The organism is Pectobacterium sp. CHL-2024, assembly GCF_044751765.1.
Classification (GTDB): domain Bacteria; phylum Pseudomonadota; class Gammaproteobacteria; order Enterobacterales; family Enterobacteriaceae; genus Pectobacterium; species Pectobacterium brasiliense.
Map to the genome: position 1 here is coordinate 1 of NZ_JBIXKO010000012.1, position 57,093 is coordinate 57,093.

Sequence of the window (57,093 nt, forward strand, 5' to 3'; positions counted from 1 at the left end):
TAGATCACAAAACTCTATGCCTGTCTTTTTTTACCCGCCCATTACTGGGGATTCCTCAGCGCCGAAGCGGGGTTTTTTGCATCTTAGCGTTGGGAAATGTGTTTACTAAGGGGACTCGGTGGCGGCAACAGGTGGCGGACTCTGTATTTCCTGAACCTGATGTAAACGAACAAAGCCGAGTTCTTCCGGCGACAGGCCGCTCAGGCGCAATTCAATAATCGCTTCGGCTTTTGGTAACAGAGTAGGGGAGACGACAAACGACTGTGTTTGCGTGTCGCCAGCTAAAGGCTTCCCGCTCACAGGATCGAGCCGTCCCCAGTCAAGCTGTGCGCCAAAGGCCGGTAGCCCCTTCGCATCAACCGTGCGAATGTGCAGCAACGCGCTTGTTCCGTTCGCTTCCGTCTCGATATTGCGTAACGACACGTTGAGTCTGCCAATACTGCTTTCCAGCACAGTGCTGGTTTGCGCTGCTGGCAGTAAATAAACGCCGGAGGTGGACTGGGAATTCAACGCATTTTGTCGCTCTAATGCCGTGGCCTGATCGGTCAGCGTTTGTAATTGCTGATTGAGCTGGCCTATCTGATTTTGCAATTTGGGCATCTGGCGCTGTTCAGCGCACCCTGCGAGCAAAATTAGCGCTGGCAGGAAGCTCAGTACGCGATATCGGGTTCTCATGTCTGTGGTTCCCCTTTCGATGTTTTTATTCATTGATCCGTTGATCCCTGTTGCTGAGTTTAGCTGTGATTAAGCCTAAGTCATAGGTGAGACAGCTTTTTTCATCCTGTTACCGGAAGAGATGCGAAACCCTTCGCAACGTGGATCAGGAGTTTTGGTTAGTCCGTTAATTCAGGGTAAACTGTCGCTACGTTTAAGGATTACTGGTCAGGACACATCATGCATTGCCCATTTTGTTCCGCTGTTGATACCAAAGTCATTGATTCCCGTCTGGTCGGCGAAGGTTCGCAAGTACGTCGTCGGCGGCAGTGTCTGGTTTGTCATGAACGCTTCACCACGTTTGAAGTGGCTGAACTGGTGATGCCGCGAGTCATCAAAAGCAATGAAGTACGCGAGCCTTTTAATGAGGATAAATTGCGTAGCGGCATGCTGAAGGCGCTGGAAAAAAGGCCGGTCAGTTCTGATGACGTCGAAATGGCACTTAATCACATTAAATCTCATCTTCGTGCGACCGGAGAACGCGAGGTGACTACCAAGATGGTGGGCAACCTGGTGATGGAAGCGTTGAGAAAACTGGATAAAGTGGCTTATATCCGCTTTGCATCGGTGTATCGCAGCTTTGAAGATATCCGCGAATTTGGCGAAGAAATTGCGCGTTTGCAGGATTAAGTCGCGTCGACGCAATAGAAATAAGAGGTTCGGGAATGAGCGCTTTTCAGGAAAACGGCCACTTGCCGCAGGATGAATTATACATGGCGCGCGCGCTAGAGCTGGCGCGCCGTGGCTGCTTCACGACAGCACCCAACCCTAATGTTGGCTGCGTGATTGTTCGTGATGGCGAAATTGTCGGTGAAGGCTATCATTTTCGTGCTGGTGAGCCACACGCTGAGGTGCATGCGCTGAGAATGGCGGGGGAGCGTGCACGTGGTGCGACGGCCTACGTCACGTTGGAACCGTGTAGCCACCATGGGCGAACACCGCCTTGCGCCGATGCGTTGATTACGGCTGGCGTTTCCCGCGTGGTTGCTGCGATGCAGGATCCGAATCCACAGGTGGCGGGGCGTGGTTTGCATCGCTTACAGCAAGCGGGGGTTGCTGTCAGTCATGGTTTGATGATGGCTGAAGCAGAGAAGGTAAATGTCGGCTTCCTGAAACGCATGCGGACGGGCTTTCCTTACGTGCAGCTTAAAATGGCGGCGTCTTTGGATGGGCGTACTGCGATGGCGTCGGGAGAAAGCCAGTGGATCACCTCACCGCAGGCGCGGCAGGATGTGCAGCGCTTTCGTGCGGAGAGTGCAGCGATTCTGAGCAGTAGTGCGACGGTGTTAGCTGACGACCCTTCTCTCACTGTACGCTGGTCAGAGCTGGGGGCCGATGTGCAGAAACGCTATTCAGAAGCGGATCTCAGGCAGCCCGTGCGGGTGATTGTGGACAGCCAGCAGCGCGTCACGCCACAGCATCGGATTGTTAGCCAACCGGGTGAGACCTGGCTGGTGCGCGTGCAGGCGGATGAACAAGCGTGGCCGCAGGGCGTTGAACAAGTGATGCTACCGCAGCACAATGGCGGTGTTGATCTGGTGGCGTTGATGATGGTGCTGGGGAGACGGCAGATTAACTCCGTCTGGGTCGAAGCCGGGGCCAGTCTGGCCGGTGCGCTGCTTAATGCTGGCGTTGTTGATGAACTTATCGTTTATCTTGCCCCCAAGCTGTTAGGTGAAAATGCCCGTTCGCTGTGCCTCTTGCCCGGACTGGATCAGCTGTCTCAGGCACCGGAATTTGATATCGCAGACGTTCGCCAGGTTGGCCCAGATTTGCGATTGCGCCTGAAACCTAAATTCTGACGTGTATGTAAATACGTGGCGCAGGTCCGACAAAACCGGATACGTGCCAACAAAAATTATGATAGAATCCGCCCCCCTGCGGGCCATAAAGACCAGATACAAGGAAAGCTATGAACGTTATTGAAGGTGTTGTTGCTACTCCTGATGCCCGTGTGGCGATTGCAATTGCGCGTTTTAACCATTTTATTAACGATAGCCTGCTGGAAGGTGCGATTGATGCACTGAAGCGCATCGGTCAGGTTAAAGATGAAAACATCACTGTTGTTTGGGTGCCAGGTGCTTACGAACTACCATTGACGGTTCGTGCGCTGACTAAAAGCGCAAAAAATGGCGGATATGATGCCGTGATTGCTCTGGGAACGGTCATCCGTGGTGGAACAGCGCATTTTGAATTTGTTGCTGGCGAATGTAGCTCAGGCCTGTCCTCTGTTGCGATGGACAGTGAAATCCCTGTTGCTTTCGGCGTTCTGACGACGGAAAGCATTGAGCAGGCGATTGAGCGTGCCGGTACGAAAGCGGGGAACAAAGGTGCTGAAGCTGCTTTGACCGCGCTAGAAATGATTAATGTATTGAAAGCGATTAAGTAAGCCTGATTAAGTAAGGGGAATTCCGTGAAACCTGCTGCTCGTCGCCGCGCTCGTGAATGTGCGGTTCAAGCGCTTTACTCCTGGCAGTTATCTAAAAATGATATTGCCGATGTTGAACACCAATTCCTGAGCGAGCAGGATGTCAAAGATGTCGACATTGCCTATTTCCGTGAATTGCTGGCGGGTGTTGCCACTCAGGCTGAGAAGCTTGATCAACTGATGGCACCTTTCCTGTCTCGTCAAATTGAGGAATTGGGACAGGTTGAAAAAGCGATTCTGCGTTTGGCGATGTTTGAGCTGAGCAAGCGCGAAGACGTTCCTTACAAGGTGGCGATTAACGAGGCCATCGAACTGGCTAAAATCTTCGGTGCTGAAGATAGCCATAAGTTTGTGAATGGCGTGCTGGACAAAGCTGCTCCGAGTGTACGGAAAGGCAAGAAGTAAAATGAATCGAATCAGGGCCGGATATCCGGCCCTGATCGCTTTTGAATGATAGGCTGGCTGGAAAGGTTATGGTTGAAGGTGAGTTTGACCTTATTGCCCGCTATTTTAATCGGGTCCGAAGTTCACGTCGCGATGTTGAGTTAGGCATCGGTGATGACTGTGCGTTACTGACGGTGGCAGATAAGCAGATGCTGGCGGTGAGTACCGACACGCTGGTATCTGGCGTTCATTTCCTACCTGATATCGATCCCGCCGATTTGGGTTACAAATCTCTGGCGGTCAATTTAAGCGATCTGGCTGCAATGGGCGCCGATCCTGCCTGGCTTTCTCTGGCCATTACCCTACCTAAAAGCAATAGCCAGTGGCTATCCGCGTACAGCGACAGCTTGTTTGAACTGCTTGATTACTATGGTATGCAGTTGGTCGGGGGGGATACGACGCGCGGCCCGCTGAGTCTGACGCTGACTATCCACGGTCTGGTGCCAGCAGGTCGGGCGTTGACGCGCCGCGGAGCCAGAATTGGTGACTGGATTTATGTTACTGGTTCATTAGGCGACAGCGCGGCTGGTCTGGCTATCCTCCAGAATACCCTGCACGTTGAGGATGAACAGGCACGTCAGGGATTGATCCAACGTCATCTTCGTCCTCAGCCGAGAATCCTGCAAGGTCAGGCGTTGCGCGATCTGGCCAGCTCGGCCATCGATCTTTCCGACGGCCTCATCTCCGATCTACAGCATATACTTAAAGCCAGCGAATGCGGCGCGCGTATTAATCTGGAATCGATCCCACAATCTGATTGGCTACGGGGCTGCGTCGATGAAGAACAGGCGTTGCGTTGGGCGCTATCTGGCGGCGAAGACTATGAGCTGTGCTTCACCGTGCCGGAAATTAACCGTGGTGCGCTGGAACTGGCCTTGGGGCATCTCGGCGCTGACTACACCTGCATCGGGCAAATCGGGCCTTCCTCTGAAGGGCTACGCTTTTTCAGGGATAATAAAGCGACCGAGCTGAACTGGAAGGGGTATGACCATTTTAGCGAGCAAAACTGACTCTGCGAACAAGGCGAAAGGTGCTGAAGTGGCAAAACGCCGCTTACGGCTGAGTAACCCGTGGCACCTGCTGGCAACCGGGTTTGGCAGCGGTCTGTCTCCCTGGATGCCGGGTACGGTAGGATCGCTGGCGGCGATTCCACTGTGGTACCTCATGTCGTTCCTGCCGCTTGAATTGTATTCGCTGTTGGTCATGCTGAGCATTTGTATCGGTGTTTACCTGTGCCATCAGACCGCGAAAGATATGGGCGTTCACGATCACGGCAGCATCGTCTGGGACGAATTTGTCGGCATGTGGATTACCCTGATGGCAATCCCGGTGGATAAATGGCAATGGGTGGCGGCAGGGTTTGTCGTCTTCCGCTGTCTGGATATCTGGAAACCCTGGCCGATTCGCTGGTTCGATCGCAACGTGCATGGCGGCATGGGGATCATGATCGATGATATTGTCGCGGGGGTGATCTCTGCGGGGATTATCTACTTCATCGGCTATCACTGGCCGATATTCTGACGCTATTGTGTTATTGAACGACTGACATTATTGAACCGGGGCCATGTACCCCGGTTATCGTTAGCGGCTTATTCCATCCACTGCGCGATTCTGCGCTCGATGCCTGCGGCATCAAGACCCAGATCGGCACGGATTTCTTCCTGAGAACCTTGTGGGATAAAGACGTCCGGCAGCCCAATGTTCAGCACCGAGACAGCAAGGCGTTTCGCCATCAGGAACTCATTCACGCCGCTTCCTGCGCCGCCCATGACCGCATTCTCTTCCAGCGTCACAAACGTGCTGTGGGACTGCGCCAGCTCTTCAAGTAACGCTTCATCCAGTGGCTTAACAAAACGCATGTCGACGAGCGTGGCGTTTAACTTCTCTGCCGCAATCTGAGCTTCTGGCAATAGCGTCCCGAAATTCAGGATTGCGATCGTTTCGCCCTGACGACGCACTACGCCTTTACCGATTGGCAGTTCTGATAGTGGCGTCAGCGCCGTACCCGTACCGTTTCCGCGCGGATAGCGCACCGCCGTGGGGCCTTTCTGGTAGTGATAGCCCGTGTGCAGCATCTGGCGACACTCATTTTCATCGCTAGGCGTCATGATGATCATGTTCGGGATACAGCGTAAGAAAGAGAGATCGAACGCGCCCTGATGCGTTTGTCCATCCGCACCAACAATACCGCCGCGATCGATAGCAAACAGAACGGGTAGATTCTGGATCGCCACATCGTGGATGACCTGATCGTAGGCACGTTGTAGGAAAGTAGAGTAAATGGCGACAACCGGATGATAACCACCGACAGCCAGACCGGCAGCAAACGTGACGGCATGCTGTTCGGCAATCGCGACGTCAAAATATTGCTGTGGATAATCGCGGGAGAATTGCACCATGCCCGAGCCTTCGCGCATTGCAGGTGTGATTGCCATCAGCTTGCTGTCTTTGGCGGCCGTTTCTTGTAGCCATTGACCGAAGATTTTGGAATAGGTGGGTTGGGCACCTTCTTTGCTTTTCGGCAATGTACCGCTGGCCGGATCGAATTTCGGCACGGCGTGCCAGCTAATCGGATCCTGCTCGGCTGGGGCGTAACCTTTGCCTTTCTTCGTCATGATATGCAGGAGCTGCGGGCCTTTCAGGCTGCGCATATTTTTCAGCGTATGCGCCAGTGCTTGGACGTCATGACCATCAACTGGGCCGATATAGTTAAAACCCAGCTCTTCAAATAACGTGCCCGGCACGACCATGCCTTTAAGGTGTTCTTCGGTGCGTTTCACTAGCTCTTTGATCGGCGGCAGGCCGGATAAGACCTTTTTACCGCCTTCGCGCAGGCTGGCGTAGAGCTTGCCGGATAGCAGTTGCGCCAGATGGTTGTTCAGTGCGCCGACGTTTTCTGAAATCGACATTTCATTGTCGTTCAGCACAACCAGCAGATCGGATTTGATGTCGCCCGCATGGTTCATCGCCTCAAAGGCCATGCCCGCGGTAATCGCGCCGTCGCCAATCACACAAACGGTACGGCGGCCTTTGCCTTCACGCTCGGCCGCAACGGCCATGCCCAGCCCGGCACTGATTGAGGTGGATGAATGCCCGACGCTTAATACGTCATATTCGCTTTCATCACGCCATGGAAAAGGGTGCAAGCCGCCTTTTTGACGGATCGTTGAAATATGATCGCGACGACCGGTAATGATCTTGTGCGGATAAGCCTGATGGCCGACATCCCACACCAGATGATCGAAAGGGGTGTTATAGACGTAATGCAGTGCAACCGTTAATTCAACCGTCCCTAACCCTGAAGCAAAATGGCCGCTTGAACGGCTGACGCTGTCCAGCAAATATTGGCGCAGCTCATCGCACAGCTTTGGCAAGCTCTCTTTCGGCAACAACCGAAGTTCATCCGGTGTTTCCACTAACGCCAATGTAGGGTACTTCGCGGTATCAAAACTCATTAGAGACTCATTAGGTAATTACTTATCGCGTTCAACGATGAAATTCGCCAGCGCTTGTAATGGGGCAATATTCAGGGGAATTGAGCTGGATGCGACGAGGTCGTCAAGCGATGCCAGTGATTCCTGATAGAGCTCCTGTGCTTTTTTTCGTGCGTTATCTAACCCCAGTAAACTGGGATAGGTGCTTTTACCTAGCTGCTGGTCTGCACCCTGACGTTTGCCTGTCGTCGCGCTGTCGCCAACAACATCGAGAATATCGTCCTGAACCTGAAAAGCGAGCCCAATCGCATTAGCGTAGCGATCCAGATGGGGCAACGCGTCGCGGCCTGCTTCACCGGCTGCTAACGCGCCTAGTCGGACTGCAGCGCGAATCAAGGCACCGGTTTTGTGGCGGTGAATCCGCTCTAACGCGGCCAGATCGACCTGATGACCTTCCGCTTCCAGATCGAAAGCCTGACCACCGCACATGCCTGCTACGCCACTGGCGTGAGCCAATTCTGAGAGCATCGCCAGCCGATCGCGGTCAGAGACCTGTGGCATTGGTGCATCGGCCAAAATGGAGAACGCCAGCGTTTGTAATGCATCGCCTGCCAAAATGGCATTGGCTTCGCCAAATTTGATGTGGCAGGTCGGCTGCCCACGGCGTAAATCGTCGTCGTCCATCGCCGGCAGATCGTCATGAATCAATGAATAGGCATGGATACATTCGACTGCCGCGGCAGGGGCATCCAGACTCTCTAACGGCATGCCAAAAAGTTCGCCAGTAGTATAAACCAGAAACGGGCGAAGGCGTTTGCCTCCTAAGAGTGAGCCATACTCCATCGCATTGACCAGTGGACTACTCTGAAAGGGGAGGTCGGCGATGAAATGCCCCAACATACGGTTAGTGCGTTGGTAATGCGCATTCAGTTTCGTGCTGAAATCGGTCATAGCGAGTTGTTATCCGGCGTAAACGGTGACAGCGGCGCTTCGGGATCGTCGCTCAGCAGGATTTGTACGCGCTGTTCTGCCTGTTGCAGTTTTTGCTGACCCTGGCGAGCGAGCTGGATGCCATGCTCAAACTCATTTAGCGCATCGTCCAGCGGCAGTTCGCCTGATTCTAGGCGGGTAACGATTTTTTCCAGTTCGTTCAGCGAGCTTTCAAAGCTGACTGGCTGCTCGGTCTTCTTAGGCATAGTGGTTTCAGAATCCTGGTGTTATACGCCGTTGGCTTGTGGCGGCAGAGCGTGGTGTTGCGTGTGGTCATCCGTGGATGCGCAACAATTATACGGTTAAAGCGCACAGTATATCTTCATATAATGATATACTCCGCGCCCTGGATGCTATTGGTAAAATCATCCCTGTTCTGGCTGATTTTACCGATAACGTGATTTTAGTGCTCAGGGTAAATTTATTTACGCCTTTCTGACCAAGTAACGACAGCCACCATGAAGTTTATCATTAAATTGTTCCCGGAAATCACCATCAAGAGCCAATCTGTGCGGTTGCGCTTTATCAAGATTCTAACCGGAAACATTCGCAACGTATTAAAACACTATGATGAAACGCTGGCGGTTGTCCGTCACTGGGATCATATCGAAGTTCGGGCCAAAGACGAAAGCCAGCGTGAGGCAATTCGTGATGCGCTGACAAGAATTCCCGGCATTCACCATATTCTGGAAGTTGAAGATCACGCCTATACCGACGTGCACAATATCTTTGAACAAGCGCTGGTGCTGTACCGTGAACGGTTGGAAGGCAAGACGTTTTGTGTGCGAGTGAAACGCCGCGGTAAGCATGAATTCAGCTCACAGGATGTAGAACGCTACGTCGGCGGTGGTTTGAACCAGCACATTGAAACGGCGCGAGTTAACCTCACTGCACCGCAGGTCACCGTGCATCTGGAAATCGAGCAGGACCGTCTGCTGCTGATTAAGGGGCGCTATGAAGGTATCGGCGGTTTCCCGATCGGTACGCAAGAAGATGTGCTGTCACTGATTTCCGGTGGTTTCGACTCCGGCGTATCCAGCTATATGTTGATGCGTCGCGGATGTCGCGTGCATTACTGCTTCTTCAACCTTGGCGGTGCAGCACATGAGATTGGGGTGAAACAGGTCGCCCATTATCTGTGGAACCGTTTTGGTAGCTCACATCGGGTGCGTTTTATTGCTATCGACTTCGATCCTGTCGTGGGTGAAATTCTCGAGAAGGTCGACGACGGCCAAATGGGCGTCGTGCTGAAGCGCATGATGGTGCGTGCGGCCTCCAAAGTTGCTGAGCGTTACGGTGTTCAGGCGCTGGTGACGGGTGAAGCGTTAGGGCAGGTCTCTAGCCAGACGCTGACCAACCTGCGTTTGATCGATAATGCCTCCGACACGCTGATTCTGCGTCCGCTGATTTCTCATGATAAAGAACACATTATCAAACAGGCTCGCGAACTGGGGACGGAAGATTTCGCCAAAACGATGCCGGAATACTGTGGTGTGATCTCGAAAAGCCCGACGGTGAAGGCAGTGAAAGCGAAGATTGAGGCAGAAGAAAGCCACTTCGATTTTGCTATTCTGGATCGCGTGGTGAGTGAAGCCCGGAATATTGATATCCGTGAGATCGCCGAGCAGACCAAGCAAGACGTGGTTGAAGTGGAAACGGTTGCGTCATTTGCGCCAACCGACGTGCTGCTGGATATCCGTGCGCCGGATGAGCAGGACGATAAGCCGCTTGAACTTGATCAGGTCGAAATCAAATCCTTACCGTTCTACAAGCTGGGTACGCAGTTTGGCGATTTGGATCAGAGCAAAACCTATCTGCTCTATTGTGAGCGTGGTGTGATGAGCCGCTTGCAGGCGCTATACCTGCGTGAGCAAGGTTTTACCAATGTGAAGGTATACCGTCCGTAATATAGAAAGGCGCGCAAGCGCCTTTTTCATCTACGTTAATCGCGATAGTTATGAATACCCGGTGGCAGGATGAGCTGTGCGGCGACTTCGGCGGCTTTTTCTTTTCCCAGCAGCAAGTCAATGATCTTCAAAGCGAAATCCATGCTGGTGCCTGGCCCTTGCGTGGTTAACAGATTCACGCGCGGATCGTAGACGACACGCTTTTCCATCCATTTTTCTGGCGCAATCTTATCCTTAAACGCAGGATAGCCCGTCATGTTTCCGACGGGGAACAGTTGATGATATTCCAGCACCAGCGCAGGCGTTGCACACATCGCAGCGACAATTTTCCCTTCCAGATGCGCTTGTCGAATGCATTCCACCAATATTGGGCTATCGCGAAAGCACTCTGCACCTTGCAGCCCACCTGGTAACACCAGCACATCGAAAGGCCGATCGGCGACGGCAGCCAGTGGGGCATCCGCCAGCAGCCTTACCCCACGTGAGCAGACGATTTCAAGATTGCCATCGCTGGCTACGCTGGCAAGCGTGACCTGAATACCTGCCCGGACAAGCAAATCGATGGTCGTGACGGCTTCAGTTTCTTCACTACCAGGTGCCAGACACACCAGTGCCGATGCGGTCATAATCATTTTCCTTTTGCTTAATGTAGTCAAACAGACGGGCATTTTCGGGGAGCGTCAGGCCGTGGAGGCGCGCTCTGTGCAGTAAATACCCGGTAATGTAATCAATTTCGGTATGCCGCTGAGCGATGATGTCCTGCAACATCGATGAGGTGTTTGCCGCCGTGTTCTGAATAATTTGATTCACGTAGAGCAGCAGACTATCTCCCGATGTATGGAAGCCTTCCCGTTCCATGACGCTGGCCACTTCCTGACAAAGTGACACAATCAGTTCTGGATAGGCAGAAAGTTCGCCATTAGTGCAGTGATATTTCACCGTCAGCGGATTGATGACGCAGTTAGCCGCCAGTTTCAGCCAGCAGGTGGCGCTAATGTTGGTGTGCCAGGCCACATCAGGCAAGGCCTGATGCAGCACCTCAGCTAAATGGCTTTGGCTGCTGTCACCGTTAAATGTGCCAATGTGCGTTGTGCCTGCCGCAACGTGTACGACGTTATTGATGTCGCGTCGGGCTGCGTGGGTGGTGATACCGAGCACTAGCGGCTGTTGTAGCGGCGGTAATTCTTCCCGTGTGCCCATCCCATTGTGTAAAAGTAGAATCGTGCACTGTGGGTTGAGCTGCGGCAACAGCATGGTAACGGCATCGGAAACCTGCCAGGCTTTTAGCGTCACCAGCAGAAGTTCGCTTTGGGCAAGGTGATCGGGGTCGTTCGCTGTCAGGTTGAGATTACAGTGCTGGCCGTCCAACATGGTGACATTGACTGGACAATACGGTTGCGGAATGCGCAGCCATCCCTGGACATCATGCCCTTGCTGATGTAACGCAGCGAGCCAAAGTTGACCCAGCGCGCCACAGCCAAGAACGGTGATTTTCATGTACGTCTCCCCTATTTGATGCGGGCGCTGTCGTTCTGCCATGATAGGCTATCATTCATGTCACGATCTTGTGTTATTCGGCCTGTTTGCCGGATGCCGAGTAAAAATCGGGATTGTGTCTGGCATCTTGCTTATCGCAGAAGAGCGGTTATTATGCTCGCCAGCCAAATTTGTCAGGAGAGCGAATTATGCCATCTTTCGATATTGTTTCGGAAATTGATATGCAGGAAGTCCGTAACGCGGTGGAAAATGCGACGCGCGATCTGAGCACCCGTTGGGATTTTCGTAATGTTCCGGCCAGCTTTGAACTGAATGAGAAATCACAGAGTATCAAAGTGGCCAGCGAGTCTGATTTTCAGGTACAACAGCTGGTTGATATTCTGCGTGAAAAGCTGGTTAAGCGCGGTATTGAAGGCGGTTCGCTGGATATCCCAGAAGAAATGGAACACAGCGGAAAAACGTACAGCGTGGAAGCGAAGCTGAAGCAAGGTATTGAAACGACGCTGGCGAAGCAAATCATCAAGCTGATTAAAGACAGCAAGCTGAAAGTGCAGGCGCAGATTCAGGGTGAACAGGTTCGCGTCACCGGTAAATCACGTGATGACTTACAGGGTGTGATGGCGTTGATTCGCGGCGGGAATCTGGGGCAGCCGTTCCAGTTTACCAACTTCCGCGATTGATACTTTTAGTCAGCCGCCGATGAACAGAAAGGCCAGCAAAAGCTGGCCTTTCTATTTAGTTCTGTCCTACCAGCTGTTCTAGCTGCTGCCGATTGGTCTTTTTGTTGTCGATCTTCACATAGGCGCTCTGTTCATCCGGTACGACGACAACTTCTGCAACGCCGGGTTGGGTACGTATTTTCTGTTCCAATTCACTATCGCGCAGCGCTAAATCAGGCAGTGTAATTCTGAGGCTGCTGAGATAAGGCGGTTCTTGCATGGTGAAGCTGACGAGTAGCCAGATGGCCGCAATGGCCGCGCCAGCCATAAAGACGGCAGATGCGCCATAAAGCTCAAACAGTCCGCCGCCGAGGCTCCCGCCAATTGCCACACCGATAAACTGCGTGGTGGAATAAACGCCCATCGCGGTGCCTTTATACCCTGCTGGTGATTCCTTGCTAATCAGCGATGGCAGCAGCGCTTCCATGACGTTGAAGGCCAGGAAGAACAGCTGTACGCCGATGATAATTTGCCAAAGATGGTTACCCGCCGCCCATAAGACAACCTCTGCAGCGATCAGCACCACGATGCAGCCGATGAAGACCTGCTTCATTCGTCTTTTCACTTCCGCATAAATGATGAAAGGCACGACGCCGGCAAAAGAGATCAGCATGGTGGTCAGATAGACTTTCCAGTGATCCTGTGGTGCTAACCCTCCGGATTCCATGACTCGGGGGAGGGCGACGAAGCTCGACATCAATAAAATATGCAGACACATGATGCCGATGTTCAGCTTCAGCAGGCGGCTATTGCTGAGCACTTTGCGGAAACTGCCGCGCACCATCGCCGATTCTCGATTCAGAATGTGCTCAGGTGCGGAAGGAATCAGCGTCAGGGTAATGACAATACCTGCGAGTGACAGAAGGGCGATGCCCCAGAAGAGCGCCTGTAAACCGAAGGCATGGGTAACGATAGGCCCAACGACCATCGCGATAGCAAAGGTGACGCCGAAGCTCACGCCGATAAACGCCATGGCTTTGGTTCGGTTCTGCTCACGCGTCAGGTCGGAAAGCAGCGCCATAACGGCAGCGGAGATTGCCCCCGCGCCTTGCAGTGCCCGGCCAAGGATAATGCCCCAGATAGAGTCGCTCAGTGCAGCGATGACGCTGCCGAGAGCAAAAATCAACAATCCTCCAACGATCAGAGGTTTTCTGCCGATGCGGTCAGAGGCCAGGCCGAAGGGAATCTGGAAAATAGCCTGCATCAGGCCATAAATGCCAATGGCAATACCGATCAGCGCTTCACTGGCCCCCTGTAAGGCCATGCCGTAAGTTGTCAGGACAGGCAGCACCATAAACATGCCAAGCATGCGCAGTGAAAAAACGGCTCCCAAGCCCCATGTGGCGCGTAATTCGCCAGGGGTCATTTTATTATCGTTCATGTGTACCTCTGAAAAGCAATTGCCACTATTTTAGTGCGTTCTTGGTCAGACAGTAAACGATAGGTTTGTTACGTGATTTGGCGGAGGAGAAAGTAGGGGAGGGGAAAAGAAAAAAACGCAGGGGGCGTTTTTCAACGTCGCTGGCGATGGCCCGAAGGGGGGGGAGAGCAGGAAGGTCGACATAAAAAAATGCAGGGAACATTTTCCAACATTGCATGACGGTCTGAAGGGGACGTGCAGAAAACATGACATAAAAAAACAGGCGGACAAGCCACCTGTTTTTCTTAATATATGTAACGCTACTTGTGATTAACGCAGGTAGGTCAGCATGATTTCATGCGCGGGTGCCATTGAATCCACGGACATCATGACGCTCAGTGACGTAATCGCGACAATGGAGAAAACAAACAGTTTTCTTGCCCATACACGGTCATCAATCGCATTTTTATAGCCTGACAGCGCCATACCCAACCACCAGACGCTCACTGCTGCGGCAACGATCAGATATTTATAGCCAGCGTAACCGCCGAGAGACAGCATCAAGGTTGCTACCGCAAACGCTACGATATAGAGCGTGATGTGGTGTTTCGCAACGGAGATGCCTTTCACAACAGGCAGAACCGGGATATTGGCGGCCTGATAATCCTTGAAGCGGAAAATCGCAATCGCGTAGGAATGCGGCATCTGCCACAGGCTAAAGATCAGCAGCAGAATCAACGCGCCAGCGTCGAACTGGTTGCTGACGGCACAGTAACCGATAACCGGTGGTGCCGCGCCAGACAGGCTGCCAATCAGCGTGCCATAAACAGAATGCCGCTTCATGTACAGACTATATACACCGACATACACAACGAAGCCCATCACCGCCAGCCACATGGCCAGCGGGTTAGCCGCGATGTAAAGCAGAGCAAAGCCCGCAATACCTAACAGCGATGCGTAAACCAGCGTTACCTTCAGCGAAATCAGTCCCTTTACCAGAACCCGATTTTTGGTTCTCTCCATTTTCTTGTCGATGTCGCGGTCAATGACGTTGTTAAACACGCAGCCAGATGCAACGACTAACGACACACCCACGAGGGTGGCGAAAAACAGGGGATAATCAATGCGGCCTTGGGCCGCAAGGAGAAATCCACCGATAACGGAAATCAGATTTCCGAAAATAATTCCTGGTTTAGTAACTTGCAGGTATTGCTTAATCATCTTTTACGGCTCTGTTACTGGATCATCATATTGTGGTGTGCGCTCATCATAATCCAGATGGAGCCCACGACGACAATAGCGATAATCAGGACGGCAAACACAAGAGCCACCACGTTCCAGCGCTCTTCTGAGGACGTATTCAGGTGCAGGAAGTACACCAGATGCACCAGAATCTGAACCACTGCACATCCCACCACCGTGAAAAGGATGGCGCTATGCGAGGCAGTGCCGCTCATGACCATACTGAAAGGAATCACTGTCAAAATCACAGACAGAACAAAACCTATCACGTATGACTTAACGCTGCCGTGGCTGGCACCTGAATGATCGGTTGTTGAATGACTCATTACATCGCCCCCAGCAGATAAACAACGGTGAAGACACAGATCCATACCACGTCGAGGAAGTGCCAGAACAGACTCAGGCACATCAGACGTGTTTTGTTGGTTGCAGTCAGGCCACGTTTAGAGACCTGAATCATCATGATGACCAACCAGATCAGACCGCCCGTTACGTGGAGCCCGTGAGTGCCGACCAGTGCGAAGAAGGCTGACAGGAACGCGCTGCGATCCGGGCCATAGCCTTCCACGATCAGATGATGGAACTCATAGATTTCCATCCCGATAAACACCAGACCGAACAGGAAGGTCACGCCTAACCAGGTATTAACCTGAGATTTGTTGCCCTTGTTCATGGCGATCATCGCCATGCCGTAGGTAATACTACTGAACAACAGCGCGAACGTTTCCACCAGCACGAAAGGTAGTTGGAAAAGCTCTTTCCCGCTTGGGCCACCCGCAGTACCGTTAACCAGTACCGCATAGGTCGCGAACAGTGACCCGAAAATAATCAGGTCGCTCATCAGGTAGACCCAGAAGCCGAATACTTTATTGGCGCCTGTGTCGTGGTGCCCATGCTCTGCATGGGCGGTATTGTGGTTAGTCAGAGTTTCAGTTGACATGTTTCACGCCTGCCTTACTGAGTTGATCAAAATTCTGATTCTCAATTTGCTCAATTTCTTTAACCGGCACGTAGTAATCCACGTCTTGATTAAAGCTATGCACAATCCAGGTCACAATCATGCCTGCGAAGCCAGCGATGGCCAGCCACCAGATATGCCAGATCATGGCAAAACCGAATACCAGGCTGAATGCGGAGATAATCACACCGGCGCCGGTGTTCTTCGGCATGTGAATCTCTTCATAGCTGGCAGGGCGCTTGTAAGCTTCACCTTTCTCTTTCGCTTCCCAGAACGCATCACGCTCGTCAACATGCGGCACGACAGCGAAGTTGTAGAACGGCGCAGGAGAAGAGGTTGCCCACTCCAGCGTACGTCCACCCCACGGATCGCCCGTCAGGTCACGGTTCTGGTGACGGTCACGGATACTGACGTAGAACTGGATCACCTGACACAGCACACCGATACCGATCAGCACTGCACCGATGGATGCCACAACCAGCAAGGCGTGGAATTCAGGGTTGATTTGCTGACTCAGACGACGCGTCATCCCCATGAAGCCGAGGACGTACAGCGGCATGAAGGCAACGAAGAAGCCAATAATCCAGAACCAGAACGCACGTTTACCCCAGGTTTCGTTCAGGGTGAAACCAAAGGCTTTCGGGAACCAGTAAGTGATACCCGCGAAGCAACCAAACACGACGCCGCCGATGATCACGTTATGGAAGTGAGCAATCAGGAACAGGCTGTTGTGCAGGACAAAGTTCGCGCCCGGTACGGCCAGCAGTACGCCGGTCATCCCACCGATGGTGAAGGTGATGATGAAACCCGTGGTCCACAGCATCGTGGAGTGAGACTGAATACGGCCTTGATACATGGTGAACAGCCAGTTGAAGATTTTAACCCCGGTTGGGATTGAAATAATCATGGTGGCTATACCGAAGAAGGCGTTGACGTTCGCGCCGGACCCCATGGTAAAGAAGTGGTGCAGCCAAACGATGAACGACAGAACCGTAATCGCAATGGTTGCCCACACCAGTGAGGTGTAGCCAAACAGACGTTTTTTACAGAAGGTAGCAACCACTTCGGAGTAAACACCAAAGATCGGCAGCACCAGAATGTAAACCTCAGGATGACCCCATGCCCAAATCAGGTTGATGTACATCATCATGTTGCCACCCATATCATTGGTAAAGAAATGGGTGCCGAGGTAACGGTCAAGCGTCAGCAGCGCAATGGTAACGGTCAATATCGGGAATGCGGCGATGATCAGCACGTTGGTACACAGTGCTGTCCAGGTAAATACTGGCATTTTCATCAGCGTCATGCCAGGTGCGCGCATCTTCAGAATGGTGGCGAAGAAGTTAACACCCGTCAGCGTAGTACCGATACCGGATATCTGTAGACTCCATATCCAGTAATCGACCCCGACGCCGGGACTGTACTCCTTTCCTGAAAGCGGCGGATAAGCCACCCAACCCGTCTGCGCGAACTCACCGACCCCAAGAGAGAGGTTGATCAAGATAACGCCGACAACAAACAGCCAGAAGCTGAGGGAGTTCAGGAAGGGGAAAGCAACGTCACGCGCACCGATCTGCAAGGGAACCGCAAGGTTCATCAGACCAACGACGAACGGTGTCGCCACGAAGAAGATCATGATCACACCGTGCGCGGTGAAAATCTGATCGTAGTGGTGAGCGTTTAGGAAGCCTTCTTGCCCGGCAGAGGCCAAAACCTGCTGGCCGCGCATCATGATGGCATCGGCAAAACCACGAATCATCATCACCAGACCGACGATGATGTACATGATACCGATTTTCTTGTGGTCGACGGAGGTGAACCATTCGGCCCACAGCCATTTCCACTTACCGAAATAGGTTATTGCCGCCAGCAGCGCAAGGCCGCCAACGATGATCGCCGCCACGGTGACCATGATAATGGGTTCGTGATACGGAACCGCATCGAGTGTAAGTTTTCCGAACATCGTATTATCCCTCGGCTCCTTTGTGCGAGCTATGCTCGCCCATGTTCATACCCTCACCGTGTTGCATGTTTTCTTCGGGCTTCATGCCTTCACCATGATGTTGCATGTTCATGCCGCTGCCTGTGAATTTGCGAATAAGATTATTAAACAAATCCGGCTGGACACTGGAGAAGTATTCGACAGGATGGAATTCACTTGGTTTAGCCAAGGTGTTGAATTCATCCATGGTATTCAGTGTCTTAGGGGACGACCGAACGTTCGCAACCCACTGGTCGAACTCTTGTTGAGTTGGCGTAGCAATCGCGGTGAACTTCATACCAGAGAAGCCTTTACCACTATAGCCGCCAGAGATACCGTCATATTTGCCCGGTTCGTTAGCGATCAGGTGGAGCTTCGTCTGCATTCCGGCCATGGCATAGATTTGTCCACCAAGACGAGGGATGAAGAAGGAGTTCATCACGGAGTCGGATGTAATCTTGAACGCAACAGGTACGTTGGCAGGGAAAGCCAGTTCGTTAACCGTCGCGATACCCAGGTCCGGGTAAACAAACAGCCATTTCCAGTCAAGCGAAACAACTTCGACATTGATAGGTTTGACGTCTGACACCAGTGGCTTATAGGGATCAAGCGAGTGGGTCGTCTTCCAGGTAATCGTGCCAAGAATGACGATAATGATAATTGGTACAGTCCAAACTACTGCTTCTATCTTATTGGAGTGTGACCAGTTCGGGGTATATTTTGCCTTTTCATTGGAAGCACGGAACTTCCAGGCAAAAGCTATCGTCATAACGATAACGGGAATCACAACGATCAACATCAGCCCGATGGCAGTCAGTATTAACGATCTTTGCTCTAACCCGATCTCTCCTTTGGGGTTCATCAGCGCCATATCGCAACCGCTCAGCAGAGCAGTGGCTGCAAATAAAGACAGCATCCCAAAAATTGTATTGTATTTCTTGAGTCTCATCTAGCGACCTCAATAACAAGGGCTCTATTGTCATTTTACGCGAGCGGGCATTTTACGGGAAGGTTACTGCACTGTAAACATGATTAAGGTTATGTCAGCCGTTTGTTGCTGTTTTTTGCCCTTAATGTCACAAAGATAGCCAAAATAAAAATGGTATTGAAAAACAGCAAATTAAGAGGCTACCCCGATAAGAGTATGGATGGATAATAAGAAATTACAACTCACCGTAACGCTTATTTTCTATTTCCGATTTAGTGAAAATTTTTGTTCAATCTGCGTTTTTGATGACAAATGAAATTAGTTCTGGCGGATTTTTACGAGGAAATAAAATTCCAGCTAGCAAGATAATTATGGGAAAAATAATTAAATAAAGGAAAACTGTAATAGGTTCAGGCAGCAGATGTGCGCTGCCTGAACAAATATCGTCAGTGTGTTGACGGTTTTGACTCGCGCCGAAGTGACAGGTAATCCAGCAAGCTACCGAAGAAAATGCCCAGCAGAGCGAGTGCGCCGCCTGCGGTGAGCAGGTATTCTGCTACCTCTGGCAGTGAGGACCATTCCAGCGCATTGCTGATCAGCAGCATGAGCCACAATGCCAGCACGATCGCACCCAATCCCAACAAATGTAAAGCTTTCTTGTAATAGTTCTGGAAGTTTGTGCGTAACTGAAAGGTGTCGCTTTTCTGGGTAAACTCCAACGTCTCACGACAGATCAGCAGGATGGCCAGACCCGGTAACGCGGCAAAAATCGAGAACAGGTAGAACCATGCCCAGCCATAGGATTCGACAAACCAGCCTGCGATAGGGCCAACGTAAACCCGTCCAACGGCGGCAAGGGCGGAAAGCAGAGCAAACTGTGTGGCTGAGAACGACTTATTACATAGCGTCATCAATAGCGCGACGAATGCTGCTGTCCCCATACCGCCGCAGAGATTTTCCAGAAAAACAGCGGTAGCCATGGTGAACAGATTTTTGGCGGTGATAGCCAGCAGCCAGTACCCCGCGTTGGACACGGCCTGAAGAATACCAAACAGCATCAGCGCTCTGAACAGGGAGAGCCGCTGCATCAATAATCCACCGTAAATGGCTCCCACGATGGTGGCGAAGAGTCCAAGCGTCTTATTAACCAGCCCGACATCACCCGCATTGAAACCAACGCCGCGTATCAGGAAGGTTGTCGTCAGGCTGACCGCAAAGGCGTCACCGAGCTTGTATAACACGATAAGCAGAAGAATGAGCCAGGCGTTGTTGCGTGCGAAGAAATCGCGCAGGGGGGCAACAATCGCTTGCTCCATGCTGCGCGGCGCTGGCTGGCTATTCAGTGGCTCCGGTGCTAACAGGGTCGCGAACACACCGATCAGCATGAGTCCTGCCATTAACCAATAGGTGGCCTGCCAGCCGAAATAGCGATCGGCCATCCACAACGCCAGTCCACCAGAAACCAGCATCGCCAGACGATAACCTAATACCGAGGTGGCTGCGCCTGTACCGCGTTCTTCTGGGGGAAGTAAATCCGTCTTATAGGCATCAAAAACAATATCCTGAGAAGCGGAGCAGAACGCGACCAGAACCGCCAGCGCAGCCAGCCACCAGAGATCGCGAGCCGGGTTCATAAACCCCATACCAATAATGGCAGCAATCAGCATAAGTTGACTGAGTATCAGCCAGCCGCGGCGTCGGCCGAGAAACGGTGGGGTGTAGCGGTCCATCAGCGGGGACCACAGGAACTTGAATACGTAGGCCTGACCAACCAAAGAGAAGAAACCAATGGTTTTCAGATCGACATTCTCGACGGTCATCCAGGCTTGCAAGGTGCCGGAGGTCAATGCCAGTGGTAAACCGGAAGCGAAGCCAAGCAACAGCATAAAAAGCGAATTACGTTGGCTGAACAAAGCAATGATGCGACTAAACATGAAGAGTCCTTTCCCTTGCTCCGTGAGCGTTCAGGAGCAAGGGAAGCGGCGTACAGAAATTAACGGGCGTTTTCTTTGATAAAGCTACTTACTGTTGTGTCTTGTGCCATGTCGTTGATGACATCGCCTAACACCGTGTTAACGGCATTGGTAATGTTCTCATTATTGGCAGTAAACGCGCCCTGAACGTTATAGGTTGAGCGGTAGTTCTTCACCTGCTTGTTGCCATTTGCTGCCTGAGAAATGATGGAGATATCCGCTTTGGTGGTGATGTTGTAGCGCAGGTTGCCTTCGGAGACATCGGCGTACAGGTGGTTAACCACGATCTGCAAGGCTACCGGGCCGCCAGTACCGATCATGTAACCACGCGCGGTCATTTGTTTCTCCAGCGCTTCTTGCAACAGGAAACGCAGATCGCGAGAAGGCGTCAGCGTAATCAGTTGGCCATCGCGATTCACTTTCGCCAGAGCCTGATCGGCGCGTTGGTCTGCACCATTGATACTAATCGTTACGCCCATCAGCGTCGGGTCCTGGGAAGGCAGGCTGATTTTGGGGGTGATGTTCAGCGTGTTGCTTTTTGCTGCACATCCTGCAAGCAGAATGACGGCCAGAAGAGGGAAAAATAATTTTTTTAACATTCGTATTTTCTCAGTAATGATTAGTGTGGTGAGCTGACAAATATTGTTGATATCATATCATCGCCACAGGCAGGAAAAAGAGCCGATAGCAGGTAAATTGTCCTGAAATTCATCTTTTTCATGCCGTTGACCCGGAAAAACGTTTTTATCACATCAATACCGCCGATGATATCTCCACTCTTCGCGACCTTTTTTCTTCTTTGTCATGCCGCTCTTAGGCATAACAGATTGAAAAAACGCTAAGGTTATACTGACTCGGACATCGGTGAATGACAGCAATGTCGCGTTGATATCACATTTTCCCCAAGCCGAAAGGGTAGTCGTATGATGCGTGAAACGATAGAAGAAAAGCTGCGTGTGGGTTTTGAACCCGTTCATTTAGAAGTGATTGATGAGAGCTATCGCCACAACGTGCCTGCGGGAGCGGAAAGTCATTTTAAAGTTGTGTTGGTCAGCGATAAATTCACGGGCGAACGTGTGATTGGGCGGCATCGCGCAGTCTATGCCGTACTGGCCGCGGAGCTGGCGGGGTCGGTGCATGCACTCGCGCTACATACGTATACGATAAAAGAGTGGACCAGCTTGCAAAATGCCGTCCCTTCTTCACCGCCTTGCGGTGGCGCTCGCATCCTGTCTTGAGTCATTAATATGGCCCGTTCCTGACATATCGGGGCGGGTTACTGACAAAAGTGTGAATCCGTTGCTGTAATAGTCTGCCCGCCGTTCTCGACTCATCCCCTCTATATCGCTATAATGCTGCGTCTATTTTTCCTGAATGTATTCGGGACGCTTCTGACTACAGGGACGGGGTTGGCAATTTCCCGGTTCTGCGAGGTTTATTTAAGCCTGTGCGCCTTGGTGCCAGCGCTGAATCAGCCCTGCTGTCGTGAGAGTTTTCGTCGCGAGAATAGTTTTGGGGTTGACCGATCACTGTGATTTTTTGAGGTAACAAGATGCAAGTTTCAGTTGAAACCACTCAAGGTCTGGGACGTCGCGTAACGATTACCGTTGCTGCTGACATCATTGAGAGTGCGGTGAAGAGCGAGCTGGTCAACGCGGCCAAAAAAGTACGTATTGACGGTTTTCGTAAAGGCAAAGTGCCGATGAATGTTGTTGCTCAGCGTTATGGTGCCTCCGTGCGTCAGGACGTATTGGGTGACCTGATGCAGCGCAACTTTGTTGACGCGATCATCAAAGAAAAAATTAATCCGGTTGGCGCGCCTAACTATATCCCTGGCGAATATGCTGTAGGCGGCGACTTCACTTACTCTGTTGAGTTTGACGTGTACCCGGAAATCGAACTGAAAGGTCTGGATGCGATCGAAGTTGAAAAACCGGTTGTTGAAGTGACTGATGCTGACGTTGATACCATGCTGGACACGCTGCGTAAGCAACAGGCAACCTGGAAAGAAACTGACCGCGCAGCGGCAGCGGAAGATCGTGCAACGATCGATTTCACTGGCTCTATCGACGGTGAAGTCTTTGAAGGCGGAAAAGCGTCCGACTTCGTTCTGGCAATGGGCCAGAATCGCATGATCCCAGGCTTTGAAGATGGCATCGTTGGACACAAAGCGGGTGAAGAATTCACTATCGACGTGAACTTCCCAGAAGATTACCACGCTGAAAACCTGAAAGGAAAAGCGGCTCAGTTCGCTATCGTCCTGAAGAAAGTTGAAGAGCGTGAGCTGCCTGAACTGACTGAAGAATTCATCAAGCGTTTCGGCGTGGCGGATGGTTCTCAGGAAGGTCTGCGTGCTGAAGTTCGTAAAAATATGGAACGTGAGCTGAAAGGCGCGGTGCGTAACCGTGTGAAAACTCAGGTTCTGGACGGACTGATCAACGCCAACGAAATCGACGTGCCAGTTGCACTGATCGATGGCGAAATCGACGTTCTGCGTCGTCAGGCTGCACAGCGTTTTGGCGGCAACGAGAAGCAAGCGCAGGAATTACCGCGTGAGCTGTTCGAAGAGCAAGCTAAACGTCGCGTTGTTATCGGTCTGTTGCTGGGTGAAGTTATCAGCACCAATGAGCTGAAAGCTGACGAAGCACGCGTTAATGCACTGATCGAAGAGATGGCTTCTGCTTACGAAGATCCGCAGGAAGTTATCGAGTTCTACAGCAAAAACAAAGAGCTGCTGAACAACATGCGTAACGTTGCTCTGGAAGAGCAAGCGGTAGAAACCGTACTTGCTAAAGCGAAAGTCGTTGAGAAATCAGTAAGCTTCAACGAACTGATGAATCAAACAACTACGGCATAAACCTTGTTGATATCAACATTGTTTATTGCGTAGCGGGGATGCTTCCCTATCAAAGCCCGTGCCTTATGGCGCGGGCTTTTTGCTTGTGGCGTTAGCAACACTGATGATTATCGTTTAGGTGGTACTTAACGCCGGCGTTTAGCGCCTTCGTCTCCGCCAGTGAATCGATGAGAGATGGTCGCCTGAAATTGCACTATTATTAACTCATACAGAGAATTTGTTAGGTCAGGCAACGAGTTAAACCACAACGTTGCCGTGCCGATAACGTGTTAAGAATAAAATAATTGGCTCTTTAATAGAGAACGATTGATAGTGTAAGCTTGAAATACAATGCGTGTGCCCCCACTCACTGAAGAGGAAAAGTGGCACAGCAGGTAAGGATTCTCGGCCATATGGGTTGTTCAACTGGGATGGGGCAGGGTTCCATAGTCATCCCTCTCTATCTCTAGTAGAATTGAGTAATACTATGATTGAACAGCGCAATGATTGAACAACGCTAAGAGTGCCGGACGCATTTTATCTAGGAGACGTGAATGTCATACAGTGGCGAACAAGAAAGACAAGCACCTCATATGGCGTTAGTGCCGATGGTGGTTGAACAGACCTCGCGTGGGGAACGTTCTTACGATATCTATTCCCGTCTGCTAAAAGAACGGATAATCTTCCTGACTGGTCAGGTCGAAGATCACATGGCGAACCTGGTTGTGGCACAGATGCTGTTTCTGGAAGCCGAAAACCCAGAAAAAGACATTTATCTGTACATTAATTCCCCAGGTGGCGTCATTACTGCTGGTATGTCCATTTATGACACCATGCAGTTTATCAAGCCAGATGTCAGCACGATCTGTATGGGACAGGCCTGTTCTATGGGCGCGTTCCTGTTGACGGCGGGAGCCAAAGGTAAACGTATTTGTCTGCCTAACTCGCGCGTTATGATTCACCAGCCATTGGGCGGTTTCCAGGGGCAGGCAACGGATATTGAAATCCATGCCAAAGAAATACTGAAAGTGAAAGCCAAGATGAATGAGCTGATGGCGAAACATACGGGTCAGCCTCTTGAAGCGATAGAGAGAGACACCGAGCGCGATCGTTTCCTCTCTGCCAGTGAGGCAGTAGACTACGGTTTGGTAGACTCCGTATTCACTAACCGTGGGTAATAATTCGCCATATTAGCGGTCTGGTGTAGCTAAAAATCAGTGTTCGACCGATAGTCTGTTGTGCGAGGTTATTTTACGCGTATTAGCTATAAGTATCGGCGTTCGTTGTAGCGGTATCGCTGTGGTTGGCCTGCGGGCAAAAGACGAAAAAGAGGTTTAACTCATGACAGATAAGCGCAAAGACGGTTCAGGAAAGTTACTGTACTGCTCTTTTTGCGGCAAAAGCCAGCATGAAGTGCGTAAGCTGATTGCCGGGCCGTCGGTGTATATCTGCGATGAATGTGTTGACTTGTGTAACGACATTATTCGCGAAGAAATTAAGGAAGTGGCGCCCCACCGTGAGCGCAGTGCGTTGCCGACGCCACACGAAATTCGCCGCCACCTTGACGATTACGTTATCGGCCAAGAGCAGGCCAAGAAGGTATTGGCCGTTGCGGTATATAACCACTATAAACGCTTGCGTAATGGTGACAGCAGCAACGGGATCGAACTGGGTAAAAGTAACATCCTGCTGATCGGCCCTACGGGGAGCGGTAAAACGCTGCTGGCTGAAACGCTGGCGCGCTTCCTGGATGTCCCGTTCACCATGGCGGATGCCACTACGTTGACCGAAGCGGGTTACGTCGGTGAAGACGTCGAGAACATCATTCAGAAGCTGTTGCAGAAGTGCGATTACGATGTGCAGAAAGCGCAGCGTGGCATTGTCTACATCGATGAAATCGACAAGATTTCTCGTAAGTCAGACAACCCGTCGATCACTCGTGACGTATCTGGTGAAGGCGTGCAGCAGGCGCTGCTGAAGCTGATCGAGGGCACGATCGCCGCAGTTCCACCGCAGGGTGGTCGTAAACATCCGCAGCAGGAGTTCTTGCAGGTTGATACCTCTAAGATCCTCTTTATCTGCGGCGGCGCGTTTGCGGGTCTGGACAAAGTGATCGAGCAACGTACCGATACAGGTCGCGGGATCGGCTTTAATGCGACGGTTAAAGGATCGGCTGACAAAGCAACAGAAGGCGAGCTGTTAAGCAATGTTGAACCGGGTGACTTGATTAAATTCGGTTTGATTCCTGAGTTTATCGGCCGTCTGCCAGTAGTGGCTACGCTGAGAGAACTGAGCGAAGAAGCACTGATTCAGATTCTGCGTGAGCCAAAGAATGCGCTGACCAAACAGTATCAGGCGCTGTTCAACCTGGAAGGCGTCGAGCTGGAATTCCGCGATGAAGCGCTGACGGCAATTGCCAAGAAAGCGATGGCGCGTAAAACCGGTGCACGTGGTCTGCGTTCTATCGTTGAAGCTGCTCTGCTGGATACCATGTATGACCTGCCATCGCTGGAAAGCGTGGATAAAGTCGTCATTGATGAATCCGTGATTGCGGGCCAATCTGAGCCATTGCTGATCTACGGCAAGCCTGAGACACAGCAGGCGTCCGGCGAATAATTAATCAATTTGGCCGTATCGAAAAATAAAAATGGGGGATTTTATCCCCCATTTGTTTTTTACACGCATGCTGGTCGTTGAATGTGAGATATTTATCCCCATATACTCAAATACCTATTTGATGAAACCCGTGAAAACCGCGTTTCACGAGATTCCCATAACCTGGCGGAAACGAAACTAAGAGAGAGCTCTATGAACCCTGAGCGTTCCGAACGCATAGAAATCCCCGTATTGCCATTGCGCGATGTGGTGGTTTATCCGCACATGGTCATTCCGTTGTTTGTTGGTCGGGAGAAATCGATTCGGTGCCTTGAAGCCGCAATGGATCATGATAAGAAGATCATGCTGGTGGCACAGAAAGAGGCCTCAACGGATGAGCCAAGTATTAACGATCTTTTCTCGGTAGGGACGGTAGCCTCAATTCTTCAAATGCTGAAACTGCCGGACGGCACGGTAAAAGTGCTGGTCGAAGGGTTACAGCGTGCGCGTATTACGACGCTTTCTGACAGCGGTGAGCATTTCGCTGCACACGCAGAATATCTTGACTCCCCAGCGATTGATGAGCGCGAGCAGGAAGTGCTCATGCGCACGGCGATCAATCAGTTTGAGGGATACATCAAGCTGAACAAGAAGATCCCGCCGGAAGTGCTGACATCTCTGAACAGCATTGATGATGCCGCGCGTTTAGCCGATACCATTGCTGCGCACATGCCGCTGAAACTGGCTGATAAGCAGTCTGTACTTGAAATGTTCGATATCACTGAACGTTTGGAGTACCTGATGGCGATGATGGAATCCGAAATCGACCTGTTGCAGGTAGAAAAACGGATTCGTGGCCGCGTTAAGAAGCAAATGGAAAAAAGCCAGCGTGAGTACTATCTGAATGAGCAAATGAAAGCCATTCAGAAAGAGCTGGGTGAGATGGATGACGCACCGGATGAACACGAAGCGTTAAAACGCAAGATTGACGCGGCGAAAATGCCGAAAGACGCGCGTGAGAAAGCCGAAGCAGAATTACAAAAGCTGAAAATGATGTCACCGATGTCAGCGGAAGCGACGGTGGTGCGCAGCTATATTGACTGGATGGTGCAGGTGCCGTGGAATGCGCGCAGCAAAGTGAAGAAAGACTTGCTGAAAGCGCAGGAAATGCTGGATACCGACCATTATGGTCTGGATCGCGTGAAAGAACGCATCCTCGAATACCTCGCAGTACAGAGCCGAGTCAGCAAGATCAGAGGGCCGATTCTGTGTCTGGTGGGGCCTCCTGGCGTGGGTAAAACCTCGCTCGGTCAGTCTATCGCCAAAGCGACCGGACGTCAGTATGTGCGTATGGCGCTGGGTGGCGTGCGTGACGAAGCGGAAATCCGCGGTCACCGCCGTACTTATATCGGTTCCATGCCGGGCAAACTGATCCAGAAAATGGCAAAAGTTGGTGTGAAAAACCCGTTATTCCTGCTGGATGAGATCGACAAGATGTCTTCTGACATGCGTGGCGATCCGGCTTCTGCCTTGCTGGAAGTGCTCGATCCTGAGCAAAACGTGGCGTTTAACGATCACTATCTGGAGGTCGACTACGATCTGTCCGATGTGATGTTTGTTGCGACGTCTAACTCCATGAACATCCCGGCACCGTTGCTTGACCGTATGGAAGTCATTCGTCTTTCCGGCTATACCGAAGACGAAAAACTGAATATCGCCAAACAGCATCTGCTGCCGAAACAGATCGAACGTAATGCGCTGAAAAATGGCGAGCTGTCGGTAGAAGACAGCGCGATTGTTGGCATTATCCGTTATTACACGCGTGAAGCTGGCGTACGTAGTCTGGAGCGTGAAATCTCCAAGCTGTGCCGTAAAGCAGTAAAAACGCTGTTGATGGATAAATCCACTAAGCATATCCAGATTTCGGGCGATAACCTTAAGGATTTCCTTGGGGTACAGCGCTTTGACTATGGTCGTGCGGACGATGAAAATCGCGTAGGGCAGGTGACCGGACTGGCCTGGACGGAAGTGGGCGGCGACCTGCTGACGATTGAAACGGCCTGCGTACCGGGCAAAGGTAAGCTGACTTATACCGGTTCACTGGGTGAGGTCATGCAGGAGTCGATTCAGGCTGCGCTTACCGTGGTTCGTGCCAGAGCGGAAAAATTAGGCATCAATGCTGATTTTTACGAGAAGCGTGATATCCACGTTCACGTTCCAGAAGGTGCGACGCCGAAAGATGGTCCGAGTGCGGGTATTGCGATGTGTACCGCGCTGGTTTCTTGTTTGACCGGTAATCCGGTGCGTGCCGATGTGGCGATGACGGGGGAGATTACCCTGCGTGGTCTGGTACTGCCGATTGGTGGTCTGAAAGAGAAACTGCTGGCTGCACACCGTGGTGGTATCAAGACGGTATTGATTCCTGATGATAACAAGCGCGATCTGGAGGATATCCCACAGAACGTGATTGCCGATCTGGAAATCCATCCGGTGAAACGTATTGAGGAAGTGTTAGCGTTAGCGTTGCAAAATGCGCCTTCTGGTATGCAAGTGGTCTCGACGCCTAAAGCCAAGACCAAAGCCAAGGCAAAATAGTGACCTGTCGCAAAAACCCTTGAGAAAATCAGGGCTGGTGAGTGAAATCGTGCTTGCCAGCTTTTTTTTGTACCGCTAAGTTAGAGCACTGTTAGTTTTAGCCGTAACTGGCTAAGCATGACAGCATTGATAATAAGTTACGTGTCGCGTCTTGGGACATTGAAGCGCGATAAGAGAATTCCAGAGGGGATGACAGAGTGAACAAGTCACAATTGATCGACAAAATTGCCGCAGATGCTGATATTTCCAAAGCGGCAGCAGGGCGTGTGTTAGATGCAATTATTGGTTCCGTTACCGAATCCCTGAAAGAAGGGGATGATGTTGCTTTGGTTGGTTTTGGTACTTTCTCAGTGCGCGAACGTGCTGCTCGTACCGGCCGTAACCCGCAAACTGGTAAGGAAATCAGTATCCCTGCGGCGAAAGTACCAGGATTCCGTGCTGGTAAGACGCTGAAAGACGCCGTTAACTGATTATTACGTCACAGGTTTGGCGGATAACCACTTTGGTCGCCAAACAATACCTGACGCAATGGTATAGGTAGGGTAAGATACGAGGCGCATCATTTTATGATGTGCCTTTTATTTATTAGGACTATACATACCCGGCACATGGCAGACGTGGCGGGCAATAAGCTTAAATGCGCCCTAGCCTTGTATTGGGCTATAGCAATCGCAAGGATGCATGGCTCCGGCCAGCGCAGGGAGTTTTATCCATTCTACAGCGGAGTGTTGTCACATTATGATGGACAATTTACGTACGGCCGCGAATAACGTCGTGCTCAAAATTATTCTTGCTTTGATCATCGCATCATTCGTTCTAACTGGCGTTGGTGATTATCTTATTGGTGGTTCAGGAGATTACGCTGCAAAGGTGAACGGGCAGGAAATTACCCGCGCACAGCTTGAGCAGGCGGTACAGAACGAACGCAGTCGTCAGCAGGAAACCTTGGGAGAGAATTTCTCTCTTCTGGCGAGTAATGACGGCTATATGCAGCAATTGCGTAGGCAGGCACTCTCCCAACTCATTGATGAAACCTTGCTGGATCAGTATGCCAACAAGCTGGGGTTGAACATCAGTGATGAGCAAATCAAACAGGCGATCTTTGACGTTCCTGCGTTTCAGACCGACAACCGTTTTGATAATGAAAAGTATCTGGATCAGGTTCGTCGCCTTGGCGTAACGCCGGATATGTATGCGCAGATGCTGCGTAAGCAGCTGACTTCACAGCAACTGATTCGCGGCTTTGGCAATACCGCATTCCTGCTGCCGCAGGAGATCGATAATCTGGTGAAACTGGCTGCACAAGATCGTGTTGTCCGTGTTGCAACCATTGATATTGCTGCCAAGGCGAAAGCACAGACGGTTGCTGACGATGAGATCCAGAGTTATTACGATCAAAACAAAGGGAATTTCATCGCACCAGAAGAATTCAAAGTCAGCTATATCACGCTGGATGCGGCAAGCATCATGGATGGCGTGAAAGTAGACGATGCTGCCATCAATGATTTCTACGAGCAGAACAAGAGCGACTATTCCCAACCTGAGCGCAAAAAATTCAGCGTGATTCAGGTGAAGAATGAGGCCGATGCAGCGTCTATTCTGGATGCGCTGAAGCAAGGTGGTGATTTCGCTACGCTGGCGAAAGAAAAATCAACGGACGTTATCTCGCGCCGCAACGGTGGCGATCTGGGATGGATGGACGAAAACAGCATGATTGATGAGCTGAAGCAGGCAAAACTGACAGAGAAAGGTCAGGTTTCCGAAGCGATTAAATCCTCTGTTGGCTATCTGATTGTGCGCCTGGATGATGTTCAACCGCAGCAGGTCAAACCGCTGAGCGAAGTGCGTGCCGAGATCGCTGAGAAAGTGAAGCACGAGAAGGCGCAGGATGGTTACTATGCGCTGCAACAAAAAGTCAGCGAAGCGGCCAGCAATGACAACGAGTCTCTGGCTTCAGCAGAAGAAGCGGCTGGTGTGAAAGCCACGCAGACCGACTGGTTTACGCGTGAGAAAGTTCCCGCTGCGCTGAACTTCCAACCGGTAACGCAGGCTATCTTTAGCGGTGCTTTGCTGGGCGAGAATGGTACTGCGGGCAACAACTCCGATGTGATTAACGTCGACGGCGATCGTGCTTTCGTTCTGCGTATCACTGAGCACAAGCCTGAAAGTACTCGTCCTCTGGATCAGGTTCGTACCGAGATCGTAGAGACGCTGAAACGTCAGAAGGCTGAACAGCAGACTCGTGTAGACGCTGAAAAAATTCTGGCTGAATTGAAGCAAGGTAAAGATGACGCGCTTAAAGCTGCGGGCCTGAGCTTTGGTGAGGCAAAAACGATGTCTTCTATCTCTCAGGGTGATGCAACGGCCGAAGCAATCTTTGCTATGCCGCATCCAGAGAAAGATAAGCCATCTTATGCGATTACTCAGGATCAAGCCGGTAATGTCGTGCTGGTCGCGCTGGATAGCGTGACACCACATCAGCTAAACGATGAGCAGAAAACACAGTTTGCTAGCCAGGTTCAGCAAGGTTCTCTGGGCGCGCTGTTTGATTCTCTGCTGTCCAGCTTACGCAGTGAAGCGAAAATCAAGATGGGCAATGCGGCGCAAGAACAGCAATAAGCTCCGCAAAAATTTGCAAATCGTTGCAACAACAAAAGGCCGCTTTCGCGGCCTTTTCCACATTTAAATTCTGCTGTTTGCGGTGTTGATGAGTCTGCGGCAAGGTAGCCGTGCTGTCACACACAAGGAGGAAACAGCATGAAAAAATCAGGAATAAAAGCACTGTGCTTAATCATTGGGATGAGCTTGTCTGGGTTGCCATTACTGGGTCAGGCGGCACCTAAAGCCGCTGACAGTACGGCAACAGCGGTGAAGTCTGCGCCAGCAGATCAGAAAGCGGAAAAAGCAACGCTTCCTGATGGTGATGAGGATAAGGTAAGCATTAATGCAGCAAGCGCCGCCGATTTGGCGGAAATAATGAACGGTGTTGGCCTTAAAAAGGCGGAAGCGATCGTGACCTATCGTGAGCAAAATGGTCCTTTTACCCAGATAGATCAATTAACTGAGGTCCCGGGAATTGGAGCGGCGTTGGTTGAACGAAATCTCTCTCGCTTAAAACTGTGATGTCAGTCGCAGCCCAGTCGAGCACTTCCTCTGGGCTGCGAACCTCTGCTAGGCTAATTACCAGGTCATACCAGTTGTTGGTTTTGTCACAGGAGTATTACCGTTATGCAGACTTTCATTACCGTTCGTGGTTATCACATTGATGTTTATCAGCACGTTAATAACGCGCGCTATCTGGAGTTTCTGGAAGAGGCGCGTTGGCAATGGCTGGAAACGTTGCCTGCTTTTGGCTGGATGCATAGCAACAATGTCGCTTTTGTCGTAGTGAACATCAATATCAACTATCGCAAGCCTGCCGTTCTCGGTGACGTGCTGCGTATTGATAGCGAGCTACTACAGATGAATACGAAAAGTGGCGTGATCAGCCAGAAGATAACCCGAGTGTCTGATGAAAGCGACGTGGCCGATGCCACGCTGACGTTTGTCTGCATCGATTTATTGACGCAAAAAGCACTGCCGTTGGAGGGAGAACTGCTGGAACACCTAAACGAGATTCGCCGTTAACATGAAGCAACAGGCCACTACCTGTACGGTGTGGCCTGTTGTTTTTACATGGCGTGATGGTTCTGCATGTAGAGTTCTGCATAGCGACGTGAAGTCTCAGCGTAACCCTGCTTTCTGCTTCAGCGATGCCATGATAGCCACTGAGTCGTTTTGATATTGCGCGAGCCCATTTGCTCGCAAATGGCAGGCGGCACATTGACCACACCCATCACCCTTGATGCCGTTATAGCAAGTTAACGTGTGGTAACGAACGGTATCGAGTTGCTGGTAATGATCCGCCAGCGCCCAGGTTTCGGCCTTATTAAGCCACATCAGCGGGGTTTCAAAACGGATATCGCGGGCAATACCTAAAACAATAGCCTGGTTCAGTGCCTTGACGAATTCGTCGCGGCAATCAGGGTAGCCGGAAAAATCGGTCTCACATACGCCGGTAATGACGGCCTCGGCACCAACCTGATAAGCGTAGATGGCAGCGAGCGTCAGGAAAAGAATGTTTCTTCCCGGAACGAAGGTGTTGGGAATGCCTTGCGCATTGGCATCGTAATCGGGGACTGGAATACTGTCACGCGTCAGGCTGCTGGTAGCGAGTTCATTCAGCAAGCCGACGTCCAGAACCTTATGCGCTGTTGCCCCCAGTTTCTGGCTGAGTTCCCGAGCGACATCGATTTCTGCGCGGTGGCGTTGTCCATAATCGAAGGTGATGCAGTGGACGTCATCATAATCTTGAAGAGCCTGAATCAGGCAGGTTGTGGAATCTTGTCCACCGCTAAAAACGACAACAGCACGCTTCATTCTTCATTCACCTTAACGCGACGTTAACCGCAATACGTCTGCAACGCACAGCGGTGTAAAGTCACTATTTTACCTGAAAAGCTATGTTATCTGAAAAAACACACTATCTGAAAAACACGTTATTTGAAAAAACCAGTTACCTGAAAAATAGCTCGGCTGTCGTTACATCAGGCTGGATTCAGGGGAAAGGTGAGATATCTCTGGGTTGTTCAGCACATTGAGATAAGGGCTAATGTCACCAATATTTTTTTCCACCCAACTGCTGTTGTAGTAGGTGTCCAGATAGCGTTCGCCGCTGTCGCAGAGCAGAGTCACGAGCGCACCTTTTTGACCTCGGTTCACCATCTCTTTGGCCAGTTGCAGCATTCCCCAGACGTTGGTGCCGGTGGAAGCACCTGCTTTGCGGCCTAACACGCTTTCCAGCCAGTACAGCGTTGCGATGCTGGCGGCATCCGGCACTTTGATCATGCTATCAATGACGTCAGGAATAAAAGACGGCTCGGCACGCGGACGGCCAATACCTTCGATCCGACTGCCGCATGGGCCAGTGATGGAGCGATCCCGCTGTTGGTAACAGTCGTAGAAGACGGAGTTTTCTGGATCGACGACGACCAGTTGTGTACCCAGCCCCTGATAGCGAATGTAGCGACCGAGCGTGGCTGACGTACCGCCAGTTCCTGCGCTCATTACAATGTAATCTGGTACGGTATGCTGTTCGCGTGCCATTTGGCGGTAAATGCTGTCGGCAATATTGTTGTTGCCGCGCCAGTCGGTAGCGCGTTCTGCGTAGGTGAACTGATCCATATAATGGCCGTTCATCTCTTGTGCGAGCTGCTCAGATGCCGCATAGATTTGTCCCGCCTGTTCGACAAAATGGCAGCGCCCGCCATAGAAAGCGATTTGCTCGATTTTTCTTTTTGCGGTGCAGGAAGGCATGACGGCGATAAACGGCAGGCCAAGCAAACGTGCAAAATAGGCTTCTGAGACGGCGGTGCTACCGGATGACGCTTCAATAATCGGCGTGCCTTCTTTAATCCAACCGTTGCACAGCCCGTAGAGAAATAAGGATCGAGCCAGACGATGCTTCAGACTGCCGCTGGGATGTGTGCTTTCATCTTTGAGGTAAAAATAGATACCGGGATAATCCGGCAGGGTCAGTCGGATAAGGTGCGTATCAGCCGAACGCTGAAAATCTGCTTCGATAGCGCTGATGGCATTTTTAACCCAGGTATTAGTCATGATGAAAACTCGGTTAGGCAGTGATGCGAATAGAGTAACGAGTTTTCAGGATAAAAAAATTACCTTTTTATCTCCTTGTGGCTAATTTAAGGGAATATTTTTACCTTTAGTTATTCTTGTGTAGATTATTTTCCTACTTAGGCGAATGGCGAGTTGCTATCTTTAAAATTATGATAACAGCGGGGGTTGCGCAACGAAGGTCGGTAAGGTCATTGCTATGTCGATGTTGCCAATAATGCTATCACCATGATTCTGGGCGGGAAGAACATTACTTTTCTCTCTTAATGGGGGAGAGTAGGGGGAGTTTTCTATCGGCGGCGCTATTTTTAGGTAAAACTACATTAGGTAAAACCATATTAGGTATAACTATGTTGGATAAAATTGATCGCACACTGCTGAATATGCTGCAACAGGACTGCACGCTTTCGCTACAGACGCTGGCCGATGCGGTTAATCTGACATCCACGCCGTGCTGGAAACGTCTGAAGCGTCTGGAAGAGGAAGGGATCATCCGGGCTCGGGTGGCGCTGCTGGATAATGAGCGTCTGGGGTTAGGGCTGACGGCGTTTGTTTTATTGAAGACGCAGCAGCATAACCGCGACTGGTATCAGACTTTCACCCGCGTGGTGTCCGATATGCCGGAGGTGCTGGCTTTCTACCGCATGGCTGGCGAATACGATTATCTGATGCAGGTTCAGGTCGCTGATATGAAAAGCTATGATGATTTCTATAAACGGCTGGTGAATGGAATTCCCGGGCTGGTCGATGTAACATCTAGCTTTGCTATGGAACGAATCAAACATACCACGGCACTGCCCTTATCCCTGTGATTCATCATCCATCCGTCTTTTGTATAATCGCTTGTCATGAGTCTGTCATGACCCGTCTGGCTATTGGAATGAAAACCGCGTGAGACTTTTTGCTCAACTGAGTTGGTATTTTCGCCGTGAATGGCGGCGTTATCTGGGTGCTGTGGCCCTATTGATTGCGATTGCCATCCTGCAATTGTTGCCCCCTAAACTGGTCGGTGTGATTGTCGATGGTGTAACGCAGCATGGCATGTCGATGACCGAAATGATGAAGTGGATTGGCGTGATGCTGTTGACTGCCATCATGGTCTATCTGCTGCGCTACGTGTGGCGCGTGTTTCTGTTTGGTGCGTCATACCAGTTGGCGGTTGAACTACGAGAGGATTTTTATCGCCAACTGAGCCGCCAGCATCCGGCGTTTTATCAGCGTCACCGTACCGGCGATCTGATGGCGCGTGCGACTAACGATGTCGATCGCGTGGTCTTTGCCGCCGGAGAAGGCGTGCTGACGTTGGTCGATTCAATGGTGATGGGCTGTGCTGTACTGGTTGTCATGTGTACTCAAATCAGTTGGGAACTGACCCTGTTGGCGCTGCTTCCGATGCCGGTCATGGCGATTTTCATCAAACGCTATGGCACCCAACTGCATAACCGTTTTAAATCCGCACAGGCCGCGTTTTCTTCGCTTAACGATCAGGCGCAGGAAGGTTTGACCAGCATTCGGATGATTAAAGCCTTCGGGTTGGAAAACTATCAGTCCGCGCGTTTTGCACAGGTTGCGGCGGACGCCGGTGCCAAAAATATGCATGTTGCCCGCGTTGATGCCCGTTTCGATCCCACCATTTATATTGCCGTCGGGCTGTCGAATTTGCTGGCGATTGGTGGCGGCAGTTGGATGGTGATTAACGGTTCGCTGACGTTAGGTTTGTTGACCAGCTTTGTCATGTATCTGGGATTGATGATCTGGCCGATGCTGGCGCTGGCCTGGATGTTTAATATTGTTGAGCGTGGTAGCGCGGCATATAGCCGTATTCGTCAACTGCTTGCGGAAGAGCTCGTGGTGAAAGACGGTGAAGAATCGTTGCCTGCCGAGCGAGGCGTGCTGGAAGTGAATATCTCCGCGTTTCGCTACCCGGATAATACCCGTGATGCTTTACAACATATTCAGTTTACGCTGGCACCGGGCAATATGCTGGGGCTGTGTGGGCCGACAGGCTCGGGGAAAAGTACGCTGCTGGCGTTGATATTGCGTCATTTCGATACCCAATCGGGAGAGATTCGTTATCACGATCGTCCATTGAGCGCCATTCGGTTGGATGAGCTGCGCAGCCGTTTTGCCGTTGTGGGACAAATGCCTTTTTTGTTTTCCGATACCGTAGCGCAAAACATTGCACTGGGTCGGCCTGATGCTACCCAACAAGAAATTGAACAGGCGGCGCGGCTTGCGAGCGTTCATGACGACATTCTGCGTTTACCTCAGGGTTACCAGACGGAGGTCGGAGAGCGCGGCGTGATGTTATCAGGCGGTCAAAAACAGCGGATCGCGATTGCCCGAGCGCTGTTGCTGGATGCTGAAATTTTGGTGCTGGACGATGCGCTGTCTGCGGTTGATGGGCGAACGGAACACCAGATTTTGCAGAATCTCAAAACATGGGGCGAAAAGCGGACACTGATTATCAGCGCACATCGCCTGTCAGCCCTAACCGAAGCGAATGAAATTGTGGTGTTGCAACAAGGACAAACGGTGCAGCGTGGCACACACCGGATGCTGGTGGCACAACCCGGCTGGTATCGGGATATGCACCGTTATCAACAGCTGGAGGCGGCGCTGGATGATGTGCCGCAGTTGGAAGGAACGAAAAATGAATAGCCCTCAACAGTTTTGGCCAACCCTGAAACGTCTGCTGGCCTATGGTTCCCCCTGGCGAAAACCGCTGTTACAGGGCGTCCTGATGCTGTGGATTGCTGCAATCGCAGAAGTCTCAGGCCCTGTGTTGGTGAGCTATTTTATTGACGATTTGGTAGCAAAAGGCCAGTTCCCGCTGGCGATTGCGGCGGGCCTGGCAATGGCCTATATCCTGCTGCAAATTCTGGCGGCCTCGCTGCATTATTTCCAGACGCTGTTGTTCAACCGCGTTGCGGTCGGTGTCGTCCAGCAACTGCGCATTGATGTGATGGATGCGGCGTTGCGCCAGCCGTTGAGTACATTTGATACGCAACCAGTCGGGCAACTGATTTCACGCGTCACCAATGACACCGAGGTGGTTAAAGACCTGTACGTCATGGTGGTGTCAACGGTATTACGCAGTGCGGCGCTGGTGGGTGCGATGCTGGTGGCGATGTTCAGCCTGAACTGGCAGATGGCGCTGGTTGCACTGATGATTTTCCCTGCGGTAGCGACGGTCATGGTGCTGTACCATCGCTTTAGTACGCCGATTGTCCGCAAGGTGCGGAGCTATCTGGCTGACATCAATGATGGCTTCAATGAAGTGATTAATGGCATGGGCGTGATTCAGCAGTTTCGCCAGCAGGCCCGCTTTGGCAAGAAACTGGGGGCTGCCAGCCATGAGCACTATGAAGCGCGGATGAAGGTACTGCGTCTGGAGGGTTTCCTGCTGAGGCCGTTGCTGAGCCTGTTTGCCGCGATGGTGCTGTGTGGCTTGTTAATCCAATTCGGTTTCAGCTCAGTTGGATCGGTTGGCGTCGGGGTCTTGTACGCGTTTATCAACTATTTGGGCCGTCTGAATGAACCGCTGATTGAACTGACAACTCAGCAAACGATGTTACAGCAGGCGGTTGTCGCCGGTGAGCGTATCTTTGAACTAATGGATGGCAAAAAGCAGCGCTACGGCGATGATGAGCGTCCTCTGGCGACTGGGCGTGTCGATATTGACGATGTCTCTTTCTCGTATGGCACAGAAAAACGCGTGCTACAGAATATTTCTCTGACGATACCAGAGCGCGGATTCGTCGCGCTGGTCGGGCATACCGGCAGTGGGAAAAGTACGCTAGCCAGTTTGCTTATGGGGTATTACGCGCCGGATGAGGGTGAGATTCGACTCGATGGCCGCCCGCTGTCGACGCTCTCTCATGCGGTGTTGCGCCAAAATGTGGCAATGGTGCAACAGGATCCGGTTGTGCTGGCGGAATCCATGTTTGTGAATGTGACGCTGGGGCGTGATATCAGCGAAGAGGCCGTCTGGCGCGTGCTGGAAGTGGTGCAGCTTGCTGAACTGGTTCGGGCTTTTCCTGAAGGATTGTATACGCGCATTGGCGAGCAGGGAAATAACCTGTCTACCGGACAAAAGCAACTGTTGGCGATTGCGCGGGTACTGGTGCAAACGCCTAAAATCCTGATTCTCGATGAGGCGACGGCGAATATTGACTCAGGTACGGAGCAGGCGGTGCAAAAGGCGCTGCGCATTATCAGGGAACAGACAACCTTGATTATCATCGCTCATCGGCTTTCCACTATCGTTGAGGCCGACACGATTATGGTGCTCCATCATGGGCAAACCGTTGAGCGGGGAACGCATGAGCAACTGCTGCAACAGCAGGGGCGCTATTATCAAATGTATCAATTGCAGCTCGCCGGAGAGGACCTTGCAGCCACCAGCACTGAGGCTTGTCCTGAGCACTGAGACCGATCTGGGATAGTATCTCGGTCTGCACCGCCTTGTGTGGTGCAGACTGACAGTCTATTCATGGCTTCGCACCATCAATAGGCATCGTGATTCTGGTTTTCCCCCGCACTGCACTGAAAATACTCTTCGCGCACTAAATTAGTGCAATTCTTGCCCGATTCTTCCTGCATTTCTTTCCCACCGGGTTTTCTTTTTGCCCTTTCTTATCGTTAATAGCGTTCTCTTTCCTGATTTGTGCCAGATAAATCATTTATGGCACACCCTTTGCTTTAGTCATGACGTAGACCGACTTCATAGAGCATGTAATCGAACAAGTGACGGGCGAAAGCCTGAACGTAATGGCTAGGGGGAAGATAAATGAAACTGGTTACTGTGGTGATAAAACCATTCAAGCTGGAAGATGTACGTGAAGCGTTATCTTCTGTCGGCATCCAGGGACTCACCGTCACTGAGGTGAAGGGATTTGGTCGTCAGAAAGGACACGCGGAGCTATACCGCGGCGCAGAATACAGCGTTAACTTTTTACCCAAGGTAAAAATTGATATCGCGATTGCAGACGACCAACTGGATGAAGTGATCGATGTTATCAGCAAAGCCGCGTACACCGGAAAAATTGGTGATGGCAAAATTTTTGTCGCCGAGTTGCAAAGGGTTATCCGTATTCGTACGGGTGAAACTGACGAAGCCGCACTTTAACAACACCTAGCGTAGATACGTAAATAGGGATGGATGAAAATGAAAAAACTACTCTCTTCATTAGGTCTCGGTGTGGCGGCATTACTCCCGTCCTGGGCAATGGCTGCGACACCGACGATTGATAAAGCGGACAACGCTTTTATTATGATTTGTACCGCACTGGTACTCTTTATGACTATACCGGGCATCGCACTGTTTTACGGCGGCCTGATTCGTTCTAAGAACGTTCTGTCCATGATGACGCAGGTGAGCGTAACGTTCGCGATGGTTTGTATCCTGTGGGTCGTTTACGGATATAGTCTGGCCTTCAGCGAAGGTAACGCCTTCTTCGGTGGTTTCAGCACCTTTATGCTGAAAGGCATCGGGATTGAATCCATCAGTGGCACCTTCTATCAGTTCGTACACGTGGCCTATCAGGCTTCCTTTGCCTGTATCACCGTTGCGCTGATTGTCGGGGCGATTGCTGAGCGTATTCGTTTCTCTGCTGTACTGATTTTTGTTGCGCTGTGGCTGACGTTCTCCTACCTGCCGATGACGCACATGGTATGGGGTGGTGGCTATCTGGCTGCGGATGGCGCGCTGGACTTCGCTGGTGGTACGGTGGTTCACATCAACGCCGCAGTTGCTGGGTTGGTTGGTGCTTACCTGCTGGGCAAACGTGCTGGTTTTGGCAAAGAGGCCTTCAAACCGCATAACCTGCCGATGGTGTTTATCGGTACGGCGATCCTGTACATCGGCTGGTTTGGTTTCAATGCGGGTTCTGCGGGTGCTGCGAATGGTATCGCCGCTCTGGCTTTCCTGAACACCGTTGTCGCGACTGCCGCTGCAATTCTGGCATGGGTTGGCGGTGAGTGGATGGTTCGCGGTAAGCCTTCTCTGCTGGGCGCGTGCTCTGGCTGTATCGCGGGTCTGGTGGCAATCACTCCAGCTGCGGGTACGGTTGGTGTGGGTGGCGCACTGATCATCGGTCTGGCTGGCGGTGTTGCAGGCCTGTGGGGCGTAACGGTACTGAAAAGATGGCTGCGTGTGGATGACCCATGTGATGTGTTCGGTGTTCACGGCGTGTGCGGTATCGTTGGTTGTATCCTGACTGGCGTATTCACTTCTGCATCACTGGGCGGTACGGGCTATGCGGAAGGCGTAACGATGGCACACCAGATTTGGGTGCAGTTGTTCAGCGTGATTGTTTGTCTGGTGTGGTCTGGCGTGGTGGCATTTGTCGCCTTCAAGATCGCGGATATGGTTGTCGGCCTGCGTGTACCTGAAGATCAAGAGCGTGAAGGTCTGGACGTCAACAGCCATGGCGAGAGCGCTTACAACCAATAAGATCGCATAAATTAATCAGTGAGATAGTCAGAATAGAGTAAGCAGGCGTGGGGGAGACTCCACGCCTGTTTTATTATCAGTCTTAAACCAACCCTCTCCAGATGAGGTGGTCTTTTACGTTACGAGGCTGCCGCAAGGTTTACGGCTGGCGACGACGTATGACGCCTTCCTGCACGCTGGATGCAACCAGTACGCCTTCCCGAGTATAGAATTGCCCACGAACGAAACCACGAGCACCGGATGCAGACGTGCTTTCTACGGTATATAACAGCCAGTCATCCAGCCGGAAATCACGGTGGAACCACATTGAGTGATCGATGGTAGCGACCTGCATACCCGGCTCCAAAAATCCAACGCCGTGAGGCTGCAAGGCCGTGAGTAGGAAATTGCAGTCAGACGTATAGCCGAGCAGATATTGGTGAATACGCTTATCGTCCGGCAGCGTGCTACTGGCACGACACCAGACGTGTCGCACCGGCTCGTCTACTTCGCCTTTTAGTGGGTTATGGAATTTAACCGGGCGTATCTCAATCGGGCTGGCCTGAATAAATTTATCATGAAAGCGGGGCGGCAGGAGGTGCTGCATGTCTTGTGCGATTTCCTGCTCGGATTTCAGATTTTCTGGTGGTGTGACGTTTGGCATCACATTTTGGTGCTCGAACCCTTCTTCATGACTTTGAAATGAGGCCGTCATATAAAAAATAGGGCGACCATTCTGGATAGCCCTAACGCGTCTGGCGCTGAAGCTGTTGCCATCGCGCAGGTTTTCAACGTCATAAATAATCGGTTTCTGGCTATCGCCGGGTAGCAAAAAGTAGCTGTGGAAAGAGTGAATGTTGCGCTCGACGGGGACAGTCTGTTTGGCGGCCGACATGGCCTGGCCGACGACTTGCCCACCAAAGACCTGACGTAGCCCCAAATCATCGCTTTGCCCGCGAAATAGCCCTTCTTCGAGTTTCTCTAAATGCAGGAGGTCGAGAAGGTGTTGTAGTGATTGACTCATGATATCGGCCCCAATGGATGCGAATAAATAATTATCTGTTTGTTTTTTAAGGTGTAAAATATTTTGTTATGGGTTTTTACTGCAATGAATGTGTAGGTTTCAGGAAAATATCAGAATTTTGCACCATCATTATTGTGTTGGGTGAATCATACTATTTATGAGTGCCGGTTTTCGATACCGGTAGTCTGACAATAATAAAGGAGACTGACCGAATGAAATTATGGCATATATTAGGCGGTATCACGTTATCGATGACTCTGGTTGCATGTGCACAGAGGAATGATTATGGCGTTTCTCCTCATACTGGCGCACCTGTCACCTCTGTTTCTTCACAGCGCCCAGCTGTTGTAATGCCAGCGGTAACCGGTACGGTGAATATTCGTCAGCGCATTGCACTCCCTCACAACGCCGTTTTAACCGTTACGGTGTCTGATGCATCGCTGGCGGATGCACCTTCAAAAGTGATCACTCAGCGCGTGACGCGTACAGAAGGAAAGCAGGCTCCTTTCCAATTCGAGTTACCGTATAACCCGGCCGATATTCAGCCCAACGCGCGTATCTTACTCAGCGCAGCCATTGCGATCGATAATCGTATCGTGATGGTGACGGAGAACGTCTTACCGGTTATTAGCAACGGGGTAAATAACGCCGATTTGGTGCTGGTACCTGTCGCCTCTGTTCCCCTACCGGCTAAAAATCAGGGCTCGATGATGTCTAACCCGACAAACCAGACTCCTCATATGCTTCAGGGGCAGCCTGACTCGTCATCTATGGCACCACAGACCATCTGGTAATTTATCTGGATACGCGCCGTTATGGCGCGTATTGCCAGCGATATTTCGCAAGATCAACTTTTCCCTGACGATTGAAAATGATGCCCTCCGCTTGTAGTGCTGACTTTTGACGCACATAGTCTCCACCGACCAGCGATATTTCGCCTTTACGATTGATCACCCGATGCCAGGGGAGTTTGCTGTCTTTCGGCAGACGTTTTAATACTCCGCCGACTTGCCTGGATGCTCTGGGTGAATCGGCCAGCTGCGCGATGTCGCCATAGGTCGCTATTTTTCCGTAAGGGATTGCCGCGACGATTTGAAAAACGCGCTGGCGGAAATTATCGTTTTCTTCTGACATCCGCGGATATTCCTGCTGCTCCTAAACCGATTGAACATCATAGTGGCACAGCGGGGTGGGTAAGAAAACAACGGTTAGTCGGTGTTAGCTTGCAATTGCCTATCCCATCGCCGATAATGCCCACCGCTTTGTGACACGTTGCGATTATCATGTGCAAGCCGTTATAAAGTCGTCAATGGAGGCCCTGTCGGTTCTCCCGCAACATTAACCTGTGGATTCGGTCAGGTCCGGAAGGAAGCAGCCGCAGCAGGAGACGTGTGTGCCGGGATGTAGCTGGCAGGGCCTCCACCATTTCTGCCCTCGTTAGCCGCTTCATCGCCAGGTTGGTCTTCATCTCCTGCACATAAACGACATTCTCTGCCATAAACCCGTTGTCTGACATGCATAAACGCTGAGCCGCCATTCTTTGCTCGATAGGTGTCATTTACCGATCGCTGTTTCTTCGAGAGGCTGACCGTGTATCTTTACCTGGCGAGTAATAATTGCGGTAATTATTATCTCCTCTGTTTTCATCACGGGAATACTATTAGTGATGCTATCGATGCGATTGTTATATTCCCGTCATACTTCAAGTTGCATGTGCGTTGGCTGCGTTCAGTCACCCGAATCACTTACTTGAGTAAGCTCATCAGGATGCCCTCTCTTGCCGCCTTCCTGAAACTCGAATTATTTAGGGTGTGAACAATAAATGCTGGGGAAATAAGCGTGAGATGTGAGGAAGAATTCATTTTTACTTAATATAAAAAAATACAATTTGTTACAAGTCTTACGCAATTAATACGTTAAAAAGATAATAAAAACAAAGGCCGATAATATTATCGGCGCAGTGTAATTAATGTCAGTTTTTGTATGCGTTTCGTTAGGAATTAACGAACGTATCGCCATACTGCAGTAGGGACTTTGTCGTAGAGTTTGTTCATCGTCAGTTCTGCAAGGCGATGATCGGCTGCGGAAAAGAACATCTCCAGTTCATCATTAGAGAGTTCATACTTGTTTTTTTCAATAACGCGTTCGAGGGTGTCAATGGTTGTGCATTTACGCAAACGCATCAAATAGTCGATTTTTTTCATAATGGCCTATGCAAGCAGTACCTGGTGGTTAAAAAATATAAATAAATTATTGCTTAAGTTTTAGCAGGCGTACAGATGTTCTCCCCTGAGAACATTCCGAATAATTTTGCTTTGGACTTCTGCCAACGCCGTAGTTCAGCATCATTAATACCATAGTTGCTAAACAAGACGTAAGTATCATCCAAATACTTTTCAACCTGCTCTGAAAGCTCACTTTCGTTAGGGTATTTTATTTTAAATGTGAGAATAAACGTAGCGATATGCTCAATAAGTTCATTTAATTGGAGATTGATCGCAGATGTTGGATCATTGACCCAGCCGTGACTGCTATCGCCTAACGTCGCTATGCTTTCGTCACACAGATTCTCACATAAGAATCTGAGTTGGGCAATATCATAATGTTTTGGTGTGTACTCATCCATATCAATCCCTCCGTTAAGCCGTTATTCAGTGTTACTGCGGTTAACACCTGGTAAACAGGTAGACTGATGAAGCTTACAAGATAAAACGTTAACGTTGTTTCGTATTCATGTTGTTACAGACAGGGCGTTGAACCATTGTGATTTGTTCTGTAGTGAATGAGAAAACAGTGATTATCGTCCCTCCCAGTATCTACTATGTCGCGAAATAGGGTTGGCGTAAATACCAACATCTCATGACTTAACCTTAAGTATAGCTATACCATGGTGGTTACGGTTACGTCATTCTATATATGACTATAGCAAAAACGTTCGTAAAATTCGCGGATAATAGGTAAGGTTTTCACTGCTATTTATTTTGATTAATCCTCAAATTTTTTTGTTGTCACAATGAGCATAGAATAAACTCGTCTGCGGCTTATTTAATTATTTCTATCTGAAAATATGAGAAATGGCAGAAGGAATGCGAAGATATTGCTCAGCGGATAAGGGCTTTTGGCACTCGTTATCTTATTGTTTCAGCAGTTTTTTCATGCGAATCATCCCGTGCAGTCTTGTTAGCGTCATAACACCGACTGTATCGGGATGAAGTTGAGAAAGATTAACCTTTTTTCTTTTTTCTGCCTTGTACGGCCTTAAAGCGCGGGTTGGATTTGCATATAACGTAAACTCGCCCGCGACGGCGGACCACAATACAATCCTTATGACGATTCTTTGCTGAACGTAGCGAACTAAGCACCTGCATTTTATAGCCCTCTCTGATTACTTGAAGAAGTTGCCAAAGCGCTGCTGGAAGCGCGCTGTGCTGCCTTCTTTGGAATATTCTTTTTGCTTCCCGGTATAATAGGGATGCGATGCCGAAGAAACGTCAATGGTGACGTAAGGGTAGCTGGCCCCCTCCAGTTCAATGGTTCGATCGGTTTTAATCGTTGATCCCGTCTTGTAATAAACATCCGCGCTGGTGTCATGAAATACCACCGTGCGATAGTCAGGATGAATACCTGCTTTCATAGTTGCCTCGTTTGTTATGTTATAACATATCTATTATGTTGCGCTTTTTTGACACGAGGATCAACCATTATGTTGTTGCAAGGCTGCAGCATTCTCTAAGTCACTATATAGAGGCGGATAACGATGCAAACGGCTCTGTGCTCGTTTGGTGAGAATGAGCTGAGAGGAAAGGGTAGGAAAGTAAAAAAGGCCGCTAGGCGGCCTTTAGGGGAGATATTGATGGATGTTCAGCCTTAGTGTGCTGTTGTGTCGTCTACTTTCTTGCCAAAACGGCGGCGGACAACAACAAAGAACACCGGAACGAAGAAGATAGCCAGCACGGTTGCTGTAATCATCCCGCCCATTACGCCAGTACCAACGGCGTTCTGTGCACCGGAGCCTGCACCACTACTGATAACCAGCGGCATGACACCGAGGATAAAGGCAAGTGATGTCATCAGGATTGGACGCAAACGCATACGAACGGCATCAAGCGTTGCTTCAATCAGTCCTTTCCCTTCTTTCTCCATCAGATCTTTAGCAAATTCGACAATCAATATGGCGTTCTTCGCCGATAGCCCTATGGTTGTCAGCAGGCCCACCTTAAAGTAAACGTCGTTTTCAAGACCTGTCATATTCGCTGCAATTAACGCACCGATGATCCCCAATGGAACAACCAGCATGACGGAGAACGGTATTGACCAACTCTCATAAAGCGCTGCCAGACACAGGAACACGACAATCAGTGAAATGGCATAGATTGCGGGTGCCTGGTTACCAGATAACCGCTCTTGATAGGACATACCCGTCCATTCGTAGCCGATACCTTGCGGTAATTGGGTCACGAAATTTTCCATCAATGCCATGGCTTCACCGGTACTCTTACCTGGCGCGGCTTGACCTTGGATCTGCATGGATGGTTGGCCGTTATAACGTTCCAGACGCGGTGAACCATATTCCCAGTGGCTCTGCGTGAATGCAGAGAATGGCACCATTTGTCCGTTGCTACCGCGGATGTACCAGTTTTTGATGTCATCTGGCAACATACGGAAAGGTGCATCGGCCTGAACGTAAACTTTCTTCACACGACCGCGATCGATAAAGTCATTTACATAAGAACCACCCAGCGTGGTTGCCAATGTTGAACTGATATCCGACAGTGACACACCAAGCGCCTGTGCTTTTTCCTGATCGATATCGAGACGGAACTGCGGTGTATCTTCCATCCCGTTAGGACGAACTTGCACCAGGGTATCAGGACGTTGTGCCGCCATGCCTAGCAGTTGGTTACGTGCTTCCGTCAGTTTTGCATGCCCAAGGTTAGCCTGGTCAATCAACTGGAAGTCGAAACCTGTTGCGGTACCCAGTTCGATAATCGCAGGAAGGTTGACTGCGAAAACCATAGCTTCTTTATACTGGCTAAAGGCCGCGTTTGCTCGGCCTGCAATCGCCATAACTTTATTTTCTGCGCCGCTTCGTTCACTCCAGTCACTCAGGCTGGCGAAGGCCAGACCGACATTCTGCCCACGGCCAGAGAACCCGAAGCCCGACACCGTAAATACAGATTTAACGTTACTTTTCTCATTCTCGAGATAGTAGTTCGTCATTCTGTCCATGATTTTCTGCGTGTTTTCCTGCGTTGCCCCTGAAGGCAACTGAACGATATTCAGGAGAACACCTTGATCTTCATCTGGCAGGAAGGACGTCGGCAAACGTAAGAACAGAAATGCCAGACCGACAACAATCAGCAGATAGATGACCAGATAACGGCCCGTGCTGCGCAGAATATTTGCCACACTATCGGTGTAGTGATGTGTGCTTTTCTCGAACAGTCTGTTGAACCAGCCGAAGAAGCCTTTCTTCTCACCGTGATCGCCTTTGGCGATTGGTTTTAGCAGCGTTGCGCAAAGCGCGGGTGTCAAAATCAATGCGACCAGAACCGACAGCACCATCGCAGACACGATTGTGATGGAGAACTGGCGGTAGATCGCCCCTGTGGAGCCACCGGTAAACGCCATCGGGACGAATACCGCGGACAGAACCAGCGCAATACCGACCAACGCACCTTGGATCTGCTCCATGGATCGTTTGGTTGCTTCTTTAGGCGGTAGACCTTCTTCCGCCATGACACGTTCCACGTTTTCCACGACGACGATGGCGTCATCCACCAGAAGTCCGATGGCGAGAACCATCGCGAACATCGTCAGGGTGTTAATGGAATAACCAAATGCGGAGAGGACCGCAAACGTCCCTAGCAAGACGACTGGTACCGCAATGGTTGGGATCAGCGTGGCACGGAAGTTCTGCAAGAACAGATACATCACTAGGAATACCAGTACGATGGCTTCCACCAGCGTTTTCACTACTTCGTTGATGGAGATCTTAACGAAGGGGGTAGTATCGTACGGGTAAACGACTTTCAGGCCAGCAGGGAAGAACTCTTCTGCTTTGGTCAGTGCATCTTTTACAGCGGTTGCGGTATCCAGCGCGTTTGCACCAGTTGCCAGTTTGATACCGATACCGGCAGCGGGCTTACCATTGAAACGTGCTATAACGTCGTAGCCTTCTGCGCCCAGCTCAACGCGAGCAACGTCTTTAAGGCGAACCTGAGACCCATCAGCGTTAACCTTCAGCAGGATTTTAGAAAACTCCTCGGCTGAATTAAGACGGGTCTGCGCAATGATAGAAGCGTTTAACTGCTGACCGGGAACCGGTGGAGCACCACCCAACTGCCCTGCGGCGATTTGGTTGTTTTGCACTCGGATCGCTGCGGTAACATCGCCGGCTGTTAACTGGTAATTATTCAGTTTGTTCGGATCCAGCCAGATACGCATCGCGTACTGGGAACCAAACAGCTGCGCATCACCTACACCGGATGTACGGCTGATTGGGTCTTTAACGTTAGCAGCCACGTAGTCAGCGATATCTTCCTGTGACATTTTACCGTCTTCACTGATGAAGGCGGCAACCATGAGGAAGCTGCTACTTGATTTCTGAACGTTAACCCCTTGCTGCTGTACTTCTTGCGGCAGCAGCGGCATGGCCAGTTGCAGTTTGTTCTGCACCTGGACCTGCGCGATATCCGCGTCCGTACCTGCGTCAAAGGTCAGGGTAATCTGCACTGTACCTGAGGAGTCACTGCTTGATGACATGTACATCAGGTTATCGATACCGTTCATGTTCTGTTCGATAACCTGCGTCACGGAATCTTGCAGCGTTGATGCATCGGCCCCTGGATAGTTTGCTGTTATGTCAATCGCGGGTGGTGCGATCGTTGGATACTGGGCAATCGGTAATTTAACAATTGCCAGCAACCCCGTCAGCATCACCATGATGGCGAGTACCCATGCAAAAATGGGTCGATCTATAAAAAACTTAGCCATGAATTATACCGGCTCCTGTTAGAACGTCTTAAGACTTCGCGGGTTCTGCTGACGCTTGCTGCGCCTGCTGATTTTCTTGAGCGACTTCTTTAGCTTTTACCTGCGCACCAGGTCTGATTTTTTGCAGACCAGTGACGATAACGCGATCGCCCGCTTTCAAGCCTTCGGTAACCAACCATTTGTCACCAACTGCCTTACTGGTTTTAAGCGTGCGAGGTTCTACTTTATCGCCTTCTCCAACCACCATCGCTGTGGCCTGACCACGTGGATCGCGGGAGACACCCTGCTGTGGAACTAACAAGGCTGTTGGGTTAACGCCGGAATCGAGACGCGCGCGTACAAACATTCCGGGGAGGAGGTTGTGCTGTGGGTTAGGGAAAATGGCACGCAGCGTAATGGAACCGGTGGTTTCATCTACCGTGACATCGGAGAATTCTAATGTACCTGCTTCAGTATATTCAGTACCGTTTTCCAACAGCAGGCGGACATTGGCTTTGCCTTCACTTTGTTTCAGCGTGCCGTTTTCCAGCTCTTTCTTCAGTTGCAGGAAATCATTACTGGACTGCGTGACGTCAACATAAATCGGATCAAGCTGTTGAACGGTTGTTAATGCTGTTGCTTGCCCAGTTGCGACTAATGCGCCTTCCGTTACCGTTGATTTACCTACACGGCCTTCGATTGGCGAATTAACTTTGGTGTAAGCCAGATTGATTTGTGCGGTGTCCACTGCTGCTTTGGCAGCCTGAACGGCAGCATCAGCCTGACGAGAAGTCGCGACAGCCTGATCGTAATCCTGCTTGCTGACGTAGTTGGTGCCCAACAGCGGCTTATAGCGATTAACGGTCAAACGGGCAATTTCTGCCTGAGCCTGAGCCTGAGCGAGTGAGCCTTTGGCGCTGTTGTAGCTTGCCTGATATGTCGCGGGGTCGATCTGATACAGCGATGCGCCAGCTTTAACGTCAGATCCTTCAACGAAGTTGCGTTTGAGGATAATGCCGCCAACCTGTGGGCGAACCTCAGCAATGCGGTAAGCACTTGTGCGGCCCGGCAGCTCGGTCATTACATTCAGTGCTTCCGTCTTTAACGTAACAATACCCACTTCAGGCATCTGCTGCTGTGCGCCGCCTTGTTGGTTGTTGCCGTCATCACATCCTGCGAGCATTAAGCCGCCGGAAAGCATCAGAACTGCCGCCAGAGGCGTTAGCCCTCTGTTTTTGTTCATAGATAAACCTCAAGTGTCCGATTTGAAATTGACCAATGGATCACAAGCTCAAAACCCATTGCTGCTATAGTCTTATGTTCATGCTATGTTACATACATACTTGAATGTATGTAAATCTCACTTTCCTTCAAATACAGCGGTATGGCACGAAAAACCAAATTATCATGGCACGAAAAACCAAAAAACAGGCTCAGGAAACCCGACAACAGATACTGGATACTGCGTTAAGAGTGTTCTCTGAGCATGGTGTGTCCGCGACTTCATTGTCTGACATTGCCACCGCTGCTGGTGTGACCCGCGGTGCTATTTATTGGCATTTTAAAAACAAAGCCGAAATTTTTGACGGAATCTGGGCGTTGGCAGAGTCAAAAATAGATGAGTTTAAAATAGAGTATCAGACAAAATTTCCTGATAATCCACTCCGCGTGATGCGTGAATTATTGATTTATATGCTGCGTTTAACGGTTAGTGATACGCACTGGCGTTCCATTATGGAAATCGCTTTTCACAAATGTGAGTTTGTCGGTGAAATGTTGCAATCGTACAACGCGCGCAAAGAGCTCTATCTTTCCTGCTATGTCGATATTGAAGAAAATCTGATTGAGTGCATCCGTCTGGGCATGTTGCCGACGGATATTCATTCTCGCCGTGCGGCAATTGCGCTGCGTGCCTATTTTTCTGGTGTGATGGAGAACTGGCTATTTATGCCGGAAAGTTTCGATCTCGATCAGGAAGCCCCGTCGCTGGTGGATGCCTTTATCGATATGTTGCATTTTAGCCCGGCGCTACGTAAACCCGCTGAGTAAGCTATTGAACGACGGCGCTAGCACCCGTTGCCTCTACGTGCTGAGTTATTTTTGCTTTAGGTAGAGGATTTAGCGCCACCTTCTTCTTGTGATAGCTTCTTTTCAAAATCGGTGCGCACAATCTCTAATGCGGCCAGCACGATACGCGGTTCGATCTGGTTTTCTTCCAGCAGCATAATCAAATCGACCGCCAGCTTGACGTCGGGTGGGGCGTTTTCAAGTGACATGAACCAGTTCCTCTTTTTCCTCGGCGAAGCTGCTGCGCTATAGTCCTTGTTCCCGGCGTTCGATCTGACGCTCCAGCCGCGACAGCGCCTGACGGCAGCGTGACAGCCGTCCTTCCAGCGCCGCCAGCTCTTTTTGCAATCGCTGTTGTTCGCTGAAGAGCGTCTGCGTGGTGAGCAGGCTTTCTCTATCCTGAATCATGGAAAGTAAACGGCGTTCATAATCCTGATGTTCCGCCAGCTTGTGGTACACATCTTCCTGCTGTGGGGCGGTATTTTGCTCCTGCCTGCGTAATGACTGCGTCGCCAGCTCCCGCTGCAATGCGGCTATCTGGCTGACTAGCTTTTCAGCCAGAAATGCCACGCGATCGGTGCGCTGTTCTGCAACTAACTGCTTTATCGCGTGCAGGTTTTGCTCAACTTCGGCGCGATAGTCACGTAGCCGAGTGCCGTAGCTGCTAAAAAGCTGACGATCAAAGCGCGATTGCGGCACGGCTTTATCCGCCAGCGGTTCAAGCTCTTTCGCCAGCGTGTTAATTTGTTGTTCAAGCGCCTGCAGCAATCGATGCGTGTTCACTTTTTTCCCTTACGGTAAGGCTGATGATTCAGCGAGTCGGCGCGTGGTAGATCGGCACAGTGAGTCTGTGTCGCCTTAATACACTGCATGAGGATATCTTAACTAATTCATCGGGCAAGGTGGTGATAAAGTGTGATGGATATTGTCGTAGACAAAGCTTATTGAGTAGACAACGCATAGTGGTCGTGAACAAAGTATAAAGGTGAATATGTATCGCGTGTTGCTGATGATATTGGGGTGGGTTTCCGTTGTGCTGGCAACGTTGGGCGTCGTGTTACCTTTATTACCGACAACGCCTTTCTTGTTACTGGCCGCCTGGTGTTTTGCCCGCTCGTCCCCGCGTTTCCATGACTGGCTGCTGTACCGCTCCTGGTTTGGCAGCTATCTGCGCCATTGGCAGCAACATCGGGCGTTGCCGCCGGGGGCAAAATGGAAGGCAGTCACCATGATTCTGTTAACGTTCGCGCTGTCGCTCTGGCTGGTTAAGCTCGTCTGGGTCAGGATTTTGTTGTTGGTCATTTTGGCTATTTTGCTGACCTTCATGCTTCGTTTACCCGTGATTGATCCAGAACAACAAACGCAGGGCGCAGATCCGAAAAGATAGCGTAAGCGGCGGCCTCTGTGACGGGAATACAAAAAATACGCACCCAGAGTGCGGATAGTTGCATTTACCCGTCACTTTGACTAAATTTGACCGTTTTCGTGCGCGGGTCGCCATTTTCCTCTTTGTCATAATGCCTCTTCATCACCTCATGCGATGATGAAAGCCTTGTGGTGACCGGCATTTGTATGTTCAGAACGTTTTATCAGGCACAACTATGATGACCGTAACAGCGCAGCAGCAGGCAGAATTAATTAAAAACAGTATCAAAAGCATCCCCGATTATCCGAAGCCGGGCATACTGTTCCGTGATGTCACCAGCCTGCTGGAAGATCCTGTGGCCTATGCAGCCAGTATTGAGATGCTGGCAAACCGTTACCGCAACACCGGTGTGACGAAGGTTGTTGGTACGGAAGCGCGTGGTTTCCTGTTTGGCGCTCCGGTTGCGTTGGCGCTGGGCGTGGGTTTTGTTCCCGTGCGTAAACCGGGCAAGCTGCCACGTCCGACTATCAGTGAAAGCTATGAACTGGAATACGGTTCAGATACGCTGGAAATTCATGCAGATGCGATCTCCGCTGGCGACAACGTGCTGGTGATCGACGATCTGTTGGCAACTGGCGGTACGCTTGAGGCCACGGTGAAATTGATCCGTCGTCTGGGGGGGGCGGTCAATGATGCTGCGTTTATCATCAATTTGTTCGATCTGGGCGGCGAGCAGCGTCTGACCGAGATGGGCGTCACCTGCTATAGCCTGGTTGACTTCCCCGGACATTAATCATAACAGTCTCGCCGATAGCGGCGTGGCTGTGTTAGCATGATTGCCTCAATAACTCGACTGTTGCGGTATTGATGAGCTATCAGGTTCTTGCCCGTAAGTGGCGTCCCCAAACCTTTACCCATGTTGTCGGTCAGGAACATGTCCTGACCGCGTTGGCTAACGGCCTTTCCCTAGGCAGAATTCATCACGCGTATTTGTTTTCTGGCACCCGCGGTGTCGGGAAGACGTCGATTGCCCGTTTGTTGGCAAAAGGGCTGAATTGCGAACAGGGCGTGACGGCAACGCCCTGTGGTCAGTGTGACAACTGCCGTGAAATCGAGCAGGGCCGTTTTGTCGATTTGATCGAAATTGATGCCGCGTCTCGCACTAAAGTCGAGGACACGCGCGATCTGCTGGATAATGTGCAGTACGCTCCTGCGCGTGGGCGATTCAAGGTGTACTTGATCGACGAAGTACACATGCTATCGCGCCACAGCTTTAATGCGCTGCTGAAAACGCTGGAAGAGCCACCTCCGCACGTCAAATTCCTGCTGGCGACCACCGACCCGCAAAAACTGCCGGTGACCATTCTGTCGCGTTGCTTGCAATTTCATCTCAAAGCGCTGGATGTCGAACAGATTCGTGCGCATCTGGAGCAGGTATTACAGGCAGAAAATCTCGTCAGTGAGCCGCGTGCGCTACAGCTTCTGGCACGTGCTGCCGATGGGAGCTTGCGTGATGCGCTGAGTCTGACCGATCAGGCCATTGCCATGGGGCAAGGGCAGGTCACGACCGCTTCCGTCAGCCAAATGCTGGGTACGCTGGATGATGAGCAGCCGTTGGCACTCATTGAGGCGTTGGCGAAAGGTGATGGTGCACAGGTCATGTCGCTGTTAGACCAGGTCGCGGCGCGGGGTGTGGACTGGGAATCGCTGTTGGTCGAAACCCAGACGCTGTTACACCGCATTGCGATGGTTCAACTATTACCCGCTGCATTGGGTGATGATTACGCTGCAGTTGAAGCCCGTATGCGAGAGCTAGCGCGTGCGCTGCCACCAGCGGATGTGCAGCTTTATTACCAGACGATGCTCATTGGTCGCAAAGAATTGCCTTTTGCGCCGGATCGTCGGATGGGCGTTGAAATGACGCTACTGAGAGCGCTGGCGTTTCATCCCAGTCAGATTATCGCTGAACCCGTGGCACCCGTAAGCGCCGCGCCTGCTCAGATTGCGCGTGCGCCTTCTATTCAGCCTCCTGTACAGCAGCCTGGTGCTGCAGCATCGGCGACGGTTCGTGCGCCAATTCAGCCAAGTAGTGAGCAGCATGAAAACGTGCAGCCGCCATCTTATTCTCCCGAACCACCGTTGGATGCCTCTGCATATGCGCCACCGTTAGGGGAAATGCCTGCTTCAAGCGGTTCTCCTGAGCAGTATGGTGAGGGCGAGCTGCCTGATGCGACTTCTCAGCTGTTACAGGCTCGCAGCCAGCTCCTGCGAAAACAGGGGAGTACGCCACCAAAAAAGGCTGATCCGGCAGCGTCTGACAACACGCGGCCGGCAACCTCAGCGCTGGAGCGATTAGCTTCTGTGACTGAGCGCAGCATTCAACGGCAAAACGCGAAAACATCTCCCTCCGAGCCCAAAAAGCCGGAAGCGTATCGTTGGCGGGCGCAGAATAAAGTCGAAGAAGAGAAGGTCGACGTCGCAACGCCAAAAGCGCTGCGTTCGGCATTAGAACACGAAAAAACGCCGGAACTGGCAGCACGACTGGCGGAAGAGTCACTGGAGCGAGATGCCTGGGCGGCGGAAATCCATCGCCTGACGCTGCCAAAGCTGGTACAACAGCTGGCACTCAATGCGTTTAAAGAGAGCGAAGAGGCAGGCAAGGTTCATCTGCATCTGCGTTCATCCCAACGGCATTTGAATTCGCCTGCGGCGCAAAAGACGCTGGCGGACGCATTGACGGCTCACTACGGGCATCCTGTAGAATTACTGATTACTGAAGACGACAATCCGGCGGTGCGGACGCCGCTGGAGTGGCGTCAGGCCATCTATGAAGAGAAGCTGGCGCAGGCGCGTCAGTCAATTCTGGCCGATACAACGATTCAAACGCTGCGGCGTTTCTTTGATGCGGAACTGGACGAAGAAAGTATCCGCCCTGTTTAACCGCTGCGAGTACGCAGCCCGACGTGATAGAGAGAAAACTATGTTTGGTAAAGGTGGAATTGGCAACCTGATGAAGCAAGCCCAGCAGATGCAGGAAAAAATGCAGCAGATGCAGGAAGAAGTGGCGAATCTGGAAGTCACAGGCGAATCGGGTGCGGGTCTGGTGAAAATTACGATCAACGGTGCGCATAACTGCCGCCGTGTTGAGATCGATCCAAGCCTGATGGAAGACGATAAAGAGATGCTGGAAGATCTGATCGCTGCAGCGTTCAACGATGCAGCTCGTCGTATCGCGGAAACGCAGAAAGAGAAAATGGCAGCGGTTTCCAGCGGTATGCAACTGCCGCCGGGCTTCAAGATGCCGTTCTGATGCAGACCAGTCCGCTTCTGGAGTCATTGATGGAAGCGCTGCGCTGCCTGCCGGGCGTTGGGCCCAAGTCGGCGCAGCGCATGGCGTTTCAACTGCTGCAACGTAACCGCAGTGGCGGTATGCGTCTGGCGCAGGCGTTGACGCGGGCGATGTCCGAAATCGGTCACTGTAGCGATTGTCGGACATTCACCGAGCAGGACGTTTGTGCGATTTGCTCGAATCCGCGCCGTCAGCAAAACGGGCAGATTTGCGTGGTAGAAAGTCCGGCTGATATTCATGCCATTGAACAGACGGGGCAGTTTGCTGGTCGGTACTTTGTACTGATGGGACATTTGTCGCCGCTGGATGGCATTGGCCCGGACGATATCGGTTTGGGGCGGCTGGAAGAGCGCCTGCAGGTGGAATCGATAAGCGAAGTGATTCTGGCGACTAACCCGACGGTAGAAGGCGATGCGACGGCAAACTATATCGCTGAACTGTGCGCACAACACGGCGTGATGGCCAGCCGCATTGCACATGGTGTTCCCGTTGGCGGTGAGCTGGAAATGGTCGATGGCACCACACTTTCCCATTCGCTTGCAGGTCGTCAGCCTTTCCGGTTTTAATCTGTCGGCTGCCAGTATGATTATCTGGCAGCCGCAGTCTTGTTTTCCTCTTTCCTCTCACCGTTTTCTTTTTTCGCTGAAATTTACCCCTTGAAATCACCTTGGTTTATCCCCACTTGCTACTTATCGTCAGTTTAATCAGCCTGAATAATATTAGGATTGAGGTAAGCAACAATGAGTATGAAAGGCCAAGAAACTCGCGGGTTCCAGTCCGAAGTTAAGCAACTCCTGCATTTGATGATCCATTCGCTCTATTCCAACAAAGAAATCTTTCTGCGTGAATTGATCTCCAACGCCTCCGATGCGGCAGACAAATTACGTTTTCGTGCGCTGTCCGCTCCTGAACTGTATGCGGGCGATGGCGACCTGCGCGTGCGGGTGTCTACGGATAAAGAAAAACGTACGCTGACGATTTCTGACAACGGTATCGGCATGAGCCGTGACGAAGTCATTGATAATCTGGGTACGATTGCGAAATCCGGCACCAAGGCTTTTCTGGAATCTATGGGTTCCGATCAGGTTAAAGATAGCCAACTGATTGGCCAGTTCGGCGTGGGTTTCTACTCCGCCTTCATCGTGGCAGATAAAGTGACTGTGCGTACCCGTGCCGCGGGTGCGAATGCCGATCAGGGCGTGTACTGGGAATCTGCCGGGGAAGGTGATTACACCATCGCCGACATCACCAAAGACGATCGCGGTACGGAAATTACTCTGCATCTGCGTGAAGGTGAAGACGAGTTTCTGGATGACTGGCGTGTGCGCTCTGTCATCAGTAAATATTCCGACCATATCGCGTTGCCAGTAGAAATTGAAGCCCAGACGGAAAGCGAAGAAGAAGGCGGTGAGTCCACCGTTAGCTGGGAAAAAATTAACAAGGCACAGGCGCTGTGGACGCGCAGTAAGTCAGAAGTCAGCGATGAAGAGTACAACGAGTTTTATAAACATATCTCCCACGACTTTACCGATCCGCTGAGCTGGAGCCACAACCGTGTGGAAGGTAAGCAGGAATATACCAGCCTGCTGTACATCCCAG

The 57,093-nt window shown here is 51.1% G+C and carries 56 protein-coding genes and 1 other RNA gene (1 of these 57 only partly in view); 31 read left to right on the plus strand and 26 right to left on the minus strand.

The window, feature by feature from the left end:
• Positions 1-105 precede the first annotated feature (105 nt).
• Entirely contained in the window at positions 106-675 is a 570-nt protein-coding gene (locus ACIPUG_RS16140) for a DUF3251 domain-containing protein (RefSeq protein ID WP_180774637.1), read from the minus strand.
• Positions 676-894: 219 nt separating this feature from the next.
• On the opposite strand from ACIPUG_RS16140, the gene nrdR reads away from it, so the two are divergent.
• From nrdR to pgpA, 6 genes are all read left to right on the plus strand, one after another.
• Entirely contained in the window at positions 895-1,344 is a 450-nt protein-coding gene (gene nrdR / locus ACIPUG_RS16145) for a transcriptional regulator NrdR (protein ID WP_010282042.1), read from the plus strand.
• Positions 1,345-1,379: 35 nt separating this feature from the next.
• On the plus strand, positions 1,380-2,516 hold the full coding sequence (ribD, locus tag ACIPUG_RS16150) for a bifunctional diaminohydroxyphosphoribosylaminopyrimidine deaminase/5-amino-6-(5-phosphoribosylamino)uracil reductase RibD (protein ID WP_400339260.1): 1,137 nt from the start codon (positions 1,380-1,382) through the stop codon (positions 2,514-2,516).
• Positions 2,517-2,626: 110 nt separating this feature from the next.
• Positions 2,627-3,103, plus strand: coding sequence for a 6,7-dimethyl-8-ribityllumazine synthase (gene ribE, locus ACIPUG_RS16155; protein ID WP_012773708.1), 477 nt, complete (start codon positions 2,627-2,629; stop codon positions 3,101-3,103).
• 24 nt (positions 3,104-3,127) lie between these two features.
• The gene (nusB, locus tag ACIPUG_RS16160) at positions 3,128-3,547 is read left to right on the plus strand and encodes a transcription antitermination factor NusB (RefSeq protein ID WP_014914514.1); all 420 of its coding nucleotides are present in this window, start codon (positions 3,128-3,130) and stop codon (positions 3,545-3,547) included.
• Positions 3,548-3,615: 68 nt separating this feature from the next.
• Positions 3,616-4,596 carry a thiamine-phosphate kinase gene (gene thiL / locus ACIPUG_RS16165; RefSeq protein ID WP_203450138.1) on the plus strand — a complete coding sequence of 327 codons (981 nt, stop codon included), beginning with the start codon at positions 3,616-3,618 and terminating at the stop codon, positions 4,594-4,596.
• On the plus strand, positions 4,571-5,107 hold the full coding sequence (gene pgpA, locus ACIPUG_RS16170; RefSeq protein ID WP_010299080.1) for a phosphatidylglycerophosphatase A: 537 nt from the start codon (positions 4,571-4,573) through the stop codon (positions 5,105-5,107). The genes thiL and pgpA overlap by 26 nt, the downstream gene beginning before the upstream one ends.
• A gap of 68 nt (positions 5,108-5,175) precedes the next feature.
• Here pgpA and dxs read toward each other — a convergent pair whose 3' ends face one another.
• From dxs to xseB, 3 genes are read right to left on the minus strand one after another with little or no spacing between them, the layout of a single operon-like run.
• Positions 5,176-7,041 carry a 1-deoxy-D-xylulose-5-phosphate synthase gene (gene dxs, locus ACIPUG_RS16175; protein WP_400339262.1) on the minus strand — a complete coding sequence of 622 codons (1,866 nt, stop codon included), beginning with the start codon at positions 7,039-7,041 and terminating at the stop codon, positions 5,176-5,178.
• A gap of 18 nt (positions 7,042-7,059) precedes the next feature.
• On the minus strand, positions 7,060-7,971 hold the full coding sequence (gene ispA, locus ACIPUG_RS16180) for a (2E,6E)-farnesyl diphosphate synthase (protein ID WP_014914517.1): 912 nt from the start codon (positions 7,969-7,971) through the stop codon (positions 7,060-7,062).
• Positions 7,968-8,216: an exodeoxyribonuclease VII small subunit gene (gene xseB, locus ACIPUG_RS16185; RefSeq protein WP_400339264.1), complete on the minus strand. Its 249-nt coding sequence runs from the start codon at positions 8,214-8,216 to the stop codon at positions 7,968-7,970. The genes ispA and xseB overlap by 4 nt, the downstream gene beginning before the upstream one ends.
• 252 nt (positions 8,217-8,468) lie before the next feature.
• On the opposite strand from xseB, the gene thiI reads away from it, so the two are divergent.
• Positions 8,469-9,917 (plus strand): tRNA uracil 4-sulfurtransferase ThiI, encoded by a 1,449-nt coding sequence (gene thiI, locus ACIPUG_RS16190; RefSeq protein ID WP_205567182.1) that lies wholly within the window; start codon positions 8,469-8,471, stop codon positions 9,915-9,917.
• Positions 9,918-9,952: 35 nt separating this feature from the next.
• Here the strand turns inward: thiI and yajL are convergent, their stop codons facing one another.
• Entirely contained in the window at positions 9,953-10,543 is a 591-nt protein-coding gene (yajL, locus tag ACIPUG_RS16195; protein ID WP_014914519.1) for a protein deglycase YajL, read from the minus strand.
• Entirely contained in the window at positions 10,506-11,414 is a 909-nt protein-coding gene (gene panE, locus ACIPUG_RS16200; protein WP_205593631.1) for a 2-dehydropantoate 2-reductase, read from the minus strand. Before panE ends, yajL begins: the two co-directional genes overlap by 38 nt.
• A gap of 188 nt (positions 11,415-11,602) precedes the next feature.
• Between panE and ACIPUG_RS16205 the strand changes: the two genes are divergently transcribed.
• Positions 11,603-12,094 (plus strand): YajQ family cyclic di-GMP-binding protein, encoded by a 492-nt coding sequence (locus ACIPUG_RS16205; protein ID WP_014914521.1) that lies wholly within the window; start codon positions 11,603-11,605, stop codon positions 12,092-12,094.
• A 55-nt stretch (positions 12,095-12,149) separates the two neighbouring features.
• On the opposite strand, the gene ACIPUG_RS16210 is transcribed toward ACIPUG_RS16205, so the two are convergent.
• The 8 genes from ACIPUG_RS16210 to ACIPUG_RS16245 all read right to left on the minus strand — a co-directional run bounded on the left by ACIPUG_RS16210 (position 12,150) and on the right by ACIPUG_RS16245 (position 21,174).
• A complete protein-coding gene (locus tag ACIPUG_RS16210; RefSeq protein ID WP_400339267.1) occupies positions 12,150-13,514 on the minus strand; it encodes an MFS transporter in 1,365 nt (454 codons plus the stop codon).
• Positions 13,515-13,823: 309 nt separating this feature from the next.
• Positions 13,824-14,714 carry a heme o synthase gene (cyoE, locus tag ACIPUG_RS16215; RefSeq protein WP_010282097.1) on the minus strand — a complete coding sequence of 297 codons (891 nt, stop codon included), beginning with the start codon at positions 14,712-14,714 and terminating at the stop codon, positions 13,824-13,826.
• Positions 14,715-14,728: 14 nt separating this feature from the next.
• Positions 14,729-15,061: a cytochrome o ubiquinol oxidase subunit IV gene (locus ACIPUG_RS16220; RefSeq protein ID WP_010282099.1), complete on the minus strand. Its 333-nt coding sequence runs from the start codon at positions 15,059-15,061 to the stop codon at positions 14,729-14,731.
• Complete coding sequence (locus tag ACIPUG_RS16225) at positions 15,061-15,675, minus strand: cytochrome o ubiquinol oxidase subunit III (protein ID WP_014914524.1); 615 nt, start codon at positions 15,673-15,675, stop codon at positions 15,061-15,063. Before ACIPUG_RS16225 ends, ACIPUG_RS16220 begins: the two co-directional genes overlap by 1 nt.
• On the minus strand, positions 15,665-17,656 hold the full coding sequence (cyoB, locus tag ACIPUG_RS16230) for a cytochrome o ubiquinol oxidase subunit I (RefSeq protein ID WP_014914525.1): 1,992 nt from the start codon (positions 17,654-17,656) through the stop codon (positions 15,665-15,667). Before cyoB ends, ACIPUG_RS16225 begins: the two co-directional genes overlap by 11 nt.
• A gap of 4 nt (positions 17,657-17,660) precedes the next feature.
• The gene (gene cyoA / locus ACIPUG_RS16235; RefSeq protein ID WP_039499027.1) at positions 17,661-18,623 is read right to left on the minus strand and encodes a cytochrome o ubiquinol oxidase subunit II; all 963 of its coding nucleotides are present in this window, start codon (positions 18,621-18,623) and stop codon (positions 17,661-17,663) included.
• A gap of 425 nt (positions 18,624-19,048) precedes the next feature.
• Positions 19,049-20,536, minus strand: a complete 1,488-nt coding sequence (gene ampG, locus ACIPUG_RS16240; RefSeq protein ID WP_400339268.1) for a muropeptide MFS transporter AmpG — start codon at positions 20,534-20,536, stop codon at positions 19,049-19,051.
• 59 nt (positions 20,537-20,595) lie between these two features.
• A complete protein-coding gene (locus ACIPUG_RS16245; RefSeq protein ID WP_039274486.1) occupies positions 20,596-21,174 on the minus strand; it encodes a lipoprotein in 579 nt (192 codons plus the stop codon).
• Between the two features lie 324 nt (positions 21,175-21,498).
• Between ACIPUG_RS16245 and bolA the strand changes: the two genes are divergently transcribed.
• From bolA to ACIPUG_RS16290, 9 genes are all read left to right on the plus strand, one after another.
• Positions 21,499-21,813 carry a transcriptional regulator BolA gene (gene bolA / locus ACIPUG_RS16250; RefSeq protein ID WP_400339270.1) on the plus strand — a complete coding sequence of 105 codons (315 nt, stop codon included), beginning with the start codon at positions 21,499-21,501 and terminating at the stop codon, positions 21,811-21,813.
• A 314-nt stretch (positions 21,814-22,127) separates the two neighbouring features.
• Positions 22,128-23,432 (plus strand): trigger factor, encoded by a 1,305-nt coding sequence (tig, locus tag ACIPUG_RS16255; protein ID WP_010304174.1) that lies wholly within the window; start codon positions 22,128-22,130, stop codon positions 23,430-23,432.
• Positions 23,433-23,965: 533 nt separating this feature from the next.
• On the plus strand, positions 23,966-24,589 hold the full coding sequence (gene clpP / locus ACIPUG_RS16260) for an ATP-dependent Clp endopeptidase proteolytic subunit ClpP (RefSeq protein ID WP_010282141.1): 624 nt from the start codon (positions 23,966-23,968) through the stop codon (positions 24,587-24,589).
• 163 nt (positions 24,590-24,752) lie between these two features.
• Positions 24,753-26,027, plus strand: a complete 1,275-nt coding sequence (gene clpX / locus ACIPUG_RS16265) for an ATP-dependent protease ATP-binding subunit ClpX (protein WP_010282142.1) — start codon at positions 24,753-24,755, stop codon at positions 26,025-26,027.
• A gap of 192 nt (positions 26,028-26,219) precedes the next feature.
• Positions 26,220-28,601 carry an endopeptidase La gene (lon, locus tag ACIPUG_RS16270; protein WP_010282144.1) on the plus strand — a complete coding sequence of 794 codons (2,382 nt, stop codon included), beginning with the start codon at positions 26,220-26,222 and terminating at the stop codon, positions 28,599-28,601.
• 197 nt (positions 28,602-28,798) lie between these two features.
• Positions 28,799-29,071, plus strand: coding sequence for a nucleoid-associated protein HU-beta (gene hupB / locus ACIPUG_RS16275; RefSeq protein WP_005976031.1), 273 nt, complete (start codon positions 28,799-28,801; stop codon positions 29,069-29,071).
• A 268-nt stretch (positions 29,072-29,339) separates the two neighbouring features.
• Complete coding sequence (gene ppiD, locus ACIPUG_RS16280; protein ID WP_039466856.1) at positions 29,340-31,220, plus strand: peptidylprolyl isomerase; 1,881 nt, start codon at positions 29,340-29,342, stop codon at positions 31,218-31,220.
• Positions 31,221-31,358: 138 nt separating this feature from the next.
• Positions 31,359-31,724, plus strand: coding sequence for a helix-hairpin-helix domain-containing protein (locus tag ACIPUG_RS16285; protein WP_039499031.1), 366 nt, complete (start codon positions 31,359-31,361; stop codon positions 31,722-31,724).
• A gap of 105 nt (positions 31,725-31,829) precedes the next feature.
• Positions 31,830-32,228, plus strand: coding sequence for a thioesterase family protein (locus ACIPUG_RS16290; protein WP_014914532.1), 399 nt, complete (start codon positions 31,830-31,832; stop codon positions 32,226-32,228).
• A gap of 96 nt (positions 32,229-32,324) precedes the next feature.
• Here the strand turns inward: ACIPUG_RS16290 and queC are convergent, their stop codons facing one another.
• The gene (gene queC, locus ACIPUG_RS16295) at positions 32,325-33,020 is read right to left on the minus strand and encodes a 7-cyano-7-deazaguanine synthase QueC (protein ID WP_010282163.1); all 696 of its coding nucleotides are present in this window, start codon (positions 33,018-33,020) and stop codon (positions 32,325-32,327) included.
• Positions 33,021-33,182: 162 nt separating this feature from the next.
• Positions 33,183-34,259 (minus strand): PLP-dependent cysteine synthase family protein, encoded by a 1,077-nt coding sequence (locus ACIPUG_RS16300; protein ID WP_400339273.1) that lies wholly within the window; start codon positions 34,257-34,259, stop codon positions 33,183-33,185.
• A gap of 368 nt (positions 34,260-34,627) precedes the next feature.
• Between ACIPUG_RS16300 and ACIPUG_RS16305 the strand changes: the two genes are divergently transcribed.
• From ACIPUG_RS16305 to amtB, 5 genes are all read left to right on the plus strand, one after another.
• Entirely contained in the window at positions 34,628-35,089 is a 462-nt protein-coding gene (locus tag ACIPUG_RS16305) for an Lrp/AsnC family transcriptional regulator (RefSeq protein WP_005976040.1), read from the plus strand.
• 79 nt (positions 35,090-35,168) lie between these two features.
• Entirely contained in the window at positions 35,169-36,938 is a 1,770-nt protein-coding gene (locus tag ACIPUG_RS16310; RefSeq protein ID WP_400339275.1) for a SmdA family multidrug ABC transporter permease/ATP-binding protein, read from the plus strand.
• Positions 36,931-38,709 (plus strand): SmdB family multidrug efflux ABC transporter permease/ATP-binding protein, encoded by a 1,779-nt coding sequence (locus ACIPUG_RS16315; RefSeq protein WP_400339277.1) that lies wholly within the window; start codon positions 36,931-36,933, stop codon positions 38,707-38,709. The genes ACIPUG_RS16310 and ACIPUG_RS16315 overlap by 8 nt, the downstream gene beginning before the upstream one ends.
• Positions 38,710-39,069: 360 nt before the next feature.
• The gene (gene glnK, locus ACIPUG_RS16320) at positions 39,070-39,408 is read left to right on the plus strand and encodes a P-II family nitrogen regulator (RefSeq protein WP_002208627.1); all 339 of its coding nucleotides are present in this window, start codon (positions 39,070-39,072) and stop codon (positions 39,406-39,408) included.
• 39 nt (positions 39,409-39,447) lie between these two features.
• Positions 39,448-40,734, plus strand: a complete 1,287-nt coding sequence (gene amtB, locus ACIPUG_RS16325; RefSeq protein WP_014914537.1) for an ammonium transporter AmtB — start codon at positions 39,448-39,450, stop codon at positions 40,732-40,734.
• A 139-nt stretch (positions 40,735-40,873) separates the two neighbouring features.
• Here the strand turns inward: amtB and tesB are convergent, their stop codons facing one another.
• The gene (gene tesB, locus ACIPUG_RS16330; RefSeq protein WP_014914538.1) at positions 40,874-41,737 is read right to left on the minus strand and encodes an acyl-CoA thioesterase II; all 864 of its coding nucleotides are present in this window, start codon (positions 41,735-41,737) and stop codon (positions 40,874-40,876) included.
• A 212-nt stretch (positions 41,738-41,949) separates the two neighbouring features.
• Here tesB and ACIPUG_RS16335 point away from each other — a divergent pair, with 212 nt between their 5' ends.
• Positions 41,950-42,531: a YbaY family lipoprotein gene (locus tag ACIPUG_RS16335; protein ID WP_400339280.1), complete on the plus strand. Its 582-nt coding sequence runs from the start codon at positions 41,950-41,952 to the stop codon at positions 42,529-42,531.
• Positions 42,532-42,550: 19 nt separating this feature from the next.
• On the opposite strand, the gene ACIPUG_RS16340 is transcribed toward ACIPUG_RS16335, so the two are convergent.
• The gene (locus ACIPUG_RS16340; protein ID WP_010282239.1) at positions 42,551-42,871 is read right to left on the minus strand and encodes an MGMT family protein; all 321 of its coding nucleotides are present in this window, start codon (positions 42,869-42,871) and stop codon (positions 42,551-42,553) included.
• A 185-nt stretch (positions 42,872-43,056) separates the two neighbouring features.
• Between ACIPUG_RS16340 and ffs the strand changes: the two genes are divergently transcribed.
• Positions 43,057-43,153, plus strand: an RNA gene (ffs, locus tag ACIPUG_RS16345) — signal recognition particle sRNA small type.
• Between the two features lie 584 nt (positions 43,154-43,737).
• On the opposite strand, the gene ACIPUG_RS16350 is transcribed toward ffs, so the two are convergent.
• The 6 genes from ACIPUG_RS16350 to ACIPUG_RS16375 all read right to left on the minus strand — a co-directional run bounded on the left by ACIPUG_RS16350 (position 43,738) and on the right by ACIPUG_RS16375 (position 49,955).
• A complete protein-coding gene (locus ACIPUG_RS16350) occupies positions 43,738-43,941 on the minus strand; it encodes an HHA domain-containing protein (protein WP_005976087.1) in 204 nt (67 codons plus the stop codon).
• Between the two features lie 53 nt (positions 43,942-43,994).
• Positions 43,995-44,363: an Hha toxicity modulator TomB gene (gene tomB, locus ACIPUG_RS16355; protein WP_010282247.1), complete on the minus strand. Its 369-nt coding sequence runs from the start codon at positions 44,361-44,363 to the stop codon at positions 43,995-43,997.
• Positions 44,364-44,961: 598 nt separating this feature from the next.
• Positions 44,962-45,105 carry a type B 50S ribosomal protein L36 gene (ykgO, locus tag ACIPUG_RS16360; protein ID WP_072036587.1) on the minus strand — a complete coding sequence of 48 codons (144 nt, stop codon included), beginning with the start codon at positions 45,103-45,105 and terminating at the stop codon, positions 44,962-44,964.
• 17 nt (positions 45,106-45,122) lie between these two features.
• Positions 45,123-45,371, minus strand: a complete 249-nt coding sequence (locus tag ACIPUG_RS16365; RefSeq protein WP_014914542.1) for a type B 50S ribosomal protein L31 — start codon at positions 45,369-45,371, stop codon at positions 45,123-45,125.
• 233 nt (positions 45,372-45,604) lie between these two features.
• Complete coding sequence (locus ACIPUG_RS16370) at positions 45,605-48,733, minus strand: efflux RND transporter permease subunit (RefSeq protein WP_039511040.1); 3,129 nt, start codon at positions 48,731-48,733, stop codon at positions 45,605-45,607.
• A 28-nt stretch (positions 48,734-48,761) separates the two neighbouring features.
• Complete coding sequence (locus ACIPUG_RS16375; protein WP_014914544.1) at positions 48,762-49,955, minus strand: efflux RND transporter periplasmic adaptor subunit; 1,194 nt, start codon at positions 49,953-49,955, stop codon at positions 48,762-48,764.
• Positions 49,956-50,119: 164 nt separating this feature from the next.
• Between ACIPUG_RS16375 and acrR the strand changes: the two genes are divergently transcribed.
• Positions 50,120-50,761: a multidrug efflux transporter transcriptional repressor AcrR gene (gene acrR / locus ACIPUG_RS16380; RefSeq protein WP_014914545.1), complete on the plus strand. Its 642-nt coding sequence runs from the start codon at positions 50,120-50,122 to the stop codon at positions 50,759-50,761.
• A gap of 56 nt (positions 50,762-50,817) precedes the next feature.
• On the opposite strand, the gene rsmS is transcribed toward acrR, so the two are convergent.
• Positions 50,818-50,988, minus strand: coding sequence for a pleiotropic regulatory protein RsmS (gene rsmS / locus ACIPUG_RS16385; protein ID WP_072010012.1), 171 nt, complete (start codon positions 50,986-50,988; stop codon positions 50,818-50,820).
• Positions 50,989-51,025: 37 nt separating this feature from the next.
• The gene (priC, locus tag ACIPUG_RS16390) at positions 51,026-51,562 is read right to left on the minus strand and encodes a primosomal replication protein PriC (RefSeq protein ID WP_039466833.1); all 537 of its coding nucleotides are present in this window, start codon (positions 51,560-51,562) and stop codon (positions 51,026-51,028) included.
• Positions 51,563-51,770: 208 nt separating this feature from the next.
• Here priC and ACIPUG_RS16395 point away from each other — a divergent pair, with 208 nt between their 5' ends.
• The 6 genes from ACIPUG_RS16395 to htpG all read left to right on the plus strand — a co-directional run.
• Positions 51,771-52,166 carry a DUF454 family protein gene (locus ACIPUG_RS16395; protein WP_010303029.1) on the plus strand — a complete coding sequence of 132 codons (396 nt, stop codon included), beginning with the start codon at positions 51,771-51,773 and terminating at the stop codon, positions 52,164-52,166.
• A 217-nt stretch (positions 52,167-52,383) separates the two neighbouring features.
• Positions 52,384-52,938, plus strand: a complete 555-nt coding sequence (gene apt, locus ACIPUG_RS16400) for an adenine phosphoribosyltransferase (protein WP_205554583.1) — start codon at positions 52,384-52,386, stop codon at positions 52,936-52,938.
• A gap of 74 nt (positions 52,939-53,012) precedes the next feature.
• Entirely contained in the window at positions 53,013-55,085 is a 2,073-nt protein-coding gene (gene dnaX / locus ACIPUG_RS16405) for a DNA polymerase III subunit gamma/tau (protein WP_400339284.1), read from the plus strand.
• 40 nt (positions 55,086-55,125) lie between these two features.
• Positions 55,126-55,455: a YbaB/EbfC family nucleoid-associated protein gene (locus tag ACIPUG_RS16410; RefSeq protein WP_010286242.1), complete on the plus strand. Its 330-nt coding sequence runs from the start codon at positions 55,126-55,128 to the stop codon at positions 55,453-55,455.
• Entirely contained in the window at positions 55,455-56,060 is a 606-nt protein-coding gene (gene recR / locus ACIPUG_RS16415; protein ID WP_014914551.1) for a recombination mediator RecR, read from the plus strand. Before ACIPUG_RS16410 ends, recR begins: the two co-directional genes overlap by 1 nt.
• Before the next feature lie 180 nt (positions 56,061-56,240).
• Positions 56,241-57,093, plus strand: the 5' end (the start) of a protein-coding gene (htpG, locus tag ACIPUG_RS16420) for a molecular chaperone HtpG (protein WP_180774649.1). The gene runs 1,031 nt beyond the window's last position; 853 of the gene's 1,884 nt are visible here — the first part of the coding sequence; the start codon lies at positions 56,241-56,243; its stop codon lies off the right edge, out of view.

Bases quoted from the DNA above. Each gene is read 5' to 3' on its own strand.
- ACIPUG_RS16140 (WP_180774637.1), bottom strand. From the start codon at position 675: ATGAGAACCCGATATCGCGTACTGAGCTTCCTGCCAGCGCTAATTTTG.
- nrdR (WP_010282042.1), top strand. From the start codon at position 895: ATGCATTGCCCATTTTGTTCCGCTGTTGATACCAAAGTCATTGATTCC.
- ribD (WP_400339260.1), top strand. From the start codon at position 1,380: ATGAGCGCTTTTCAGGAAAACGGCCACTTGCCGCAGGATGAATTATAC.
- ribE (WP_012773708.1), top strand. From the start codon at position 2,627: ATGAACGTTATTGAAGGTGTTGTTGCTACTCCTGATGCCCGTGTGGCG.
- thiL (WP_203450138.1), top strand. From the start codon at position 3,616: ATGGTTGAAGGTGAGTTTGACCTTATTGCCCGCTATTTTAATCGGGTC.
- pgpA (WP_010299080.1), top strand. From the start codon at position 4,571: ATGACCATTTTAGCGAGCAAAACTGACTCTGCGAACAAGGCGAAAGGT.
- dxs (WP_400339262.1), bottom strand. From the start codon at position 7,041: ATGAGTTTTGATACCGCGAAGTACCCTACATTGGCGTTAGTGGAAACA.
- ispA (WP_014914517.1), bottom strand. From the start codon at position 7,971: ATGACCGATTTCAGCACGAAACTGAATGCGCATTACCAACGCACTAAC.
- xseB (WP_400339264.1), bottom strand. From the start codon at position 8,216: ATGCCTAAGAAGACCGAGCAGCCAGTCAGCTTTGAAAGCTCGCTGAAC.
- thiI (WP_205567182.1), top strand. From the start codon at position 8,469: ATGAAGTTTATCATTAAATTGTTCCCGGAAATCACCATCAAGAGCCAA.
- yajL (WP_014914519.1), bottom strand. From the start codon at position 10,543: ATGACCGCATCGGCACTGGTGTGTCTGGCACCTGGTAGTGAAGAAACT.
- panE (WP_205593631.1), bottom strand. From the start codon at position 11,414: ATGAAAATCACCGTTCTTGGCTGTGGCGCGCTGGGTCAACTTTGGCTC.
- ACIPUG_RS16205 (WP_014914521.1), top strand. From the start codon at position 11,603: ATGCCATCTTTCGATATTGTTTCGGAAATTGATATGCAGGAAGTCCGT.
- ACIPUG_RS16210 (WP_400339267.1), bottom strand. From the start codon at position 13,514: ATGAACGATAATAAAATGACCCCTGGCGAATTACGCGCCACATGGGGC.
- cyoE (WP_010282097.1), bottom strand. From the start codon at position 14,714: ATGATTAAGCAATACCTGCAAGTTACTAAACCAGGAATTATTTTCGGA.
- ACIPUG_RS16220 (WP_010282099.1), bottom strand. From the start codon at position 15,061: ATGAGTCATTCAACAACCGATCATTCAGGTGCCAGCCACGGCAGCGTT.
- ACIPUG_RS16225 (WP_014914524.1), bottom strand. From the start codon at position 15,675: ATGTCAACTGAAACTCTGACTAACCACAATACCGCCCATGCAGAGCAT.
- cyoB (WP_014914525.1), bottom strand. From the start codon at position 17,656: ATGTTCGGAAAACTTACACTCGATGCGGTTCCGTATCACGAACCCATT.
- cyoA (WP_039499027.1), bottom strand. From the start codon at position 18,623: ATGAGACTCAAGAAATACAATACAATTTTTGGGATGCTGTCTTTATTT.
- ampG (WP_400339268.1), bottom strand. From the start codon at position 20,536: ATGTTTAGTCGCATCATTGCTTTGTTCAGCCAACGTAATTCGCTTTTT.
- ACIPUG_RS16245 (WP_039274486.1), bottom strand. From the start codon at position 21,174: ATGTTAAAAAAATTATTTTTCCCTCTTCTGGCCGTCATTCTGCTTGCA.
- bolA (WP_400339270.1), top strand. From the start codon at position 21,499: ATGATGCGTGAAACGATAGAAGAAAAGCTGCGTGTGGGTTTTGAACCC.
- tig (WP_010304174.1), top strand. From the start codon at position 22,128: ATGCAAGTTTCAGTTGAAACCACTCAAGGTCTGGGACGTCGCGTAACG.
- clpP (WP_010282141.1), top strand. From the start codon at position 23,966: ATGTCATACAGTGGCGAACAAGAAAGACAAGCACCTCATATGGCGTTA.
- clpX (WP_010282142.1), top strand. From the start codon at position 24,753: ATGACAGATAAGCGCAAAGACGGTTCAGGAAAGTTACTGTACTGCTCT.
- lon (WP_010282144.1), top strand. From the start codon at position 26,220: ATGAACCCTGAGCGTTCCGAACGCATAGAAATCCCCGTATTGCCATTG.
- ppiD (WP_039466856.1), top strand. From the start codon at position 29,340: ATGATGGACAATTTACGTACGGCCGCGAATAACGTCGTGCTCAAAATT.
- ACIPUG_RS16285 (WP_039499031.1), top strand. From the start codon at position 31,359: ATGAAAAAATCAGGAATAAAAGCACTGTGCTTAATCATTGGGATGAGC.
- ACIPUG_RS16290 (WP_014914532.1), top strand. From the start codon at position 31,830: ATGCAGACTTTCATTACCGTTCGTGGTTATCACATTGATGTTTATCAG.
- queC (WP_010282163.1), bottom strand. From the start codon at position 33,020: ATGAAGCGTGCTGTTGTCGTTTTTAGCGGTGGACAAGATTCCACAACC.
- ACIPUG_RS16300 (WP_400339273.1), bottom strand. From the start codon at position 34,259: ATGACTAATACCTGGGTTAAAAATGCCATCAGCGCTATCGAAGCAGAT.
- ACIPUG_RS16305 (WP_005976040.1), top strand. From the start codon at position 34,628: ATGTTGGATAAAATTGATCGCACACTGCTGAATATGCTGCAACAGGAC.
- ACIPUG_RS16315 (WP_400339277.1), top strand. From the start codon at position 36,931: ATGAATAGCCCTCAACAGTTTTGGCCAACCCTGAAACGTCTGCTGGCC.
- glnK (WP_002208627.1), top strand. From the start codon at position 39,070: ATGAAACTGGTTACTGTGGTGATAAAACCATTCAAGCTGGAAGATGTA.
- amtB (WP_014914537.1), top strand. From the start codon at position 39,448: ATGAAAAAACTACTCTCTTCATTAGGTCTCGGTGTGGCGGCATTACTC.
- tesB (WP_014914538.1), bottom strand. From the start codon at position 41,737: ATGAGTCAATCACTACAACACCTTCTCGACCTCCTGCATTTAGAGAAA.
- ACIPUG_RS16335 (WP_400339280.1), top strand. From the start codon at position 41,950: ATGAAATTATGGCATATATTAGGCGGTATCACGTTATCGATGACTCTG.
- ACIPUG_RS16340 (WP_010282239.1), bottom strand. From the start codon at position 42,871: ATGTCAGAAGAAAACGATAATTTCCGCCAGCGCGTTTTTCAAATCGTC.
- ACIPUG_RS16350 (WP_005976087.1), bottom strand. From the start codon at position 43,941: ATGAAAAAAATCGACTATTTGATGCGTTTGCGTAAATGCACAACCATT.
- tomB (WP_010282247.1), bottom strand. From the start codon at position 44,363: ATGGATGAGTACACACCAAAACATTATGATATTGCCCAACTCAGATTC.
- ykgO (WP_072036587.1), bottom strand. From the start codon at position 45,105: ATGCAGGTGCTTAGTTCGCTACGTTCAGCAAAGAATCGTCATAAGGAT.
- ACIPUG_RS16365 (WP_014914542.1), bottom strand. From the start codon at position 45,371: ATGAAAGCAGGTATTCATCCTGACTATCGCACGGTGGTATTTCATGAC.
- ACIPUG_RS16370 (WP_039511040.1), bottom strand. From the start codon at position 48,733: ATGGCTAAGTTTTTTATAGATCGACCCATTTTTGCATGGGTACTCGCC.
- ACIPUG_RS16375 (WP_014914544.1), bottom strand. From the start codon at position 49,955: ATGAACAAAAACAGAGGGCTAACGCCTCTGGCGGCAGTTCTGATGCTT.
- acrR (WP_014914545.1), top strand. From the start codon at position 50,120: ATGGCACGAAAAACCAAAAAACAGGCTCAGGAAACCCGACAACAGATA.
- rsmS (WP_072010012.1), bottom strand. From the start codon at position 50,988: ATGTCACTTGAAAACGCCCCACCCGACGTCAAGCTGGCGGTCGATTTG.
- ACIPUG_RS16395 (WP_010303029.1), top strand. From the start codon at position 51,771: ATGTATCGCGTGTTGCTGATGATATTGGGGTGGGTTTCCGTTGTGCTG.
- apt (WP_205554583.1), top strand. From the start codon at position 52,384: ATGACCGTAACAGCGCAGCAGCAGGCAGAATTAATTAAAAACAGTATC.
- dnaX (WP_400339284.1), top strand. From the start codon at position 53,013: ATGAGCTATCAGGTTCTTGCCCGTAAGTGGCGTCCCCAAACCTTTACC.
- ACIPUG_RS16410 (WP_010286242.1), top strand. From the start codon at position 55,126: ATGTTTGGTAAAGGTGGAATTGGCAACCTGATGAAGCAAGCCCAGCAG.
- recR (WP_014914551.1), top strand. From the start codon at position 55,455: ATGCAGACCAGTCCGCTTCTGGAGTCATTGATGGAAGCGCTGCGCTGC.